Consider the following 57,671-nt stretch of genomic DNA (forward strand, 5'->3'; position numbering starts at 1 on the left):
GGATTGCAGACTTATCAGTTAGTGATGACAGTTTAGGCTCTCAAGCTCAAGAAGTAATCCAAGTGGCAAAGCTTCATAGCCGATTGATGTTAATGTCTGATGATACATCGGGTTATGTCTTGCTGCCGCTTGCAAGAATTACAGAAGTCACGAATGAGGGAGCAATTAAACTTGATTCTAAGTATATTCCTCCTAGTTTGTTTGTCACCAGTAATAAGCCTTTAACAGCGCTTGTCAGAGAGGTCTCAGGTTTAATAAAGCAACGTGCTGAAAGTATTGCGGTGAGACTATGTCAAGGGTATGCAGGTAGCACATCCGTGGCTGATTTTTTGATGCTACAAACACTCAATAAATATGATGCTATTTTTCAAAGCCTATTAACGCATTCTCGTGTTCACCCGCGAGAACTTTATGCAAGGTTAATTGAGCTTGCTGGCGAACTTGCAACATTTAGTGCTGTAAATAAACGGGTGCCGCAACTTCCAAAATATGACCATGCAAATTTACAGTTTGTTTTTGCAGAGGTTGTGAACTTCCTATACCAATCTCTCAGCCAAGTGATTGAACAAACAGCCACTGAAATTAAGTTAGAACAAAGTAAGTTTGGTATCTCATTCGGTGCATTAAGAGATAAGTCGATTCTCGACTCTGCTCAATTCGTACTGGCTGTCAAAGCGAGTATTCCCCATGAAGAATTAAGAAAGTTGCTACCTTCGCAAATTAAAATTGGTAGCGTAGAGTCGATTCGAGATTTAGTAAATAACCAGCTACCAGGGATCTCAATCAATGGCTTACCTACAGCGCCACGTCAAGTACCTTACCATGCTGGATATCATTATTTTGAGCTTAATAAAAACAGTGAACACTGGAGCAAACTAAAATCCAGTGGGGGTATCGCTCTTCATTTATCAGGTAACTACCCTGATTTAAACTTAATTCTTTGGGCAATTAGAAGCTAATAAAGGAAGCGTTTCAATGGATGAAACAATAATTAAACCACGTCCAGGACGTTTGGGCCGTAACAAGTCAAATTCAGAAGCATCGCAAGGCTCGAGTGACAAAACCGTGGTCTCGTTTAGTCACTCTTCACCTGAAAAGGCGAATGTTAGTTCTGTATCAATTTTTAAAAATGAATTACTCGATGCGGCTAATGATAGCTTTTCATTGATCATTTTTATTAATCAGTCATCACAAATAGACAGTTTAGCGGCCTTAAAGCATCGTGCAATTGAATCAATCAAGCGCTTTGAGACGAATCTGCGCGCGAAATCAATTGAGCTCACGGTCATTAATAATGCGCGTTATTGCTTATGTGCTGCAATTGATGAAGCTGTATTAAATGCAAAGTGGAGTTCGTTAGAATGGGCAGAAGAAAGCTTATTATCCACTTTTCATAAAGAAACATTTGGTGGTGAGTACTTTTTTACTTTGCTGGATGAAGCGCTAGCGCATCCAGAAATGAATCGAAACTTTTTAGAGCTACAATACCATTGTTTAAATTTAGGCTTTAAAGGTAAGTTTCGAGTTGCAGCAAGCGGTGAAAGCAAGCTAGAAGATTATCGCAATAGAATTTATCACATCCTCAATCAATTGGATGGGCCTCATAGTCAATTTTTAACACCTAGTTGGAAAAGCCGTGTTGCAGCAGGTGTAGAACTCAGAAACCAAATTCCACTTTGGGTTGTGATATCGGTTTTGGCTTTAATTGCACTCGTGGTTTATTTATTTTTTAACATGCGTCTTAATGAGCAAGTTGACGCTACAGCTGAAAATTTGAAGTCAGTTCATCCTTTGTCATCTTCACAAGTTGAAGGTAATAGAAGCAAGCAACTTGACTTGTTAACTCAGTTATTACACACAGAGATACAACGCGGTATAGTCAGCGTTGAACAACAAACAGACAGGATCAGAATAACAATAAATAATGAGAGTTTGTTTAACTCTGGTGAATCAACACTATTGCCCTCTTTCCAACCCATTTTAGAGAAGTTAGCACTAAGCCTTGAAGGAACAAAAGGCAAAATTTTAATCACAGGTCACACCGACGATAGCCCAATAAGTACCAGTCAGTATCCTTCTAATTGGCATTTATCATTAGCTAGAGCTACTCAAGTAGCAAATTCAATGGCTAAGAATACTGGCTTAATGGGAAGGTTATGGCCAGAAGGAAAAGGTTCTGCAGAGCCTTTAGTGAGCAATACGAATTCAGATAAGGCATTAAACCGCCGAATTGAAATCGACTTACTTTTTTAATGGAGATGTGATGAGTTTTATTCAAAAGTGCAAGCGCGCTATGTACGCTGCTACTTCTCGTAAGGTAATGATTGTAGTTGGCTTTATAGCTCTCTTCCTACTTATTTGGTTTGGTGGTCCACTGATTGCGATCGCCGATTATAAACCGTTTGAAAGTGTCGCAGCTCGTGCCATCACTATTTTAGCAATTTTACTGGTTTATACCGTAGTTAAACTAATTGAATTTAGAAATCAAAGCAAACGAAATACCAGCATGACAGAAGAGCTGATAGAAGTTGATGCTAATTCTGCAGATGAAGTCCAAGAAGAGATTAAAACCTTAAAAACTCGTATGGTTGAGGCAATAGAGTTGTTGAAGGACGCTAAGCTTTTTAACGGCCGTAATATCTATCAGCTTCCTTGGTATATTATGATTGGCCCACCAGGGTCAGGTAAGACAAACTTCATTAATAATTCAGGTCTCGACTTTCCTCTAAAGGAAAAGCTAGGTACTGACTTAATTCACGGTGTGGGTGGTACACGTAATTGTGATTGGTGGTTTACCAACAAAGCTGTGATTATCGATACCGCCGGGCGTTACACAACTCAAAACAGTCATGCTTTGCATGATTCTAAAGCATGGCAAGGCTTTTTAGGGCTACTCAGAAAATACCGTCCAAAACGACCTGTAAATGGTGTAATCATCAGTATGGGTATATCCGAACTGATGAATCAAACGAAAACTGAGCGTAACTTGCATGCCCGAGCGATAAAACAACGCTTGCAGGAGCTTCAAGGTCAGCTTGGTATGACTTTTCCTGTATATGTTATTTTTTCTAAAGTTGACTTAGTTGAAGGCTTTAGAGAGTTTTTTAGTGAACTGAGTGATGAAGAGACGGAGCAAGTTTGGGGGGTTACTTTTGAACTTGATGCAGATTCTGACAATCAAATTGAAGTGTTTAATAAAGAATTTCATGGGCTAATTTCAAATTTAACCTCGCTATTAAATCGACGTTTGATTAATGAGCATGATTTGGCGAACCGTTCTAAAGTGTTTGAGTTTCCAAAACAACTTCGTGCTCTTCAAAGTGTTGGTTACTCTTTTTTAAAAGAAATATTTACGCCAAATGCGTATGAAAGTCTGCCAATATTTCGTGGCGTATACCTTACCAGTGCAACGCAAGAGGGAACACCTTCTAATTTGCTAACTGAGCAAAACTCGACGAAAAAAGACTATATCAATCAAACGAGAAGCTTCTTTATAAAGCGTTTATTAGAAAGCGTTATTTTTCCTGAGCAAAACTTAGCAAGTACCAACAAACATCATGAAAAGCAAAGTAAGTGGCTACGGGTATCATGTTTAGCAGCGACATGTATCACTCTGATAGCATTAAGTATTTCTTGGTTTATTAGCTTTTCATGGAATAGTGAATTGATAGATGAAACAAATCAAGCGTTAGCTGAATATCAAGTATTAGATCAAAATACGGTAGATAAAAGTAACTTACTTGTTTTGAATCAGCGTTTTAATAAGCTGAAGAACTTCCCTGTTAACGAGATTAATGCTGAAGACTTTGAAGCGTATGGTTTTAGTAAGGTCGAAGAGCTAACAGAGGCTTCAAAAAGTGCCTACTTGCGTTCACTAAAAACGTACCTAGAACCATATTTACTCAATGCGCTAACATCTGAGATGGAGCAACAAGCTGATTATTTGAGTTATTTATACGAGACATTACGCAGCTATCTGATGTTATTTGAGCCTGAGCATTATAATCAAGATGATTTACTTGCCTGGTTTAGTGCCTATTACGAAAGAGCTCTTCCGGGGGATGTGAACGTAACTAATCGCAGTGATCTCATGGCTCATACGCGAGCACTACTGGAGCATGGTTTTTCTGGGCAGGAAATTGATCATCAAGCTGTTCGTCTTGCGCGAGCTGAATTAACAAAACTGCCAATTGCAGAAAGAGCTTATCAAAGACTGCAAGCTGACTTTATGGAAAGCAGCATTCCACCAATAAAATTAACAGACATTATAAGTTACGAAAGTGCAAGAGAATTTAGTTTTCAAAACCCTGAAGTCGCGATGAAAGGTATCCCAGGTCTTTATACCTACAATGGTTATCATGGCATTTTTAATGTCGAGAAAAGCAAGATGTTGGGTAACTTGATGGCAAGTAGTTGGGTTTACGGTGAAGAAGCTGCAAACACATACGATATCTCAAAAGCTGAAATCGAAAAGAAATTAGAGCAAAAGTATTTTCAAGATTATATCTATTACTGGCGTTCCTTTGTTGATGAGTTGACTTTAAATGAGTTCAATTCACCAACAGAAGGTGTTCGCGTTACTAATGTTTTAGCGGGACCAGAAGCACCAATAAAAAATATTATTACAACTGTTCAAAAAAATGTTCAGTTGACTAAGTTGCCTATTTCGGAAAATCAAAAGGCTGCCGGTAAAGTGGCTGCAAATGCAGCTGAAGTTGCTATGCATACTAAGGCTAATAGACTTAAGCGTTACTTACCCAATGAAACACCGAAATTTGAGGTGAAGCTTCCTGGTTATCAAGTAGAAGAAGCATTTAGTGATATTTTAGAAATAGAACCACAGCAACTTGAGACAATTCAAGCAAGTTTAAGAGAGCTAAATATTTACTTAAACCAACTTGACCGTGGTGGATTACTTAAGTCTTCTGTAAAGAACCAATTAAGCGGTAAAAATAAACCAGAGTTTCTGAGCCAGCTTGAGTTTCAAAGTAAAGGGCTGCCTTATCCAGCCAGTAATTGGTTATTGAACATAAGCCAAGATACGTCAAACATCACAAGAAAAAGTGCCAATCAGCACTTAAACGAAATCTGGAGAAGCAGTGTTTTACGTGAGTACAACGCAGCAATTGTAGGGCGTTACCCGTTGGTACCTCACTCAGATAAAGAAATTAACCTTAAAGATTTCTCTGACTTTTTTGGTCCTAAGGGCACAATTGATAACTTCTTTACTACCTATATTGCACCCAGTGTCGATACCAGTAAGAGTCCATGGCGATTTGAAAAAAACATAGGAGTAAGCGAATCCGCACTTAAAATGTTTGAGCAAGCAGCCAGAATTCGTGAGGTGTTCTTCGATGGCAGCAGTAATACGCCACGCATAGAGTTTGGTTTAAAGCCGATAAAACTCGACCAAACAATTTCTAGCTTCATGATCGAAGTTGATGGTCAGTCAATGATTTATCGACATGGTCCACCGAAAGTAAAAAGTATTGTATGGCCAGGAGACGTTGCCCAAAGTAAAACCAGAATTGTGTTTACACCACCTTATGGTGGCAGGACTATCAATACTAGTTACAGTGGCGAATGGTCTTTCTATCGAATGTTAGACGATTTAAAGGCTCAACGAGCAGAAACGCAGAGTGACTTAGAGCTGCACTTTTCGCTGCAAGGTAATAATGCAACCGTTGAATTATTACCAAATTCAATTAGACACCCATTTTGGAACGCAAGTATAGAGAGTTTTTCATGTCCGACAAGGCTATAGGTATTGGCTATTTGGGCAAGGTTCCATTTTTGGGTGACTTTGTGCAAGAAGGGATCAGCCAACAGTTTTCAGAGCATTGGGAGCATTGGTTACAGGCAGCAATAGCAGTAAGTAAAGAACAGTTAGGTGCTCAGTGGCAAGAACGTTATTTAACAAGTCCAGTATGGCACTTTGCATTATCTGAAAACTTAATTACAGAAAGCGCAAAAGTGGGCACACTTTTACCAAGTGTTGATGCTGTTGGGCGCCATTATCCCTTTACAGTTCTCATCGATAGCGACAGCACACCCATTTCGGCGTTAAATTCGAACCAGCTATCGCTTGATTATGAAGACGCTGTGTTATCAGTACTTGATGACAGTGTGGACTTGAGTGTTTGGCAGAAAAAGGTACTGAATACGCTTAAAGTTCGTCATTCACCCGCTAAAAAGTTCAGTAAAAGTCTTTCGCCAGATGAAAATAAATCTGCTGCTGTATTTGAGTTTCAAGGAGATGAATTAGCGGATGGGGCTCTAGATGATGTATTGCATTCACTTTTACTCAATAAGTATGGTGATTACAGCGTTTGGTGGACTCACGGCTCTATCAATATTAAACCTGTTGTTTTTGTGACGGCAGGTTTACCACCGGTAAATCAGGTGGCTGCAATGCTAGATGGACGTTGGCAGCATTGGGAATGGAATTATACCCAGGTAAGTAAGTGTGAATAAAAATTTTATTAGTTATGCCGTGTCTCATCGCGGAGTCGTTCGAGAACTTAACGAAGATGCTTATATTGAACTTAATAAGTATAACATTTGGGTGGTTGCAGACGGTATGGGAGGACATGAAGCGGGCGATTTTGCAAGTCAGCTAGTGGTAGATGTTATCAAGGCTGAAGTCGAAGAGTTACCTGCGTCATCAATTTCAACCGAGATGTTGATCAAGGCAATAAAAAGTGCCAATACAAAACTGCTTGAATATAGCAGTGATTTTTTAGCTAACAAAACGGCCGGTACAACAGTTACCGTATTGTTTTTCAAAGATAATAAGTATTCAGCAATTTGGGTAGGTGATAGCAGAATATACCTTTACAGAGCGAATGGGTTGTTACAGTTATCTCGAGACCACAGTCAAATTAATGATTTAATTGATGAGGGGTTACTCACAGAGCAAGAAGCAATAAATCACCCTTTAGCAAATGTTATTACACGCGCGGTAGGGGTGCAAAATGAGTTGTCTGTCGACTTTGTAGAAGGCGACTTATTAACTGATGATATTTTCTTACTTTGCTCAGATGGATTAACTGGCGAGTTAAATGACTCGGAAATTAGTATTGCTTTGGGTCCTAAAAATATTATTGACTCAGGTATGGCTTTAATTCATTCCACTCTTGTGCGTGGCGCAAGAGATAATGTTACTTTTATTTTAGTGAAAAATGAAAAGTTAGATAATTCTAATGATAAAACATTAACTAATAATGATTTGACTGTGCCCTTATTATTGAGTAGGTAGTCTATTATTTAAATAATATGAATGATGTTTTATTTTATTATTTTATTTTTTGTAATTTTATTTTAATTAATGGTTTTGTGGCTTGAAATTAAAAATAAGAGATGTATTATTTTACGTTGTCTCTATTTTGGGTGTAAAAGGAATTTGTAAGGCAATGGAATGTTTGTATTTGATGAATATATAGCTCCAATTAGTGAAGATGCATTCGCGGGCATTGAGCCAAGATCTGATGTGTCTCCTACCTCAACGTATTATTCCTTAAAAGATATGCGCAATCAGTTACGTGCTGCTGAACGACTTGCACTCGTCGATGACGAAGGCATCGCTTCTCTTGCTCGTGATTGGCAGCCATTGTTAGAACAATGCAGCGCAGCATTAAAATCAGAAAGTAAAGATATAGAGTATTTAGCTTGGTTTACTGAAGCATTGTGTCGTGTACATGGTTTTAAAGGTTTGGCATTTGGCTTTCGCGTGGCACATGAACTAATAAGTCAACATTTTGAGGCGCTCTACCCATCACTTGATGAAGGTGATGAGATATCTGATAAAGTCTCTGCCCTTGTTGGTTTAAATGGTGTAGCGGGGGATGGGGCATTGATCATCCCTATCAAAAGTATTGCATTAACAGATAGCCAAAACTACGAACCATTTACTTATTGGGAATATCAGCAAGCTTACGACATATCTCGACTCAATGAAGAGAAAAGAGAGAAAAAAATAGCGCAAGGGGCTATTGATTTTGAGTTGATAGAGAAAAGTGCCCAAGAAACGTCAGCAGCGTTTTTCCTCGATATAAAAAATGGCATTGAAGAGGCGCTTGCAGAATTTAGTGCTTTGAGTAGTGCACTTGATAATGCTACAGAACAATCGCAGCCTACTTCAAATATCAAGCAAGCACTCGAGGAATGCTTAAATGCAGTTTTACATTTAGGTGAAGATAAACTTAAGTCCCTTGAAGCGAAGTCAATACAAGAACTGCAAGAAAATGAGCAGGTTGAAGGCGAAACATCTGTCACAGAGAATCCCTCTCGAAATGATACCCAAATCAATAGCCGAGAAAATGCGATAAACAAGTTGCAAGAAATTGCGCAGTTTTTTAGAAAGACAGAGCCACATTCACCTATGTCTTACACCATTGAACAAGTTATTCGATGGAGCGAATTATCGCTACCAGAATTATTAAATGAGTTAATAACCGATAGTGATGCTAGGACCGGATACTTTAAGCTGTCTGGCATCAAAGTTAGCGAAACAGAAACCGAGTAAAAGGAGTTTTGAATGAGTATCCATGACAAATTAAAACGTGTACGTAAACCGAGAGTACATATTACCTATGACGTTGAAACAGAAGGTACAATTGTAAAAAAAGAGCTGCCTTTTGTGGTTGGGGTAATGGGCGATTTTTCAGGTCATAATCAAGAAGTATTAAAACCTTTAAAAGACCGTCGTTTTATTCAAATCGATAGAGAAAACTTTAATGATGTTTTAAAGAAAATGAGTCCTTCTCTTAAGTTAGATGTTGATAATACCTTAACTGATGATGGCACCAAATTTAGTGTTGCTCTTAACTTTAAAAGTATTGATGACTTTGAGCCTGCAGCTGTCGTAAATCAAGTTGAACCATTACGCAATTTGATGGAGACACGCAATAAGCTTCGTGACCTAATGACTAAGATTGACCGCTCAGAAGAGTTAGAAAATGTCTTAGAAGAAGTGTTAAGCAACACGGCGAGTCTTGATTCAATTGCCAAAGAGCTAAAGTTAGAGGAGTCTGAAAAATGAGCACCGAAACACTAGCACAAGAATTAGACACAGCAACAACGACAGAGTCAACGTCGTTATTAACTCAAGCGATTGGCGCAACTAAACAAACAGACGCAAGTCGAGCGGAAGAGCTATTACGCACTTTAACTGAAGAAGCTTTAAAGGGCACTGTTCAATGGAATAAAAACATGACAGTGACTTTCAATGAAGCGATTCAGTTGATCGACCAAAAAATATCGAAACAACTCAGTGTGATTATGCACCATGAAGACTTTCAAAAATTAGAAGGTTCGTGGCGTGGTTTGAATCACTTGGTAATGAATTCGGATACTGGTTCAACTTTAAAAATTCGCGTGCTTAATATGAAGAAGAAAGAGCTTCATAAAGATTTAAGTAAAGCGGTTGAGTTTGATCAAAGCCAAACATTCAAAAAAATCTACGAGTCAGAGTTTGGTACACCAGGTGGTGAACCTTACGGTACTATTGTTGGTGATTTTGAGTTTACGAATCACCCTGAAGATGTTGAAACTCTTGGCTTAATGTCGAATGTTGCTGCAGCTGGTTTCTGTCCGTTCATTTCGGCATCATCACCTTCACTCTTTGGTTTTGATAGTTGGGAAGAGCTCACTAAACCAAGAGATCTTGAAAAAGTATTTGAATCTCTTGAATACACTAAATGGCGCTCATTCAGAGATAGCGATGATTCACGCTTTGTTTCACTCACGATGCCAAGATTTTTATCTCGTTTACCTTATGGTGCAGCATCTAAACCTGTTGAAGAATTCAACTATGAAGAGTTTGAAGTTGATGAGCTTGCCGGTCGCTCTGTAAGTACTGATAACGGTGATTATTGCTGGAGTAATGCTGCCTATGCGATGGCGACGAACATGACAAAAGCATTCTCTCAATATGGTTTTTGTACTGCTATTCGTGGCGCAGAGGGCGGCGGTAAAGTAGAAGGTTTACCTACCCATATATTCACAAGTGATGATGGTGATCCTGATCTTAAATGCCCAACAGAGATTGGTATTACTGATCGACGTGAAGCAGAGTTAAGTAAGCTTGGTTTCTTACCACTGTGTCATTATAAAAATACAGATTACGCGGTGTTCTTTGGTGGACAATCGTGTCAAAAACCGCAAGTTTACTCAACGCCTGATGCAACTGCGAATGCTGCTATTTCAGCTCGCTTGCCTTACCTAATGGCTACTTCTCGCTTTGCTCATTATTTAAAAGTAATGGCACGCGATAAAATCGGTAGCTTCATGGAAGCAGAAGACGTTGAATCTTGGCTAAATCGTTGGATTCTATCTTACGTAAATGCAACAGAGGGTGGTGGTCAAGATATCAGAGCACGTTATCCTTTAGCAGATGCAAAAGTTTCAGTTAAAGAAATTCCTGGTCAACCTGGTGCCTATAATGCTGTTGCGTGGTTAAGACCATGGTTACAAATGGAAGAGTTAACGTCATCACTTAGATTGGTTGCCAAAATCCCTGAGATTGGTTAACCCTTTCTGCATTAAGGATGATGCAAAATGAATTGTGAAGAGTTTTCATTCATAGGAGCTGACGCTGTATTTTCTCATAATACAGCGTCTGATATCTTCGAAAATAGCGCTTTATTGGAACGCTTTCTAAATGAGAAAGAGACATTTAAAGCACTGTTATTATGGCTTGAAGGCTCTTCTGATTCACCATTGCTGTGGGATAAAGAGTCAATCAGTTCATATTTGCAACTGACCATTGTTAAAATAGACTCGCTTATATCTGAGCAATTAGATCAGATTTTACATCACCCAACATTTCAACAATTAGAAGCCAGCTGGCGCAATTTATGGTGGTTAACTTTACAAACAGAACTTAGCGATAAAGAAAAAAAAGTAAAGTTACGTCTGTTAGATTGTGATTGGAATACATTATCGAGAGATGTTAATAAAGCAATCGATTTTGATCAAAGTAGCTTCTTTCAATTAATTTATCAAAATGAGTTCGATCGCCCTGGCGGAGAGCCCTTTGGTGTATTGATTGGTGATTACGAAATTACCAACGGGAATGCACCGGGTACAATTTACAACGATATAGACACCTTAAAAGAAATTTCGAAAGTAGCCGCAGCCTCCTTTTCGCCATTTATTTCTGCTGTGTCAGCAAGCTTATTTGGTGCAAACAGCTTTACTGATCTAGGTTACCAATTCGATTTATATAATCAATTTGAACAGGTCGAATATACAAAGTGGCGTAGCTTTAGAGCCATGGAAGATGCGCGTTTTGTTGGTCTTGTATTGCCGCATGTTTTAGTCAGAGCCCCCTATAAAAACGACGGTACCCGTCACTTAGACTTTTTATATACAGAAAAAATAACAACACCAGAAACAGATATGTTATGGGGAAACGCCGGTTACCAATTTGTGTCGACTTTAGTGCGTGCTTATGCTGAAAGTGGTTGGTTTGGTCAAATAAGAGGCATTGAACCAGGTAAAATATCTAAAGGTATCGTTACTGGGTTGACGAAAAATTACTTTTCAACCGATGTATACAGAAAAGAAGCTAAACCACCAATAGATTTGATTATAACCAGTAAATTAGAAAAGCAATTTTCTGAACTTGGGTTTATTCCAGCCTCATCCGTGATTAATACTGAGCATCTGGTTTTTTATAGTAACGCTTCGGCTCAACAAGCTAAGCACTATGATAGTGAAGCATCGACAGTAAATGCCCGCTTATCGTCTATGCTGCAATATATTTTATGTGTCTCACGTTTTGCTCACTATTTAAAGCTGCTAGCACGTGATCGGGTTGGTTCTTACAGTACAGCTCAAGCTTGTGAACACGGCTTGCAAGCATGGGTTAATAACTACACGACAGCATCGGACTCTGCCTCAGAGCAAATACGAAGTAAGTATCCTTTGGCAAATGCTAAAGTGAAAGTGACTGAAAATAAATCGAAGCCAGGCCACTACTTTTCTGTCTTACAACTACAACCTCATTTTCAGCTTGATCAAATGGTATCAAGTATCAAATTAGTGACTGAACTAAGTCCTCATCATCAAATAAAGGAATAAAAATGAAAAAGATCCATGAGTGTATTCGCAATGGAAAATTAGCTGATGCATTAGAGTACTGCGCACAAAAACTAAAAGATGATCCACTGAATTTTGATATTCGCAGCGCTTATACGGAATTGTTGTGTGTTAATGGTGAACTTGAAAAAGCGGATAAACAATTAGATTTTATGGTGACTAAATCACCTGAGTTGGCGGTAGGTGCTGTTAATTTAAGACACCTAATCAGGGCCGAGCAAGCACGACAAGATTTTTATGAAGGTAAAGCGGCTCCTAAACTATTTCATGAAGCAGATGAACTCGATGAGATATTTCTACAGATGCATATTGCTTTACGTGGAGAAGATTTAAAAGAGGCTACTGAAAATGCAGCCAAAGTTGAGTCTTTCAGAACTAATTCAGCAAATGAGCAACTTACTGCAATCAGAGATATTGATGATTCATTAAACCCATTTCTGGAAATTTTGGGGACCAACGGTGAGTTTTATTTAGCTCGCTTTGATGAAATCGAAAAATTTGAAGTTCAACCCATAGAATCAATCGTTGAGCAAATTTGGCTACGTGTTGAGGTCACTATCAAAGATGGGCCTGTAGGTACTGCTCATATCCCAGTTGTTTACCCACACTCAAAGAGTGAAATAGAAAAACTAGGCCAAGTGACTGAATGGCAAGAATTAACTGAAGAAATGTACTTAGGACGCGGAATGAAAATGCTGTTTATAAATGATGAAGCAGTCTTATTGTCTGAACTTGGCTCTTTCATCAATTGAGTGTGAAATGTTCATGATTGCAAGCAAGCAGCCGCTCAAAGCATCAATTTTAGATCGTTTGATAGATGACGAGCCAGAAGTACAGGATTCGCCACAGCGAACGGATGGTATCAGCTTATCACTTTTAAAAAGTTATGTAAGACGAGATATCGAGGCGTTGCTAAATGCTCGGATCCAGTGGCATACATGGCCAAGTCAATACAGTGAGCTTGCAACATCATGTTTATCATATGGATTGCCTGATTTTTCGAGCATGGTTGTAAGTTCGCATGAAGGGCGAGCTGCGTTGTGTGAAAAAGTTAGAGATGCCATTTTACGATTTGAGCCTAGGTTTATTGAAGTTGAAGTATTAGTTGATGAAGAACTCCCTCTTAACCGAGTATTAAACCTAAGAATTAATGCCTTGTTATATGCCGATCCAGAGCCTGAATACATCAGTTTTAACTCTGAAGTTGAGCCAGTTAGTTTAGGTATGAAAATCTATGAGTCTTCACTATGAATGATGAATTATTAAAATATTACAATCGTGAATTAGCGTATGTGCGCCACCTTGGGAAAGACTTTGCAGAAAAATACCCAAAAGTAGCAGGCAGGTTAAAACTTACAGACGAAGTGATAGAAGATCCCCATGTTTCAAGGTTAGTCGAATCATTTGCATTTTTAACTGCCAACATTAGGCAAAAACTTGATGATAGCTTTCCTGAGTTAACGGATGCGCTTTTAGGTCAACTCTATCCAGACTACCAAGCGCCTATCCCTTCATTATCAATTGTAAAGTTAGAGTCAGAAAACTTATCAACGACAGGGGTTATTATTCCTCGCGGGAGTGAGCTTGAAACCAATGTAGAAGGAATGAAACAGTGTAAATTTCAAAGCTGTTTTGATACCAATTTGTGGCCCGTAGAGATAACAGCTGCCCAGTTTGATAACAGTCCTTTTATTGCGCCTAAACCAAAGTTTAATGAACCTGCTAAAGCGATATTTAAGTTACAACTGACAGGTGAGTATGATGGCGTTTCATTGCATGAAACAGAGCTAAATGATCTAAAAATTTATATTCATGGACAATGGCATTATGCGCTCAAAGTATATGAACTCTTGTTTAAACATTGCATCGGAATAGCAGTAGACAATGGTGATGAGGGAGTGCATTACCTCTCGAAAACTCATTTAAAATCAGTTGGATTTGAGGAGCATGAAGCTGTTGTTCCTTACTCAATGCGCTCATCATCAGCATATAGGCTATTAGTCGAAAACTTTATTTTCCCTGAAAAGTTTAAGTTCTTTGAGTTACAAAATATTCGCTCGGTACTCCCTCGCAATGCCAGTGCAACAACACTTTATTTTTATTTAGATGTTGAGTCTAGCGAGTTGGAGAAGCAAGTAGATAAAGACATGTTATTGCTGGGTTGCACGCCAATCATAAATTTATATGAACAAGAACTTGAACCGATCCGCCCAGAGCTAAGCGAATATGAGTATAAACTCGCACCACGCTATATCGACTCTGAAATATCTGAAGTTATTAGCCTTGAAGAGGTGGTTGCATTTGACCATAAGGGGAATAAACAGATAGTGACGCCTTTTTATGCGCAAACACACCCTAAATATCAAGAGCATAAAGATCTCTATTGGCATACTCGACGAGAAACTGCACTTTGGGCTGGTGGCTATGCTGAGGCGGGAACCGAAACCTATTTATCATTAGTAAATGGTGGCTTCGAAAATAGTGCGCTAGCTCTCAGTGAGGGAAATACGGTGGTAACAGCGCGGGCTCAATGCAGTAATCGTAATCTACCAGCTAGTTTGCCATTTGGTGATGATGAACTTGGTTTTACATTGCCAAAGCGTGGCGATGTAATAAAAAAAATTAGGTGTTTAGTTGCACCAACTCATGCGGTAAGACCTGTGCTTGGCAGTAATACTCGCTGGCAATTGATCAATCACCTGACTCTTGATTCATTTAGTGGTGAGCAAAGTGCAGAGAAATTAAAAGAAACATTGAGGCTATATGATTTTAAAGCAACACCCCAATCAAAAGGGATGATTGATAACATCTATAGCGTCAAAATTGAACCTGCAACTGCACGTGTCGTGCAAAACGGTCGAGTTGCTTTTGCAGCAGGAACTGACATTGAAATTACGTTTGCAAATGATGATTACGCTGGTAGTGGGGTGTTCTTTTTTGCTTCAGTTCTTGATTGTTTTTTCTCGCAATTTGCATCAATTAATAGCTTTACACGCTTAAGTCTCAAGTTAAAAGAACAAGATCGAGTTTATCATCAGTGGCCAGCTAGAGTAGGTTCCGGAGTGCTACTATGATTGCACAATTGCTCGAGAACGCGACAGAAATAGATTTTTACAAAGCCGTGTTTGTGATCGAGTCTCAGTTGTCGAGTGCGGCCCAGCAATACCGAAAAGTTGGTTATGATTGTCAGCCAAAACTAGAGCTGATCAAGTTTAGTTCAACACAAAAATTTGGCTTTGCGGGTAATGCGATAACTAAATTAAAACCTGCTAAAAACGTTGCAGGGATCACTCAGTTTGATATGGAAATATCATTTATGGGGATGACCGGTTGCTCTGGTGCTTTGCCACATTTTTATAGTGAACTGGTGATGCAGCGATTGCGTTATAAAGACAGTACAATGAGAGATTTCTACGATATGTTTAATCATCGTTTGATTTCGTTGTACTACCGAGCTTGGAAAAAGTATAAACCCGCACTTAATTTTGCTAATAGCCATCAAGATAACCACACAAAAATTTTGGCACTTTTGAGTGGGGGCAATGCCCCTCATCAGCTTTATTTCAGTGGTCTTTTCAGTCGAAAAACACGAAATATTGCTGATCTGCGAAATATTTTAACTTTCTATTTAGACTGTGATGTCAGCATAAACCAATTTGTAGGCCAATGGCAGCCGTTAAAGCAATCTGAGCAAACGCGCATTAATAGTGGGGGCTTTGCAGGTCAACATGCAAGGCTTGGTATTGATGCGATTGCAGGCAAGCAAGTTTGGGATATATCAACAAAGATCGAAGTTATTATCGAGCCCAAAAATGAGCACCAAACAGCCCGTCTTCTACCACAGCAAGAACTCTGGAATTTAGCCCATCAAATTGTGGGTGATTTTGTTGGTAATCAAATTCAGCATGCACTGATAGTAAAAGCAAACTTTTATAAGCTTGGTGCAATGCAACTATTAAAAGAACGATGTCAATTAGGCTGTAATAGTTTTCTGTTACCCGAAAACGCTGCTCAAAATGGCAAAGTCTCTGAACTTTCGTTCAAAGGATAAATAAATACAAGGAAATATTATGTCTACAATGACGCTAAATACACTCGTAGAAAAACTAAGCCCAGAGTGCAAAAAGAGTCTTGAACAGGCTGTTGCAATTTGTAATAGCCGAAGTCACTTCACTGTTGAATTAGAGCATTGGTTACTAGCGATGCTTGAGCAACAACTTGATGATTTTCGAATTATTTTGAGCGCTTACGATATTGATAGAGACTCGTTAAAAAATGATTTGAATAAGTCTTTAGAAATGCACAAAACGGGTTGTAACTCATCACCGAGTTTATCGATGCATGTGACCAGTTTGCTCAAGCAAACGTGGCTTAGTACGAGCATTGATTTTACAGATACACAAATTCGTAGTGCTTACTTAATTTACACGCTGGTAAAAGATGACACTTTAGCAAGTTTAGTGAGTCGTTGTAGTAAAGAGTTTAATAAGATAGAAGCAGGACAATTATTGCATGCTTGGCCTGAAATGGTCGCAAAGTCACAAGAACAAAGCCCTGTGGCAAATAGTCAGGCTGAAAAATCGGTATCTACAAGTTCTAAAACGCCGAGTTTAGATCAATTTACAGTTGATCTAACAGCTCAGGCTAAAGCAGGAAAAATAGATCCAATTTTGGGGCGTGATTTTGAAATTAGACAAATGGTCGATATTCTTACTCGACGTAGACAAAATAACCCCATTCTAACTGGTGAAGCTGGGGTAGGTAAGACCGCAGTTGTTGAAGGGTTAGCGCTAAGAATTGCTCAAGGCAGTGTTCCAGATGTTCTAAAAAATGTAAAAATTCACACCCTAGATCTCGCTTTATTACAGGCCGGCGCCGGTATGAAAGGTGAATTCGAAAATAGGCTAAAGTCTTTAATATCGGAAATTAAGAGCACCCCGAATCCTGTAATTTTATTTATCGATGAAGCGCACACAATGATCGGTAGTGGTGGCCAAGCTGGTCAAAATGATGCTGCAAATCTTTTAAAACCGGCGCTAGCTCGCGGCGAACTCAGAACAATTGCAGCCACAACATGGGCTGAATATAAAAAGTTCTTTGAAAAAGACGCAGCATTGGCTCGCCGATTCCAAGTCGTTAAAGTGGAAGAGCCTACACCAGAAAAAGCAATTGCGATGTTACGTGGTTTAGTGCCTGTTATGGAAAAACACCATAATGTGTTCATTTCCGAGCAAGCGCTAGAAAGCGCAGTGCATTTATCACACCGCTACATTACCGGCAGACAACTTCCTGATAAAGCTGTTGGTTTACTTGATACAGCCTGCGCTCGGGTTGCAATGAGCCAAGCATCAACACCTAATTCAATCGAAACGCTTGAAAATGAACGCTCAGAAATAGAGTCGCAAATTAATATGTTAACTCGTGAGCAACGCACAGGATTAAATCACAGTGAGGTGCTTGAGAGTTTAACAAATAAGTGTCAGCAAATTACTGAGCAGCTTGCACCATTGAAGTCGCAATTCGAAAATGAAATGTCACTTATTAAAGATGTAAAAGAAGTTATCACTGGCTTGAATGATGAAACAGAACAGCCAAGTGCAGAAATTGAAAAGCTTCAACAATGCAAAGAAAGCTTAGCCAAATATGATTCGAACATGGTGCATTGGCAGGTTGATGATGAGTTAATTGCGCAAGTTATTTCTGACTGGACTGGTATCCCTGTTGGCAAGATGCATGAAGATGATGTGAAGAGTGTTCTTAATTTAGCAAGCACAATGAAAGAGCGTGTTGTTGGCCAAGATCATGCGTTGGAGTTAATTGCAAAAGTTGTACAGACATCTAAAGCGCAATTAGCTGACGAAAGCCGCCCGAATGGAATTTTTATGCTAGCGGGTCCAAGTGGTGTTGGTAAAACAGAGACGGCACTTGCATTAGCGAATGAAGTGTATGGCAGTGAAGAAAACATCACAATCATCAACATGTCAGAATACAAAGAAGAGCATAAAGTATCGTTACTACTTGGATCACCTCCTGGTTATGTAGGCTACGGCGAGGGTGGCGTATTAACAGAGGCGATCAGACGTAAGCCATACAGTGTTATTTTGCTAGATGAAATTGAAAAAGCGCACCCAGGTGTACATGACATCTTTTACCAAGTGTTTGACAAAGGCACAATTAAAGATGGAGAAGGTAGAGATATCGACTTCAAAAACACGATTATCATTATGACCTCGAATGTGGGTACTGATACAACAATGAGCTTATTTGAAGACGAAGAAACAGCGCCAAGCGTTCAGGGTCTGCAAAAGGCTATTCAAAGTGATTTACTTGAAGTATTTAAAGCAGCATTCCTCGGCCGCATCAATGTCATACCATATTTGCCACTAAATAAAGAAACTCTTGCAGAAATTACAAAACTGCAATTAAGTAAAATAAAAAATAGAGTTAACAAAAATTACAAATCTGATTTTTTATATTCAGATCTTGTTGTAGATTATATAGTTAACAACTGTAATGACTCTGGTTCGGGTGCAAGAAATATTCACGCATTATTGCAAAATAATGTCTTGCCATTATTATCTGAATCTTTACTTGGTAGTCTTGTTAGTGGTAGTAAAATCAATAGTATATCATTAAATTTAAATGATGATTCATTTGTTGTTAATATAAATTAATATATTTAAATTAGTTTCTTGTTTCTTTTTTGGAGTCGGATTATAATTTGTCCGTCTTCATTAGTTGATGGAACATTGAGACATTGTCTTCGTCTAGGGAAAGGATATTGAAGACCTTTTCGTTGCGCAGTTAGAGATAATGATTTCAAAGGAATTTTGGGAAACCAAAAGTAAATGATCCAATGTAATGGATATTATTTATAAATTAAAAGGAGCATTATCAAATGCAATCAAATACATATTTAAAATACGGTTCAATTAAAGGTGAAACTACTGCTGAGTCTTTTAAAGATTTAATCACAGTTTTATCATTAGATTGGAACGTTAGTCGTGAAATTTCAGCGCACACTGGTACAGCAATGGACCGTGAATCTAGCTCAACTCGCTTAGGTGATGTAACTATCACTAAACTTCAAGATAAAGCGTCTCCAGACCTTTTCAAAGAAGCGACAATTGGTAAAGGCCTACCGGCTGTTTTCCACATCACTAAGCAAGGTGATAAAGTTGAAGAAATCATGAAAATCGAACTTACAGATGCAATGATTTCTAGCTACTCGGTATCTGTTCAAAATGACCGTCCAGTTGAAACAATCACTATCAGCTACACAGAAATGATGATGACTGTTACTCCTACTGACGACAAAAATAACATCACTGCACCACTTGTTTATGGTTACAGCGGTGTTAAAGGTCAGCAAATGTAATTTTTTGCAGTACCTAATAGCTCTGAGTTTTGCTCAGAGCTTTTTTGATCTTTAGGAATAGGAAGCATGGAATGCAAAAAGCAACACAAGATAACAATGTAATTCAGATTAACACCCCAGCAGGTAAAGATACGCTTTACTTAACTCGGCTGGTGGTGCAAGAGTCTATGTCTGATTTGTTTGTGATGTCAGTGAATATGTTCACTATAGGCACACAAATAGCGCATGAAGATCTGGTGGGAAAACCTGTTTCTATTAAAGTAAAGAATGCCGATAGCGCTGGTGAGCGTTATTTTCATGGCATAGTTAGCCAATTAGTCTCTAATGGTAGCCGCACTGCTGATATTGATGAGCAAAAAAATTATATAGATTACCACGCCACTATTGTTCCTTTCGCAGCATCAATGCGAAACCGCAAAAACAGTCGGATCTTCCAAAAGAAAACAATAAAAGATATTTTTGCCGATTTGTTTGGTCAACACAGTGTCGCTTTTAAAGATAATACAACTAAAACGTATCCCAAGTACGAGTATTGTGTTCAGTACCAAGAGTCAGATTTTGACTTTATTCAACGCTTATTTCAGCAAGAAGGTATTTTTTATTTTTTCGAGCATAGTAACAGTGCCCATACGCTCGTACTCGCTGATGATATAACAGCTTACGAAGAGTGCGCAGAAGCAAAAGTAGAGTTTACTTCTGGTCACCTCAGTGAGTCCCACATTAATAAATGGCAAGGTGGTTTAAGCATAGCGCCTGGCAGCTACAAGCGTATTGGCTATGATTTTAAACAACCACCCAGATACCCAGATGGCGATCACAAAAAAGCAGATTTACCGACCCAGTCAGTTGCTGAAATTTTTGAATATACCGCTGAAGCCGAAACCCATCCAAGAGCTGCAGGTTTAGCAGCCGTACAACTTGAATCATTACAGCGTAATATGAAGTTAAGTAGCGGTAGAAGTGATTGCCGTTCATTCTCGGTGGGTAAATTATTTAGCTTTAAAAAACATGAAGACCCGCGCCTAGAAGGTAAAACATTTGCTATCACATCTTTACTAACGTCTATTACGGTGCCAAATCAATCGGGTGCTCAGCAATCTGGCGCGCAAGAAGTATTTACCAATCACTTTGAATGTGTACCAAAAGATGTGCCATATCGAGCAGCGCATAGCATGCGCAAGCCTGTTATTCATGGTGTGCAAACAGCCATAGTGACGGGCGACAGCGCAGATGAAATTATGGTTGATCAATACGGACGTGTGAAAGTGCAGTTCGATTGGGACCGAGAAGGTAAAAAAGACTCGCAAAGTTCATGTTGGATCAGGGTTGCGCAAAACTGGGCCGGTAAAAAGTGGGGCGCATTTTTCTTTCCTCGAGTAGGGCAAGAGGTGTTAGTCGACTTTATTAATGGCGATCCTGATCAGCCAATCATTAGCGGTGCAGTATACAACGCTGATTTAATGCCTCCTTATGCATTACCTGCAGATAAAACACAAAGCGGTATCAAAACACGCTCAACAAAAGAGGGTGGTGCAGATAATTTTAATGAACTGCGTTTTGAAGATAAAAAAGGCAGTGAGCTTGTTTACATGCAAGCAGAAAAAGATAAGCAGCTGTATGTAAAAAATGATCAAAAAGAAAAAATTGATAATGATCGTTTTCTTGAAGTGGGCAACAACGATGATGCCAAAGTAAAAGTGAATCGCACGGTTGATATTGGTGAAAATGACACGCTGAAAGTGGGTAAATCACTCAATATAGAAGCGGGGAAAGAAATCGTTATTAAGACCGGATCGGCAAAAATTACTATGAGTAGTAGCGGTAATATTTCTATCGAAGGCACAAATATCAATATTAAAGGCAGTAACGTAAAGGTTGATGGGAGTGCAATTACCCTTTCTGCTGGCATGATCAAGTTGAACTAGCATGGAATTACATAATACGTTTCAACCAGGTGTCGTGCATGGCGCAGCAAGTAATGGCTTTACCGTTTATTGCCGTTATGGGCTTCCTCATTTGGTGTGTCTTTGTGTAAACCGCCCTGATGATCCGTTTTTGAACTTGCCAATAGATTATTTTAAGAGCCTTGATGGTTATTTTGCTGAGCAATTTTTTATAAACCTTCACCCTGTACTCAATAGTAGCAATGTGTTGTCGCATATTTACCAATACGCCACACAAACAAGTTCAATTATAAATGATCTTTCGTACGACGAAATAGCGCAGGAGTTAGCAAAACTCGTGTGCACAAATAAGTTACAAGTTATTCCTTTAAACGAATAGCCAAAAACAAGGAAGGCATTATGGGAAAACCCGCTTCAACGTTAGGGCATATGCATGTTTGTCCAAAAGTCACAGCACAGGTACCTCACGTAGGTGGACCCATTGTGGCTGGTTCTGCCAATGTATTAATAGGCAATATGCCTGCCGCAAGACAAGGTGACATGCTTGTTTGTATAGGCCCGCCAGATAGTATTAATAGCGGTTCGGGTACAGTCAAAATAAACGGAAAACCCGCTGCTCGAATGGGAGACAGTACTTCTCATGGCGGTAAAATTGTTTTAGGTAACCCAACAGTTTTAATTGGTGGATAAGGTGTTATCACTGATTTTAAATGAGCATAAAGCAGCTCTTTCAAATTTAAATGTGATGCAGCAAAGTGCGTTTTATAGCATTGGGTTTATCGCTCAAGTTCGTCAGCAGTTAGCATTAAAAGTACAAGCATATCAGGGTGCTAGCAATGTACAGTTTGAAATGGTGCTACGCACTATTGAAGAAATTGAGACGTTAAAGCAGCAAGAAACGTTATTAGATGACATTGCTGAAGCGTGCTTGGTTGCGCTGCTATTAATGTCGAACTCTCAAAAGCAGAGGTTTTTGGGGTTATTAAACCGACATGAGTTTACGCTTTTAAAACATAAGCTTTTGGAGAAAAGCTTAACAAAAAGTGGGTCCGCCAATAGCGACTTTTTGAATTGGGCAAATGTGTACGGTAATTCAGATACACAGGCGATTATTTATAAAGCAATAAAACGTGCTGTAAAACAGCTCCCAGACATGCCTGAAATGCAAGAAACAGTAAACGCATTTGAAAAGGCTGCGATGATTAATTCACCGTTAATGTCTGTGTACCTATTATTGCTAGACCCGCAGAGAATGAATTTTGTTTGCAACTATGTGAGCCAACAGTTTACTCGAGAGCAAGCTATTGTGGTGCTGTTGCAAACTGGGGCAACAAAATATGTCCCCATGGCTGTTGCGCTGTTGACTGAAGTGAGGTCGGCCAAGAATCTTGTTGCTGGTATTAAACGCTGCTTAGGTAGTCAGCTCGATGAATTAGTTGCATTTGATACTCAAATTCAGGCTGGCGATTGTAAGCAAGCCGCTGTTGATTTTCAGCGCCAATTTGCATTGAGTTGGCCAGAGCAAAAGATCAATTTTAATGATCAAACTCTTGTTTATGGCTTTGCGATGAATAGGCCTGTCAGTGTAGCAAGCCTGCAGGGTGTTGATTTTTTTAGTTGGCAGGTGATTACAATTTTAAATGCGCTTAAATATGACTGTCGAAATAGTCAAGCGAGTTAGCATTGAGTGCATTTAAAATTTCAATACAGCAGTTTGATACACCTTATGAAGTAGCCCCAGAAGTATTAGTACTAGAGGGGAGCTCGGGTCATGAGCAAGTGCAAAACTGGCATTCATTTGATGCCTTTATTTATGACTGTATTGTAAAAGCAAAGTCAGTATTGAAAGAGTCAGACGTGCAGCAACCATTAATTTGGTTATTACCGGCGCTGCCTTTTCAAACTGATCATAAAACACTATTTATAAACAGCCTTCAACAGCGTTATGGCATTGCTGTCGAACAGATGATTTTTGAAGGCGCAAACGCTATACACAGTGCGATTGCATTAGCTAAAGAGCAAAATTTTAGTGCTTTTGATGTGGTAGCAATTGATGGTGTGTTTAAAGCCTCAAAGCATAACGGCTTTGAATATTTAGGGATAGCGGCTTGTAAGGCATATGTTGAATTTACTCAGGTAGGTTGGGCGTTGCAATCTCGAGCATGTGTTCTTCTGTGGATATAGCAAAGCATCAGCCTATACATGCAGAGCTTGAACGTATTTTATCGCTAAATGAACAAAAAATAGATTTAGTGTTTGCCCCAGGTAATGGCCTAGAAAGTGATGATTGGGTAAGTTATTTACCTGTTTTAAGTAAAAAAATTAATGAACAAACGTTGTTCCAACTTCCTAATTATAAATTAGGCAAAATGGGAGCAATAGAAGGGGTTGTAAACCTCGCAAGCCTGACAAATAGCTCACTTTATGCTGAGCGTTTTGGGCAGGCGTTAATAATTTCGCAAGAGTACAACAAGTACCAAGCCGTCGCGTCATACTTATGGATAAGTAAGGAAATGTGCAACTAATGGATAGTAAAGCAGTTGTGTTACAGGGAACACGTTATCCCATCTGCCTCGTGTTAGCTAAACAGCCAGCCCCCAGTGGTTTTATTGCTGTCGCAACGAATACGCCGGATAGTGCCTACAAATTTGTAGCAGAGGTTGGCGCGGTATTAAGTGGCGATGCTGCTAAACGATTAGATCTTATTCAATTGTTAAATGTTGCTGGTATTAATTGTCCAAGGCAAGCAACAGCGCGCGAAACTGCATCGGCTTTGATAAAAGCCTTAACCTCAGGTGTCATTACGTGCTACCAGCAGCAAGTAAAAAGCACCATTCAAGTCAGTGATAATACTCGCTCATCGCAAAGTAGCAGTTCGGCGTCTTCGGCTGTGCCAAGTAATGCCAAAAAAGCAACACAAGCTCCTGCTAGCAATAAGGGCAGTGCCAGTAACACAACCGCAAGTGAAACGCCTATAACAGAACAAGAATGCCGTTCAGACCCGGTTTCGATGCTAACAGGCGAAGAAATTCTTCCTTTAACTGACTTCTCATTAGCCGCAAATAGGCCTTTAACGTGGCGTCGGTTATATCGTTCGTCTCACTGTAATCAAAAAACAATACTGGGTAATGGCTGGCGTCACGATTATTTAGTGCAATTAACCGAGCATTACCTACCACCGCCGAAAGTGGGCCCAAAGAAAAAGGGCACCTACTGGCTCGAGTATCAAGACGAACATGGTGCGACTCATAAGTTTGAAAAAGTGAAGCCGGGGCAATCGAGTTATCAGCTAAGTAGTAACTTGGTGCTTCATTATAAAGAAAATGGCAAGCAAGTATTAGTAACACCAGATGATAAACACCTGACGTTTATGCCGGGTGGATCAGCATGGTTGATCGAAAAAATCATCAATGAAAAAGGTCAAAGCACCCGTTTTTATTATGATTCAATGGAGCGTTTACACCGTATTGAAGTAAACAAAGTACGCGGCTGTGTACTGAAATATAATAAGCACGGTTTCCTCAAAACGGTGCACGCTTATCGTACTAATGAACAAGGAAAATTAGTTCTTTTAGATCAGCCGTTAGCCAGTTATGAGTATGATGAACAGTCAAACTTAGTGGCGGCAACAAACCAATTTGCTGAACAAGAGCGTTATGAGTATAACGCTGCAAATTTATTAATAAAGCGAACTAGAGCAAGCGGTTTTAGTCATCACTTTGAGTGGGACTCATATGGTTATGATGCCAAATGTATTAAACAGTGGGGTGATGACAACACCTATTGCTATCAGTTCGAGTATCATGGCAATAAAACAACCAGTATAGATTCACGCGGCAACCAAGAGCACTTTGTGCACAATGAGCAAGGTAAGCTGATTGAACACACTGATGCCAACGGTAATATCACACGCTATGATTACAATTCGCTTGGACAAAAAGTAGCGCAAACAGACGCCTTAGGTCATCAAACGCTTTATACCTATACTGAATACGGCCAACTTGAATCAGTCACCCAAGCTGATGGTAACCGCACTCAATTTGGCTATAACCAACTTGGTCAACAAGTCGTTGTTATTTTGCCAAATGGCGAGAAGATTAAACGCCAATACAGTGCCTCAGGGTTACTACAAAGTGAAACCCAAGCAGATGGGCGAATAGCACTTTACAGTTACGACAAACAAGGTAATTTGACCCAGCATGTCACGCCAAACGGTCATGTATTAAAATACACATGGAATGAACAAGGTGAGCTACTCGCAAAGCGGCACAATGATGAGCTCATTCGTTACAGCTACGATAACCTCGGTCGTGTAAACGCAACCATTAACCAAGCCGGTCTGCTTACTCAATATAAATATAATGAGCAAGGGCAACTAGTTGAAACAAACGCGTTTGAGCAAAGTAACCCTGATAACAAACAACAACAGCTTTTTTCTTATGATGATGCTGGTCGATTAGTTCGTTCGAAAAACGGTAATGGTGATACCACAGAGCAGCACTTTGAGGGACTAAGCCAACCTCACTGCGTGATCCAGCCAGATGGCAGTGCACTGCATTTAACGTATGATAAAGAGCGAAATTTAACCGCAATCGAGCGTAGTGACGGCCATATTTATCGCATTAATTACGATGCAAACGAAAACCCAACACAAATCACGGGTTTTGATGGTACTGAGCAGCAATTTAAGTACGACGCATGTAATCGCTTAGTGGCTGTCACGCAAAGCGACAAACGCCATGTGAATATTAAGCGTGATAAGCTAGGCCGCGTTATTTCGCAGCACGCAAGTCTAGCCACAAATAAACACATAGTTAATAACGCTAACCACTACAGTTATACGACAGAGGGCAAAATAGCACGTGCTCACAATGAGCAATCAACGATTAAACAGTCGTTTGATAAAGGCGGGCGACTACTCAGTGTTGAGCAAATTCACAACCAGTCTCAAACTCATAAACTTGCATACAGCTACGATGACTATGGCAGACGACAGTCTCTTACCTTGCCAGACTCAACAACCCTTTATTATAACTACAATAGTTTTGGCCAGTTAAGTACTATACAGGTAAAGCGAGCGGATGGTGAGTTAGCAAAACTCGTCGAGCTTGGCTACGACAGCCAAAATAATATCAAAACTCAGCGTTTCGGTAATAAGGCCATTCTTAATCAGACGTTTGATGTTTTTGGGTGTTTAACGCAGCAGCAACTATCGCATCCAGAGCACACATTATTTGATAGCTGTGATTATCAATATGATGGGGTTAATCAACTTATTGCGCGTGAAGAACAAGGCATTAGCTGCCAAAATACACAGTTTGAATACAATAGCCTTGGACAATTAGTTCAGCAAAATCTAGCTGATGCAAAGTCGGGTTCACAAGCGCCAGAAAAAGCCAAGCAATTTCAGTGGGACAGCTTTGGTAACCCGATTAGCCAAACTCAAGTGCAGCATGATGAAGCAGTCAATAAACAAGAAGCTAATGATGCTGTTACATATAGCCAAGTCGATGCTGACAGGTTAACCCATTTTGGCGATAGCGATTTTGAATACGATGACTGTGGTAACCAAGTTCGTGAAACGGGCAAAGGTATAAAAACGCACCGTGAATACAATGCGTTCAACCAATTAAGCAGCTTTAACAACAATGGCACGCTAACACATTACGACTACGACCCATTGGGTCGTCGTATTGCTAAGCAGACTGAGCATGGCAAGATTGATTATATTTGGGATAACGACCAGCTAATAGGTGAATACCAGCACGGCGAGTATACCTGGTACATCAACCTACCCAATCAATTTCACCCGGTCGCACTGATTAAGCAAGGTGAGCTGTATTATTACCACCTAGACCAACTAAACACCCCACGTTTTGTTACAAACAACAATGCAGAAGTTGTATGGCAAAACCATGCTGATGTGTACGGCTATGAAGAACCAGAAGCCGGTGCTGACTTTAATAAAGAAAACAGCTTCACTCAGCCAATACGTTTCCAAGGGCAATATTTTGATGAAGAAAGCGGCCTACACTACAACCGCTACCGCTATTACAGCCCCAAACAACAACGCTTTATAAACCAAGACCCCATTGGTTTAATGGGTGGTATAAACCATTATCAATATGCGCCGAATCCAGTTAATTGGGTAGATCCGTTTGGACTTAGTTGTAAAGAAAATACTTGGAATACGTTTCAGAAAAATACTAAAGGGCATTTTGCAAATAGTTCAGAAGCTGCCACGTCGTATCAATTAATGAAATATGTTCGCACATTAGAAAACAAACTACGACCGGATGTTTCAGATTACTTACCTCAATCATATATAGACGCTCACGAAGCAAAATTTACTGAAGGAGCTGCATATTTTACTCCTAAGTGGGCGTTAGATGAATTCGGTCGCAGTGTGGTTGGTCGCCCTGATGGGCAATTTGTTATGACTAAAACTCAGATGGATGGTATTCTTGTTCGAAGCAATGGTGACATGACATTAATAGAAGCAGAGCTTGGTATTCCTGCAGGTGACTGGCAAAAAAATGAAATGGTTATCATAGAAATATTGGATCCCAACAAACATAACGTTCGCATTCCAACAGGTCGAGAAGATGGAGCTAATGAACTGTGGCTACCTGGAGGAAAATTACCAACAGGCCATGATGAAGCTGTCATAGATGCAGTCCCTGAAGGCTCATATAAAGAATTGAGTATTGTTGAAGCAGTTAACTCCACTAAAAATGCTAAGGAAAAAATATGAGTGTAGTATTTCAAAAACCTTATTCTTATAGTTTATATGTCTATGACAATGTTTGGTATGTAACATATCTGTCGGGAGGGCCGCTTGAGTCCGGGGTTTCTATTAGGCTGAATTCTGATGAGATTTCTTTAGTACATGATAATCAAACAGAACTTGAGAAGTTAATTAAGAAATTTAAAAAAGAGCCCTCTTTATATGAAGGACGTGAAATTTCACCGGTGGTAACTTCAAATGGTCCACCTGCAAAAAACAACTGAAGGAGTAAAAATACTAAAATTCCTTATTTTTGCAATTAATTGAATTAAAACTAGGTTTTTATAGAGAAAAATGAACACTGTGTTTTGTAGCAGTAGCTAAAAATTTCAAGCCAGTTTGGTTGACATAAAGAATTACCATTAAAGAGTCAAAGGGTCATTCTTGACCAGGGCATCAATAACAACATTGATGGCTATTTTAAATTTATATTTTAGCAACATACTTAAAAAATATGGACGTTTTAGGTTTATGATGAAACAGCTACTTATTAGTGTTTGTTTGATTTTTACTTTTTCTTGTACCGACGCTTTAAGTATTGATGACAAAACGTATGTCAGCCTTGATGTTATTGAGATGAATGTAGAAAGGGTCAATGACAATTTGTTTCGTTGGCTTAAATTTCATCCTGATAGCGACTTCCCTTGTTTAAGACTAGAGATTTTAGAAGCGGGTAGTAATGCGCTTATCAAACGAAAGAATATTTGTAACGTGTATGATGAAGCGTTAAAAGTGACACATGATTTTAAAAAGTTAACATTTTTAGATATCTACAATCTAAATGTTAATTCACAAACTCTGACATTTGACTTAGAACTCTCTTTGTTGAGTCAGAATGTAGTTAATATGAATTGTTCAATTAAGATTGAAAATACAGATTTTTCTCCACTTGAGTGTCACCGTTTAGAGGTTGGGGAATAGCCAGCGGCTGGATTGATGCTAGCTGTAATAAACACAACTAAGTCACTCGAAAGGAGTGATGGAACTAACTTATTGTTTGATAACAAAGAGCTCACTGAAGAGCTTTAATTAATGGATAGGGAAATACTATGAGTGAAATAAACACGGATGTTAACTATAAAACAATGGCGGGAAATGCCCGTTTGGTGTTAATTGCAGAGTCTAGTCACAATCCACTATCGTATAAATATGAGGCAATTAAGGCACTCAAACAACTAAAAACTGCAGGCTTTACTCACTTTGCAATGGAAATGCTGCCTTTATACATTAAAGATAAAATCGAGTTCTATCAGCGCACTGGAAAGGGGTTTGATGCCATAAAGAAACATTTCCAGGAAGACTGGAACTGGAATAATGCTGCGAGTACTGGCTACAGTGAATTAGTGAGAGCGGCCAACTCATTAGGGATGAAAATTGTTCCTTTAGATATGTCAGCTGAAATGATGGATGAAATAGATGGACGCTGTAACTGGGTGCAAGCTGATAACAGTATCTGTATGGATTCCCATATCCAAAGAAATCAAATGTGGGCGAATATTTTTAATGCTGAATTAAAACGAAATCAAAATACTCGGATTGTTGCATTTATGCATCGATATCATGCATTTAATGCAGGTAATAAACATATTGGTATCGATTCAATAATGCTAAGTTTAAATGTTAGTAGCATTAGTCTTATAGAGTATATTGGTGGAGTAGCCTGCTCTAATAATGGTGTTTGTGAAGGCCAGTCTAATGCTGATGAATCTTTAAGAAAAGTTTACTTTTCAAGAAAGGGATCTTTCATACCTTCTCCTTTTCCTTCTTATACGGTACATCTTCCCGAAAAAATGCTGCTTGAGAAATAGTATGTTCAGAATTCTTTTTTTACTGTGTATATTTTCGCCTCTCTTATATGCTGCAGGTCCAAGGTGGGATAACTCAATAGATATTAATGATCCTAACTTAACGGGAAAAGTAGCCGCAGAGCAGTGCCATAAAAGTTTGATTAATGCACCCGAAAAACTAGAGCTTTGGTGTGAGAAAGCGATTGAGCTGGGACACTGGGATTCCTTAGTAACATTAAGTATGCATACTGGAAATGGCTCTCGTTTGATTGCTGAAGCCAAAAAAAGAATGGAAGAAAAAGAACCCCAAGCATACTCAATATTTGCATGGTTATACAGGACTGGTACGTTTGTGGAACAAGACATAAATTATGCCATGTCACTTTATAAAGAGCTTATCAAATTAGATATCGAGCGGCCGAACTCTTTAATAACTGCTGCACACTTGGAGTTGGCATATTTATATAAGGCCCAACAGAGGTGGGCTGCAATGAATGAACATGCCCAGTATGTTTATGAAAACACGAAGATTACCTATCACAAAGAGCGCGCCGCAGAGTTACTTGAACTTGCTGCACAAAGCGCCATAACAAATTAAATAACAGGGAGCTATAAAACAGTATGGAACAACAATATCAACAAACACTCACCCAACTAGTCACCGATGTTTATAACAAACCGGACTTAATCGAAGAACATCAGGTTCTTATTCAACCTTTATTAAAAGACTTGGTGGACTGTGCGCCAGCGGGTTTTGATGGGATGGCTACGATGATCCACAGCCATTTTGTCAATGGCCTTAAATCTACCAATCCAAATATTCAAAAGTTTGAACTTGAGTCAGGGCTTTTAAAGCTTAAACCTTATTTTCATAGAATTAATCAGTAATTTACAAAATCTTAGTTTAGGTAAACAAAGTACAAGGATGGTTTATGTCATTAATGAATGCGTGCATTTTAATGCTGCTATTACAGCCATTGTTTGTTTACTTTGCGTTATTTGCAAAAGAAGTTGATCTTAATGAAGACTCGCAAGATTCGACTGTCATGCTATTTAACTTTGGTCTTTTGGGTATCACACCTAGTGTTGCTTATTTTTACATGGAGCAGTTTTGGTTCGCAGTTGGTATGTTAACTGGCGTCACACTATTAGGTTTAACACTTGCTAAAACTTTAGAATCAAAGGGCAAAAGGCCATTGGATCTCATCTTAACTTTGCGTTTTTTGACGTCGTGGCTGCTTATTTTTGGCGTTATATATTGTTTAATTTCATTATTTACAGGCTCACCAGAAGTTCAGCCAACAATTGCTGATGCTGATCAGCAAGTTGAGCCGTTTTATCAGCTATTTTGGCCTTCATTTTACTATTTAGGTTTAATGGTTTTTACATTTTTACTTAAAGTACTCGAGTTTCGCTTTCAATTAAAGCCAGCATTATCTGGTACTTTTTTGATACTTGCGGCAGCGTTAATCGGTATATCACCACTCGTTGATGGCAGTTTTATTCTTGGCTTGTTTATAAATATCGCCATATTTTTTATTTTTTGCTCTATGTATATGGAAATTAATAAAATAAATGACCCCTCTGACGGAGCGATTGCTTTCTTTTATGTATATATATTATCAATGGGAGTTGGGGTGGCTATTATCGTAAAAATTATACGTGTAATATTTTTTACTGCTGAAGTTTGATTTTTAACCTTGCAAGGGAGGTTGTTTTTTAGTTATTATTTGTACCTGTTTTGTTGTTTTTATTCTGCGTAAATTAATAATGTATAAATCAGCATAATACGGTTTTTGTTGCCATAAATTGCATTGCAAGGAGGCTTGGTGTGTTCTCATCAAGGGTTAGGCAGTTAGCTATATTAATTGCTACATTATTTGTTTTATTCACTACGACACAGGTATTTGCGAATATGTTTGGTTTTTTTAATAAAAGTGATTTTATTTTGTCTGCCCCTGTTAAAGGGCAGCTATTTGATGATGGGAAGCCTGTTGCAAATACCAAAGTGATGCGTTCGCTTACTTACGGTGATGAATATATCGACGAAACAGTAACTGATGAACAGGGCTATTTTACGTTTTCAGAAAAAACAATTAAAACCAGTAAGCCAGCTAATATGTTCGATAATGACTCATTGGTACAGCACATTTATTTAGAGAATGGCACGCCAGAGGGAATAGTATTGTGGTATACACTTGTGTCACTTCATGAAAATAGTCAAACCCTCAAACGATTACTTGCTGATTTAGAATGCGATATTTCTAAAGAGCCAGAAACATACGATATTCCTATCGAAGAAGATACAAGCCATACTTTTGCGATTTATACATCATGTAAACTTTAACCTAAAACGACTCATACAAAGGGAACTTATATGAATACCTTGACGCCTACTCAAGCGGTGCAACTCGCTGAGCTTGCTTATAAAGCAAAAAGTATTAAAACAACTAATTTACTTAACCACTCATTGCATGCATCTTTGCGAAATAATTTTAATTTCTCAATTAACCCAAGTGCTGTACAAGGTGTGTCGGGTGGGTTTTTCTCTCATTTATTTGGTTTAAGCACAGGCTTTGGTTTAGTTGCACACGGAAAAAATGAGTTTCAAGGTGATTCTGTTATCACCATTCGTGGTACGGCCTCTTTAAGAGATGGTTTAACAGATGCAAACTTCGGTTTAAGTGGTGGTTCAAACGGTAGTATGGTTCATGCGGGGTTTAATAAAACGTTTTACACCATGAAGCCGGGCCTGCAAGAGTTTGTAACAGCAAATATACGTGACAAAGTAACAGGATGCGTACATTTAGTTGGCCATAGCTTAGGTGGTGCACTTGCAACGTTAGCGGCAGATTGGATCAAAGCTGAATATTCGTTACCTGTAAAACTGTATACATTTGGCTCTCCTCGTGTTGGTCTAGATAACTTCTCAAGAGCCGCAACAGGCAGAATCGATAAGATTTATCGTTGTACTCATGGTGCCGATCCTGTCACTAAAGTGCCGTTATGGCCATTTTCTCATGCTCCTTATCAGGGCCAAGAAATTCGTTTAGACAGCGGGCAAGGTTTAAAAGGTGCTGCCCACAAACTCAGTGGGACTCCTGGCTACATCAATACCGCAAATAGTAATGATTGGGGCAACCTGACAATCCGTGCGAATCATTATCTAAATACACCTGTGCGTTTAAATTTTGAAGATCGTAATCAAGCATCATTCAATTCACATTGGGCAGATAAATTAGGTGCGGCGCTTGTTACCTTATTAAAAGACGCTGGTTATTACAGTGCTGTTGCAGCACAAGCTGCGATTGGAACAGGCCTGACATTTTACGACATGCTTGCTCGAACTTTAGATAAAATTGCGAAAGCATCAGCCTCATTTGCTGCACAAACACTGGGTCTTATTGGTCATATGTTGGTGTTTGCTGGCAAAGTTGTTAGCAAAGCCGTAGAACTAACATACAGTGTTATTAAGTGGGCTTTTGACTCGACTCTTGGTGCTCTTTATCGCGCCGCAAAAGACGGCCTAAATGGCTTAGATTAATAACATATTGGGCATGCTGGTTAGCATGCCCATTTCTTATTATTTTTCGTTTTCTTTTAATGAGCTTATTTGTATTCCATTCTTACTCAGCTCACTTTGTAGCTTTAATGCACTGCTTTTTAAGTTTGGTAACGTCTTGTTATTTATGATATCAACTGCTTCATTTAACTGCTTTGAAGCATGTTTAGCCGACATTTTCCTACTGATTGCTGCATCAATAATAAATTGACTTTTGCTGTAAAAACGACGAATTTCAGTTAAGAACTCACTGGGCGTTTCTAAGGTTGTGGGTGAATACTGCATGGTCTGCCAAATATACTTTTCGATGGTTGGCTTGTTATATTCAAGTTCAGACTTAGGTGGGCTTTTTGCTAGTAAGTTAGCAAATTTTTTGAGATGTTCAGCATTATCTTTAACTTCATCATATAGAGAAGTTCTAAGATAATAATTATCTTCCATTTTACTGAATGAGTCGAATTTTAAAGCTTGCTCTAAACCACTTTGGGCTGCAAGATAAACCCCAAAAATAGTTGAAAAAACGAGGAATAATTGGTTTAGCCAAAAACCAGTACTTTTTAGTTCTTTATTATCAACGGTTTTGAATGCGGTAGTGATCTTTGGAGTATTTCCTTTATCCATTATTAAATTCCTTTTATTATTTTGATTTAGTATCTCACAGCTGTTTTATTTATAAACTTAATCTCTTTCTAACAGTACAGCGCCGCTGTGCTCTTCACCTAAATAATCATCTTTGTTGTAGATAGGGCATTTGGCCATTGATAAACAGCCGCAGCCAATGCAACCGTTAACGCGCTCGCGCAATCGCTGCATGTATTGAATGCGTTCATCTAATTGCGTTTGCCAGACCTTTGAAAGGGCTGCCCAATCTTGTTTAGTGGGTGTGCGCTGCTCAGGTAAGGTGCTTAACGTTTGTTTAATGTCTTCAAGAGTTATGCCCATGGTTTGCGCAGCTTTTATTACGGCAATTCGGCGCAATACATCGGGTTTATAGCGGCGCTGGTTACCGTTATTACGCCAGCTGCGAATAAGTCCTTTCGCCTCATAAAAATGCAAGGTTGAAACTTTTACGCCACTGCGTTTTGCCACAAAGCCAACCGCTAGGTTTGCATCAATAAGTTTCTTATCTGACATAATTTTCTCCAAGGTGTTGACCTAAAGTTAGCTTGAGGTTTTACGCTGCGCACATCATAAAAAAGGAGTGATAGTCATGCAACAAAAACCAATAACAAATACGGTAATTATTTATTCAAGTGCGCGAAAAAAGGGTAACACGAGCTTACAAGTTAATGATTATAAAGCCCAATATGGCGGCGATGTAGTATGTCTAGATGACTATGTTATCTCGCCTTATTGCTACGATAAGCAATATATAAATGATGATTTTTATGCGGTATTTGAAGCGCTGTTGAATTATCAACACTGGGTACTAGCATCGCCAGTGTATTGGTATAACACCACACCGCAGTTTAAAGCATTTTTAGACCGGATCACTGACTACATGGATGATGAAACACTCAGGCCAAAACTGAGAAAACTGCGTGAAAAGCAGTTTTCATTGCTCTCAAATGCAGGATCTGCACACGCACCTAACGCGTTTATCGAGATGTTTAAAAACACCTTTAATTACTTAGGCATGAACTTTAAAGCGCACCAACATATTGATGCTAGTTAAACGGGTTTAAACAAGGTAGGCTAGAGTAAAAAACAACAGGAACTTTTATGAGATCAACACTGTTAGGTTTATCTTTAGCCTTATTATCTTCGTTTAGTCATGCAGAGAAAGCTGAGCCTGCTATCAAAGGTTTTGGTTTTTATTATGATGTGCCAAACCATGCACCAATCTCTGATCAAACGGTTTTTAAAGTGGCGTTTGATGTAGCTGATGCGGCAGAAAAAGGGGCGCAGAATAACAAAATGAACTCATTAGCAAGGTTCATTAATATGCATATAGCCCATGGTGTGAAGCCTGAGAACATTCAACTCGCTTTAGTTGTGCATGGTGGCGCGAGTGTTGATGTACTGGAAAACAGTTTTTATAAACAGCGCTTTGACAGTGACAATAAAAATCAGCAATTGATCTCACAATTGTTGGCACATAATACCGTTGTGTATGTGTGCGGGCAGTCTGCAACGCACATGAAGGTAAAACAGCAGCAGCTTATTCCTGGTGTGCAAATGGCGTTATCGGCAATGACGGCGCATGCACAGTTGCAGCAGCAAGGTTACACATTGAATCCATTCTAATGAATATCTTATGTTTTGGTGACTCAAACACCTATGGTATTTCGCCCGTCGATGGTAAGCGCTTTGCAGCCGATGAGCGCTGGCCTAGTTTACTGGGTATTAAATTATGTGCCGGCTACCAAGTTATTGAAGCCGGCCAACCCAATCGTACACTGGTGAACGACCCGCCTTTCAGTGGCGATAAACTTGGCATTAAATACTTAGAACCCTACTTAGCGGCTTATCATTTAGATATGATTGTTATTCAGCTCGGCACGAATGATTTAAAGCGCCGTTTTGCACTGTCGGCTGCTGATATTGCCAATGCCCTCGAAGCACTTATTTTAGATATAAAAAACTACTATCTGCACCGCGAATTGCCCAAACTAATGATACTAAGCCCGCCGGCGGTGTATGAGGTTGGCGCGTATCAATCTATTTATGCTGGAGCGGCTGCAAAGTCTAGCGAGCTAGTTGAGGCTTTTTCTGAAGTGTGTGTGAAACAGCAAACTCTGTTTTTGGATATCACAGCAATCGCTACGCCTAGTCAGCAAGAAGGTGTGCATTTAATTCTTGAATCACATAAGTCTTTAGCAGAGCACCTACATTGCTTAATTGAAAAACAAAAAAGCCACAGGTTATAAAACACTGTGGCTTGGGTATTGATTCTTTCAATCAAGGGGTTTGGGAGAATCGCTTAAAACTCGTAGCTAATGCTTAAGCGTGTAGTACGAGGCATAATGTAACGACCATTCGGTGCATCAGCATTACGAGGGTCACCTTCAGTGATACCTTGCTCGTCAGTTAAGTTATCAACCGCTAATTGCACTTTAATACCTTCCATAGGCTCAACAATTAAACCAATGTCTACTTTTTCGTAACCTTCTAACACAACCGTGTTTTCGTTGTCGCCCCAACGATCATCAACCGCTGAGATTGTGCCGTATAAGGTTGCATACATATCGCTTACTTCAAAGTCATAGCTTGGTGTTACACGTACTTGCCATTTTGGCTGACGTTGGCTTTCGTTACCTTCGTTGCTTGGGCTTTCTGTGATTTCTGTTTCTTGAAGCGTTGAGTTTAAGTTAACTGAGAAACCAGATTCGTGGTTGTAGTTATAATCAAGCTCAATACCGTATGCTTCGTTGGTTAAGATTTCAGCTGGTACACCTGGGCGACGAACAAAAGTGTCACCTTTTACTTCGTTAGTGAAGAATGTTGCATAGAAATCGGTGCTATCAGTTAATAGCTTATAACCAAACTCGGCTTGTGTTACTTCTTTAATTAACTTTTCGCCACCTTCGTATGCGCTAAAGTTATCGCGGAAGTCGTCAAAGTAAGGCATTTTGTAACCACGGTTTACGCGGGCAAACACACCCATGTCATCGTTAATTGAGTAGTTGATACCCGTTGTCCACGATGTTTTGCTTTCGTCATATTGAACAGACTTATCGATTACGCCATCAAGACCTTCATCAACCGAGTATTCTACTTCGTGGTTTTCAAAACGAACACCGGCATCAAGCGTAAAGTCATCGTTGAATTTATATTGGGCTGTTGTGTAAAAGGCATTGGTGCGTGCATCACCTGTAGAGTTGATATCGTAGTTGAAGTCACAACCATCAACACTTGCATTACACTCGATGCCGTCTAGCATTTCGCCGCCTGCTTCAAGGACGTGATACGCTGTGTTACCTAAGCTCCACCAGTCATTTGCTGATGTGCTGGCTGTGTAATAACCAAAGGCCAGTGATAAATTATCAAGCTTTTTAGCAAATGCTAAATCATTGGTGAATGCGCTAATTTCTTTTAATACCACCCAACGACCAAGTTGTTGAACCGCTGTGTCTGCATCGTATTCTGTGCCAGTTACTGCACCTGTTGCTGTTTCACCGTTATCAGCCACCGCACCAACGGTTGTTGCAGAGCCTGCCGGTACTAAGCCGTACGTGTTTGCATCACCTTTGGTGATGTTGAAGCGATCTGTGAAGCTCCAACCGTTATCGAATTCAAGTTTGATGCTACCGCCAGAAACATGACCTTTCCAACCACGGCCTTCACCTAAGTCGATCTGTTGCTCGTCATTATTTGCGCCTGTGTAGATAGTCGCTTGGCGATTTAAAGTACCCAGCTGCGTGTAGCTTGCGTCAACGCCGTCAACATTAAGTGGTGTTGGTAAGTACCAAGCACCGTGGTCGTCGGTTTGACGGGTGTATAAATTAATGGTGCCGTTTTCTAATTCTTTAGTGATATTAATTGTGAACTGGCTGCCTTTTTCTGATGTGAATCCAGCATCACGAATACCTGGAGAGCTTTTAACATAACCACCCACCATGAAGAATAAGTCATCAGAAATCTCACCACTTACCATAGCGTCAATGCGTTGTAAGTCGTAATCTGAAGTTGTGTATTTGAATACACCTTCGGTATCTTCACTACCACGTTTAAGGCGGAAGTTAGTTGTTAAACCAGGTTGGCCATTTGATACAACAGGGTTTGGACCGCCGCGCAGTGCTTCCATTGTTTCAATTGTTTCATCTAAACGGAATAACGACGAGTTTTCTAAAAATGACAAAGTAGGCGCAGGGTAAATTGGCGAACCTTCAAGGCTTAATGTTAAGAATGGTGCATCACCACCACCAGGGAAACCACGTACAAATACGTTCGCGCCAGACTCACCACCCGAGCTTTCTACCCACACACCCGGCACGGCTTTGAATAAATCAGCGGTACTTTTTGGCGATAATTTAACAATTTGATCTGCATCGATATTGGTTACTGCATAGCCAGCATCAATTTTACGTACGCCAATACCTGCAGGTGTACCAGATACAATAATTCGTTCTACTTTTTCTTTAGCTGGTTGCTCAGTTTGCTCTTCGGCCATAACTGTTTGGCCACTCAAAGCTAGCAAAATTGCAGAGGCTAGCGCACTGCGTGTGTATGTAGTTGTCATTGTGTGTTCCCATTTTTTATGTTGTTGAAAGCAATGTATTAGCGAATATTTTGCAATTGTTAACACCTTGCTTTTATAAACCATAAAGATTTATGCAAACGTTTGCAATTTGTTTTTTCAATTTTTTGTCCTTTTTTTACCCACAGGGTGAGTTGGTCTGTTTTGCTTACTGAAAAAATATTATGCTCTTTGGCGCAGCGATTTGGTCAAAATGGTGGTATATTGCCAGCATATGTTTTAAAGGAAAGCAGTGTTTCAGTATCATGAATGATAGAAAATTAAAGTTAGCTGATCTTGCTAAATTAGCCGGTGTTTCTACGTCGACAGTTTCCCGTGCGCTCAATGATAACCCATTGATAAAGAAGGAAACTCGCGACAAGCTTCAACAGTTAGCAAAAAAACATAACTTTAGTTTAAACACGGCTGCTAGCCGCCTTCGCACCCAAAAAACCAATGTTGTTGCGGTTATTATTAACCTCGATGGTGATACAGAACAGTCTATTAACGACCCTTTCTTACTTAAAATTGTTGGTGAAATAAATTTAGCGCTAAATAAATTTGGCTTAGAGTTATTACTTTCTAATTCGTTTATGGCCAGCGATGATTGGGCAAATTACTTTATTAATAGCCGCCGCGCCGATGGCATTATTGTGGTCGGCCAAGGTAAAAGCCAAGCAAATATTGAAGCTGCAGCGAGTGCTGGTGTTCCTCTAGTTGTGTGGGGCGATCCAAAAACACCCAGCAGTTACCCAATTGTTGGCAGCGATAATTATTTAGGGGGTCGCCTAGCGACTGAGCACTTATTGGCAAATGGCGCTAAAAATATTTTGTTTTTAGGTGACCCTGGGCACGCTGAAATTAGTGAACGCCACCGTGGTTATTTAGATGCTATTAATGAAGCCAAAGCAACTCCTCACGTGGTTTCTATCGATATTACTAGTAGTGCTGCTTATAAAGGAATTAACCAATTGTTGGTAGAAAAAGGGCTGTGCTTTGATGGCATTATGGCATGTAGTGACATGGTGGCTTTTGGTGCGATGAAAGCCCTGAAAGAGCGTTACATTAGTATTCCAAACGACGTTGCCCTCGTGGGCTTTGATGATATTGCCATGGCAGATATCAGTCATCCTTCTTTGTCGAGTATTAAACAAAATACTCAACGCGCTTCAGTTATTCTTGTTGAAAAGTTGTTAGCCCAGTTAGCAGGGCAGTCGGTAGAATCTCAAGTTGTTGAAATAGAACTAGTAAATAGGCAGTCGAGCCAGCGCTAAGCCTATTAAATGTTAGCAATATGTGTAATTTTAAATGCAAACGTTTGCATTTTGTTTTGCGCTAAACTAGACTGAATAAAAATAATCGTAGGTTGAAGTGAATGAATCCTATAAGAATAACTATCGCGCTGGCATGCAGCTATTTTGTCTTTGCTATTATGCTTAATAGTGTGGGCACTGTTATTTTACAAGCAATCAATAGCTTAGATGTAAGCAAAACTCAGGCGTCTGTTCTTGAAGGATTTAAGGATCTTAGTATTGCCATTGTGTCATTTTTAGTGGCGTCATTTATCCCTCGTATAGGCTATAAAATTGCCATGCTTGGCGCTTTATTACTGGTTGCAGTGATGTGCTTGGTTGTTCCGAGCATTGCCGACTTTTGGGTATTAAAAGCGCTCTTTGCCGCAATTGGTTGTAGCTTTGCAGTAATGAAAATCTCTGTTTACTCTGTTATTGGTCAAGTGACTGATAATGCAAATAAACATTCAGCGTTATTAAACACCATTGAAGGGGTGTTTATGCTAGGTGTGCTGTCGGGTTATTGGATTTTTGCGTTATTTATAGACGCTGATGACCCGCAAAGTAGCCACTGGTTGAATGTTTATTACTTGCTTGCAGCGATTGTTGCGGTGGCGTTTGTTTCTGTGCTTGCGGCACCAATAAAATCGCCAGAACTAAAAACTAATCAGCAATCGCAGCTTCATGACTTTATAGATATGTTAAAGCTGACTTACCAACCCCTTGTGCTTATTTTTGTTGTTAGTGCATTTATGTATGTACTAATAGAGCAAGGCGTGGGCACTTGGCTACCGACCTTTAATAACCAAGTTTTAAAATTGCCTGTTGATGTCAGTATTCAACTTGCTAGTTTGTTTGCAGCTGCGTTAGCGCTTGGTCGTTTGGTAGCAGGGCAAGTACTTAGGTTTATTAGTTGGTTTAGTTTATTAATGGGCTGCTTGGTCGCTATGGGTGTGCTCGTATTATTGGTGCTGCCTTTGACTCACGATGTTGATGGTAGTCAAGTGAAAAGTGTGTTTGATGTGCCTTTTGCAGCATACATGCTGCCGTTGATTGGCTTTTTTATGGCACCGATTTACCCGTTACTTAACTCTGTGATGCTGAGTTCACTTGCTAAGCACAAGCACGCTGCTATGACAGGTTTAATTGTGGTTTTCTCTGCACTAGGTGGAACAACAGGTTCAATTATTACGGGCTTTGTATTTGATAAATTTAGTGGTCAGCATGCATTTTATCTCACATTAGTGCCAATAGCCTTGCTATTAATCACCGTTTCAGTTTTTAAGAAAATCACTCTAAAACCACAGTATCAAGCGGCTTCAAGCGCAGAATAAGGGATTATCATGAACTTCGTTAATAGCCAATTATTTAAAGACGTACAGCTAGCAGAAGTGTTTGCTGATTCAAAAATGTTTGCCGATGCAGTGCCAAACTTATCTTGGCAAAGTGCTTGTGAGTTATATCAACTTGTAGGCCCTTTAAAAGGTGATGCGCTGCGTGAATTTGTGATGTCGAACTTTGTGTTTGCTGATCAGTCTATTCCGACTGCGAAATTAGATACCACATCAGTTAAACAGTATATTCTTGACCTATGGCCGCATTTGCATCGCAATGCTGATACAGATTTAGCAAGCTCACTAATGCCTTTGCAGTTTGATTACATTGTGCCGGGTGGCCGTTTTCAAGAAATTTATTATTGGGATAGTTATTTTACAGCTTTGGGTTTAGAAGATTGTGGCGACCTAGCCACCATTGAAGCCATGGTTAATAACTTTATAGACCTACAAGAACGTAATGGCTGTATTCCAAATGGTAACCGTGTTTATTATAGCTCCCGCTCGCAACCACCTGTTTTGGCGTTAATGATAGCGATGCTATGGGACGCTAAATATAAACATGAAGCAGATTTAACTTGGCTGGCAAACGCCGTCAAAGCACTTGAAGCTGAGTATCAATTTTGGATGCAAGGCTGTAATGATCTTAGCAGTGAAACGCCTGCTATTAGGCGTGTTGTAAAAATGCCTAATAAGGCTATTTTAAACCGCTATTGGGATAGTGCAGCAACACCTCGTCCAGAGTCATTAAAAGAAGATTTACATGACGCTGAAGGGCTAACAACTGAGCAGCAACAACGTTATTTTCAACATATTCGTGCGGCATGCGAGTCTGGCTGGGACTTTAGTAGCCGTTGGCTTTGCGATCATAATGATCTAAAAAGCATTGAAACAACCAATATCATACCGGTTGATTTGAATAGCTTACTGTATAACTTAGAGCATACATTATCTCGTTTTTATCGGTTACTTGGTGAAGAACAAAAGAGTCAATCAATTGCTGAGCTGGCTACACTGCGCTTAGATGCAATTAATACCTATTGTTGGAATTCTGAGGCGGGTGTTTATCGTGATTACAACATTCGACTCAATCAGCAAAGTAGTGTTGATTCGATGGCAATGGCTGTTCCTTTGTTTGTAGGCGCTGCATCTGTACAACAAGCTCAACAAGTGAAGCAAAAACTGATGAGTGAGTTTTTAAAGCCCGGTGGTTTAGTGACAACATTGTGTAGTACACCACAACAATGGGATAGTCCTAACGGTTGGGCGCCGCTGCAATGGTTTGCTGTAAAAGGTTTAACAGAGTATGGCTTTGTCAGCGAGGCACAGGCGATCATGAAAAACTGGCTGAGTATGATCGAAATGCGTTTTGCAGAGGATAAGTGCCTGCTTGAAAAGTATAATGTGTGCGAATTAGTCAGTCGTGCAGGTGGTGGCGAATACACAGTACAGCAAGGGTTTGGTTGGACAAACGGTGTAACTTCACGTTTTTACACACTACTCAATGACTCGCTGTAAAAGGTGAGATGCGGTATAGTTGGTTTACATTCTGTTAACTTTGGTGTCTGGCCATCCAAATGGGTTAGCAATGTTGTAAATTGCCAAAATAAAGGCTTATAAATGGTTGAATCATGTATCCAAATTGGGTATTGTGAATAAAATGTTTCAAGGAAGAAATGAGATGATTCAACCAACTTCTGTATTTCTAAAAACACAGCCAAGGTTACAAAACCGCAGCCAAAATTATCAATATTTAATTAAAATACTCGATGCGTTTTTTATGCGTGTGAAAGTCGATGCAAGCTTGCCTCATGAGTCTATGCGCGATGAGTTTAATCTTTATTTAATTGATAGCACTGATGCACATTGGAAAGACTTATTACCTGCTGAGTTAGTGCAACTTGCTAAGCAACATTTAGTGGTTATTTTTAATGCGGACGCTAATGCAATTTGCGAAAAAAACTTACTTTTAAATGGCATTAAAGGGGTGTTTTTTGCAGATCAATCACCTGAAGATATTTTTGCAGGGCTGGTCAGAGTGATCAATGGCGAGCTGTTTTTTAGCCGTAAAAGTATTTCTACTACGTTTAATCATATGCTGTCAGCAATGTCTCGTAGCCAATTCAATGCCAGCAACGATTCGGTAAATACAGATATTGACCTCAGCTTACTGACTAAACGAGAAAAATCAGTGATTCACTTACTTGCCCAAGGTGCGAGTAATCGAGATATCGCAGAGCGTTTAAATATCAGCGACCATACCGTTAAAACCCATCTGTACAGTGCATTCAAGAAAACGGCATCGCGTAACCGCGTGGAGCTGGCTAATTGGGCACAAAATTACATGGCAGTGAGTTTGTCTTTACAAAATACACAGTGACAAACTATAGCCAGTTTAATCCCAGTGGTAGTGTTTGATCAGAATATTCGATATGTATCACTCGACGGTGTGTTGGCTTTAATGCTTTACTTGAGCTGTGCAGAAGTAGGGGCTTCATTACTAATAAATCTCCTGCCTGTGCAATACAGTCAATGGCTTTTTTATTAGCAACATATTCGTCTATCTCTGCTTTAGATAAAATTCCATTTCGATAGCTGTTAGGGATAACTTTTAAGCAGCCATTTTCAGCCGTAGTATTGTCAAGGTGAATACGCAGGGTGACCATATTATCAAGTAACTCTCGAGGTGGCTGTACATGATGCTGCCCATCTTTAATAGACCAAAATTTCCAGCCAGTTAGATCGTGTTGTTGACTAACTGCGATAGTTCGGTCTTGGTGCCAAGGAACAAGCCAATTTTTATCGGGGTTTTTGTCGAATAAAATGACCCTCACAACCTGCGCATTCGGCGATAAAAATTGCGCGGCTTTTTGTTGTAAGTAGGGCATTCTTATTAGCTTTGCTACTGTTGCTAACTTTTTATCAGCATGACGCAAACCATGTTTTGGGTGATTAGAAGGTAGTTGCTCTATTTCTGCTACTATTTCAGCCACTTGCTCGATGCTTAAAAATCCAGATTCAAGCAAGTAGCCTTCAAAATCATGTTTCCGTTTAGCTTCCATTATTCGAGCCTCGGTTCGATTTAGATGTGAGCTTATTCATAAAGTACAGTGGAATACACAGTATTAATAATCCCAGCCATTGCCATAATGGCGCAAAAAGAAACACCAGTGCTGATTGTGCATCATGAGAAAAATAGATTGAACCTAAGGTCACAGTACCAAATAAGACACACATAATAGTGACAATAAACGTGGCGATTTGTGTCACTCTTGTTTTACTGTGTTCAACCATCCACGCCATTAATAAATAGGGCGAAATACCCCATAAAACAAAGCCAATTGGCAGGCTTTTTGAACTGTCAAAATTATCAATGGTGATGACTAGAGTAATCAGTGCGGCTAAAACAATAAGAGAATAAGCGCATTTGGAGAAGGTAATCCATTTCATAAATAAAACCTAATTGACTGAATGCTATAAGTATTTATTTCGATGGATAATTAAGCAGAAAGTTCAAATTGGGCGCTGTGATGTTCAGCGCCACAATAATATACTCATTAAATTAGACCGTTTTTGCAGACCAAATGCCTTTGTTAATACCTTTTAATACAAGGTCGCTAAGCGCTTTTTCAATTGCTTGCGTGACGCAAATACTCATAGGCTCATTGTCGGTGAATCCGGCTTCTGCTTCTGCAAGACGTTTGTAGCTCACATAGCGAAAGAAGCCTGCGCGCATTTCTTGGCTGAGTACTTTTTTGCTTGTCGCAACGGATAACAAAACTTGGCCTGTGCGAACATCGACAGCGCGTAAATAAATTGAGATTGCATCTTCACGATATAACTCTGATGCGCCAATCCCGAAGTATTCCATACCAATCCCGCCGGTTTTGATATTTGTGTCGTAGCTAATGATACCGCCTTCTAAGATTATCTTAGCTGTCGTGAGCGGTGGTAATTCAGGTAGCTTATCGTTTTCGGCTTGCGCAGCGCGAATAATTTTACGCTCAGTTAAGATATTTTGTAGACCTTCGCGTTCTACCGGAATAAACCAATCTGATTCATGCAATGCTTGCACTAAAATAGAGTTAGCGCCTTGTGTTACTGCGGTAGAAAATGAGCTTACATTTGCCTGTGGTTTGTATTGCCCAGTTTGGTCACGAAATGAGTACACTGACACAGGAATGCTTCCCATTGGTTGAGGAAGGGCCTGCAAAGCCTGGAATGTTTCGGTTGGCTCAAGAGAGTCTGCTAGTTGTTTAGTCGGCGGGATTAAATTGCCCATTGATGAACAACCCGACAGAAGTAATACCATTGCTGCTAATGTGAGTGTCTTCATTATCCAAACCTCGGTACTTCAATTACTGTCACTGTGCCATCAGCGGTGTTGGTAATTCTAACGGTGATTGTGTCACTGGTACTGGTGATAATTTGAATTTCATAATCACCCGTCATAAAGGTCGAGTCACCATTAAAGATGCTGTCGTCGATTTCGTCACCAAATGCCATATCTGTGATTTCTCGTACCATTCTATTTAAGTAGGTACGCTCTAACGAATCTTGAAATTTTTCCCCGTAGGTCTGTTCTACAACCGGCGCTTTGTGTTTATTTTGCGATTGCGCTTTGTTAAGTAGCATGCTGCCATTCAGTGGGCTGCCACCAAAGCTTGGGTTAATTGGGGTATAAACGAGTTCGGTTGCCCAACTAGAAAGAGGGCAGAGGATTATTATTAGTGTTGTTAAGTATTTCATTTTACCATCCATCTTTTGCCATATCGGGTGATGATTGCTGCATTTGACTGCGTGCCATGGCATCCATCACGCTATACATGGCTTGTTTTACACGCTCATCTAATGGCTCTAAGCGACGTCCTAAGTAAGTGACGTACACTATTTGGTTATTCATTTTTAAGGCAAGTCGAGTCCCCGCTCTGGGTAATACCGTTTCTTTTATTTCGATATTAAAACCTGCTGTTGAAGGTAAGTCGCGCCATAGGTTGGCAAATTCAAAATAAAATTGATGACCAAATCGGCTAATACTTCTATCGAGTACTAAGCCATCGATTTCGAGATCTTCACCAAAACTAGTCGTACTTTGAGCTGCAAGCACGATGCAACATATACGTAGTAAGTTTATTATTTTCATAGTGGAATGAGGGAGCAAAGCTCCCTCTTAAGCGATTATTCTTGGGTTACAGTTGCGACATTGCCATCACCTAATTGAGTGATAACAACTGTGCTGTTAGAGCCAATCATAGAGCCTTCAACAAGGTTTGCGTTGCCGTCTTGTACAACGACCAGTGAGTTACCCTCACCACCTAGCAAGAATGCACCTTCACCGATACCTGCAACCAAGTTCTCTGAGCCTGTTTGGCTAATATCTACAGAGTTGTTGCTACCTTCCATAAAAAGGTCGATTGCATTCAGTTCACCAACTTGTGTGAAAGCGACTTGGTTGCTATTGCTATCAAGTACGCTTGCAAACGTTAACGCAGCTTCGTTTAGGTCACCTAACTGGTTAATTGCAATGTCATTATCGTTTGAAGATAGAGATTGGTCTGGGTAAGAAGACTGTACTAGAACCGTGTTTTCATTGCCGCCTTGAGCGATATCGACGTTATTGTCGCTACCATTGAAGTTAGCAACGTGAGCACTGTTTGCGTCACCAATTTGGTTAGCAACAAATTCATTGCTATCGCCAATTGCACCTAAGTACACATCATTACCGTTACCATTTTGGAACGCAGTGAGTTCGTTGTCGTTACCAATAGCATCTAAGCCAGCAGTATTGCTGTCATGCTTTTGATTGACCAATAATGTATTGCCATCGCCAACAATCACGCCTGACTCAAAGCTGTTGCTGTTACCTTCTTGATCAGACTTAACTTCGTTGTCATTGCCTGTGATTTCTGCAACTAATGCGCTGTTAGAGTCACCATCTTGCTCAAACTCAACTTCGTTATAATCACCATGCAGCGAAGTAAGCTCAGCGCTGTTGAAGAAACCTGTTTGGTCAATAGTAATTTCATTGCCGTTGCCAATTACTTCATCAGAGGTAAACGCATTGAAAACACCTTCTTGCATGACTTCGATGCTGTTGTCATCACCTCTAATTACATTGAACGTTGCTTCATTTAGTAAGCCGCTTTGCTCTGCGCTGATTGTGTTGCTGTTACCTTGTAAGTCAAAGTTGTAGAACCAATGGCCGCCATCACCTTGGGTGACAGTTGCGGTATTTTCATCACCCACCATGATGTTGATAGCTTCGTTGTTAACACCAAAGAATCCTGCACCTTCTTGCTCAACGCGAATAGCATTACCGATACCAACGGTTTCAGACAATGCGCCATTCATGGTGCCGTTTTGGCTGTGCGAAACCGTATTATCGTCACCTGTGTTGTAGATAAGAGATAAGTTTGATGTTTGTGCTTGGCTTACTTCAACCATGTTGCCATCACCCACACTGACTGTTTCTGCACGATGACCTGTACCTTGTTGAGCAATAACCGCCTCGTTACCAACACCGGTAACCGATACTTGATCTAGGGTAATTGAGTTTGACACACCCAGTGTTGATACTTGGCTTGCAAGCTCCGAGCTAGATTGAGCTTTATCATCTGTGTTTGCACTTGCTGCGAAGCTTGAACCTAACGCAATAGTGATTGCACAGGTGAGTAGAGACTTTCTTAACTTCATGATTATTTCCTTTAAATTATTATTAATCAAAGCTCTAAAATTATTATTTTCGCTTTTAGAACCATGTACCAGCATGCCTTGCCGGATTAATTTATGTGATATTCAACTGTTAGCTAACAATCAGAAGTGAATGAAGCAACGTTGTTATTTGTGACTATGAGGTCATACAAATAACAAGGAAATTACTTTAGACAGATTTGGAATAATATAAAATCATCAGTTTTTGTGGTTTTTATAAATTATTTATTTTCAATTGGTTATGTGTGTTTGTATAGGTTTTAGTATGGTTTTTTATTTAAAAGCAGTAAAAAAGTTGGAGAAATATTAATGGATCATTAAGGGTGCTTTTTTCACAAAAAAGTGTGAATTGGACGTATTTTTATTGATTCAATCAGCAAAAAAGTATGGATTTAAACTTAGCATCATTTTTTTTCTTGCCTGTTATCTGCAATTTGCCATTTATGAAATATGCCACGTGATATTCATCATTCAGAAGTAATGAGCTTTGGTGGTCGAGTCATAGCGATTCGATCAGTTCAACTAATTATGGATAGTAAATATGAAAACTAAATTATCTGTATTAAGCCTAGCCTTATTACCATGTTTAGGTGCTGCACAAGTCAGCACACCAGCAAAAACAACCGTCGTTGGTGCAAGTGAAGACTCTGTACTTGTTATGTATAAAAAAGGCACCTCTGCTGCAATGCGTGCCCATGCTCGTAGCTTAGTTAAAGCCACCATCAGCGATATCAACAAAGATGGCGTCGATGATAACTATTCAGCCATTTTGTCTGGCCGTTTAGCTAAATTTAAAATTGCAGGTATGAGCAGCAAAGAAGCTATCAAGCGTCTACAAAACCATGCTGCTATTGAATATGTAGAGCCTGACTACCGTGTATCGATTGCCAGTGTACCTAATGATCCTGATTTTTCGTCGCTGTGGGGTTTACACAACGAAGGTCAAACAGGTGGTGTCGCCGATGCTGACATTGATGCAGTTGAAGCATGGTCAATCTCAACGGGTAGCCGCGAAGTTGTTGTTGGTGTAATTGATACCGGTGTTGATTACAGCCACGAAGATTTAGCTGATAACGCATGGATCAACCCAGGCGAAATTCCGGGTGATGGTATCGATAATGATGGTAATGGTTACATCGATGACGTGCACGGTATTAATGCGATTACCGACTCAGGTGACCCAATGGATGACCAAGGCCACGGTACTCACGTATCGGGCACAATCGGTGCGTCTGGTAACAACGGCACGGGTGTTGTCGGTGTAAACCACGAAGTATCAATCGTGGGTTGTAAATTCTTAAGTGCAGATGGCACAGGTTCAACCTCAGATGCAATTAAGTGTATCGATTACATGGTTGATCTTAAAAACCAAGGCGTAAATGTACGTGTGTTAAATAACAGCTGGGGTGGCGGTGGCTTTAGCCAAGCACTGGCAGATGCTATTACGGCAAGTGAACAAGCTGATATTCTATTTGTAGCGGCAGCGGGTAACGATGCGGTTGATAACGATCAAAACCCTCACTATCCGTCAAACTACGAGCATGACAGCGTGTTATCAGTTGCCAGTACTGACAACAGAGATAACATGTCGAGCTTTTCACAATGGGGTTTAACAAGTGTTGATTTAGGTGCACCAGGTAGTGCAATTCTATCAACGGTACCGGGCAATGGTTACGCTAGCTATTCTGGTACATCAATGGCAACACCGCATGTTGCAGGTGCAGCAGCACTCGTGCTTTCGATCAACCCTGATTTAACAGCACTTGAACTTAAAGAGTTGTTAATGAATAGCGGCGACCAAAATGAAGCGCTGCAAGGCAAAACAGTGTCTGGCAATCGCTTAAATGTGAATCAAGCACTTGAGCAAGCTGATCCAACACCGAGCTTCAAAATTTCAGTTTCGCCAAGTTCACAGCAAATTACCGCGGGTGAAACAGCAACCTATACCTTTGAAATTGGTTCAATCGCCCAGTGGGAAGGCGTTGTTAGCTTAGCTCTTCAAGCTGATTTAGCGGGCGCAACACTATCGCAAACAGAAGCTGTACCAGGTGATGTAGTTACACTCACCGTACCAACACAAGAAGCAACAGCATGGGGTAGTTATAGTTTTGTTGTTGATGCTACATCAGGTGAGTTAGCGAAACAAAGCAGTGCGTCATTGTTTGTTAACCCTGTTGGCTTAAATGACTTTACTTTCTCAAATGAAACACCAGTGTCTATCCCAGATAACAATGACACGGGTATTGATTCAGTGATTACGGTAGCTGATGAGCTTACTGTGTTCTCAACGGATGCAAGTATTGATATTGCTCATACTTACATTGGTGATTTAATCGTTACATTAACGTCGCCGCAAGGTACAACGGCAACACTTCACAGCCAGTCTGGCGGTGGTGCAGATGACTTAGTACAAAGTTACTCGCTGGCTAACTTTAATGGCGAAGTTACGACAGGTGATTGGGTACTTAATGTCAAAGACGTACTGTCTGCTGATACCGGTACTTTAAACAGCTGGTCACTGACGTTTAGCGCCATTGGTGAAGTGAGCCCGCAGCCGCCACAAGCAGGCTTTGCATTTGAAACATCAGGCTTAAACGTCACTTTCACTAACACCAGCACAGATAGCAATGACGATATCGTTGCTTGGGCGTGGGATTTTGGTGACGGTGCATCATCAACAGATGCTGATCCTATGCATACTTACGCACAAGCAGGCAGCTATGAAGTGACGCTAACTGCGACAGATAGCGAAGGTCAAACAGATACGTTCACGCAAACGGTTGTGGTATCTGATGTTGAAATTGAGCTATCGGTTAAACGTGCTAACAAAACGCGTTTAGGTACTATGCGTGTTGATTTAAGCTGGCAAACTGTGGCTGATCAAGTAAGCATCTACCGTAATGGTGAACTACTTGAAACAGTCGCTGATCGTGGTTTCTATCGCGATGTAGAGCGTAAAGCTGAGTTACCAAGCTATGAATATCAAGTGTGTGTATCTGATACTGTTTGTTCTAACCCAGTGACAGTGTCCTTCGACTAACATTGTTTCACTGCTCAAAGCCCAGTTTCCCCACTGGGCTTTTTTTATTGTTTCGCTTTCTTATATTGCGTAAGTAAAGCGAGTACATGCTGTTGACCAAATTGTGCTGCAAATGCTTCGGCGGTTTGCCCTGCTTTATTCGCATGCTCTGTGTCACAGTCTTGTTTCATTAACGTTTTAGCGATGCTAAATTCACCTCTAAAAATTGCGGCCATCAATGCGGTGTTGCCGCGTTTATCTTCAAGGCAAGCATTGGCGCCTAATGCTAACAGTTGGTTTACCGTTTGTTTGTGACCATGGTAAGTGGCAATCATCAGCGCGGTATAGCCTTTCTCATTAACACTGTTGATTGGTAATCCGGCCTCAACAAATTGTTCAATGATGTCGTTCTCTGCGGTTCGCGCAGCAGCAAAATAATAGGCAAGTAAGGTTTGATACTGTGTTTGTGAATCGGTTTGCTGTTCAGCATTTACTGGGTTGCTTGTTAATAAAAGGCTCAGCAGTAGAAAAGCAAAAATACGCATAGTTAACTCCTAAAAAAGAGGAAGGGTATGCCTTCCTCATCAAGGTTGGGAGAGTGAATTAAAGTGAGCTTGCTAGTTTTTTCACGGTTGCTAGGTTACCGCCGACGGCTTTGGTTAAGCGCGTACCGTATTCGCTGTCTGCTTTGTAAAAGTGGCTGAGCATAATGTGCTTTACCTTGCTATCTTTTACCTTCCCTAAATCACCCGCTAAGTTGTTGATCAGGTTAGTACGCTGTTGTTTAGTAAAGCTTTGATATAACACGCCAGCTTGAGCAAAGTTTTGCTGTTTTTTAATCGCTGCTTGTTGAACATAGCCAGCCAGCTTAGTTTGTGCCTTACGAGCAATTGGGTTTTCTTGCACGTTTTCATGGCTTGGCTGATAGTTCACATTGCTAGTAGTATGGCCAAAGTTCATCGCACCGTCTTGGTTGTAATTAACCACTTCTACTTTGGCGCGGTTAATTGGCAACTGCTGGTGGTTTGCACCTAGGCGATACATTTGGGTGTCGGCATATGAAAACACACGACCTTGTAATAAACGATCTTCTGATGGTTCAATACCCGGAATGATATTCGCAGGGGCCATAGCGACTTGTTCTGTTGCTTGGAAGAAGTTGCCCGGCATACGGTTTAGTGTCATGGTACCTACTTTGGTCTCTTTAACACCTAACCACATTTTTGTTGCATCTAACGGGTTGTAATCAAAGTCATCCAGTTCAGATGGGTCTAATACTTTGATATATAAATCCCATTTCGGGAAATTACCGTTATTGATTTCTTGGTACAGATCACGGGTTAAATGCTGAAAATCTTTACCTTGTACTTCAGCAACTTGCTTAGCATTTAAGTTTTCAATGCCTTGCTGGCTAAGCCAATGAAATTTTACGTATTTTACGTCACCGTCTTTGTTGACCATTTTATAAGAATGCACCCCAAAGCCATCCATTTTACGCAGGCTTGCTGGTGTTCCATGGTCACTATAAACCCATGTCAGCATATGTGTTGAACCTGGTTCATGTGAGAAAAAATCAAAAAAGCGATTTGGATCTTGAATGTTATCAACCGGAGATGGTTTTAATGAATGCACCATATCTGGAAATTTAATCGCATCACGAATAAAGAATACCGGTAAGTTGTTACCCACTAAGTCCCAGTTACCTTGATCTGTATAAAATTTAGTAGCAAAACCGCGTGGGTCACGTAGAGTTTCAGGGCTACCTTTACCGTGAATAACCGATGAAAAACGAACGAATACCTCTGTTTCTTTGCCTGCTTGTGCAAATGGCGCAGCAATGGTTAGGTCTTCAAGATTTTTACTCGCAACAAACACACCATGTGCACCTGTACCACGCGCATGAACAACACGCTCAGGAATTCGTTCGCGAGCAAAACGTTGCAGTTTTTGAATTAGATGAACGTCTTCAAGTAAAACGCTGCCACGCGGGCCAGCTGTAATAGAGTTTTGGTTATCACCCACAGCTGCACCATTGTCTTTGGTAAGTGTAGCAGCGGATGCCGGAAGGCTGATTGCAAGAGCAAGTGTGCTTAAAGTCAGTGTGCGATTAAATTTCATAATAAACCTCTTCATAAGTCGCCATGGCATTGGCGTTTTGTTGCAGCCATTATATGAAGGTGTTTTGATTTGGTAAAACTGATTGTTTCTATCATTGTGATAGGTTGTAACTATCGTTTATGAGCTTAATTTAATTTGTATTACAAAATGAAGTCTTCGCTAAAACTGTGTATAATTTGCGCCCTTTAAATATCTGTTCACGTGTCGTATTAATGTGGGGTTGCGAGTGAAAGCATTGCTGAAACAGCATGGTGTAATTTTTATTCTTCTAAGTATGCTAACTGGGTTAATGGGAGCATTTGTTAACCCATTGATGAGCTTATTCATTGTCGAAGGGCTGCAAACACCGCCCGTGTATTTAGGTGTTTATATGGTGGCGGTCACCATTACTGGCTTAGTTATTAGTCAGTGGTTAGGTGGCATGGCAGATAAAGGCACCAGTGCGCGAAAGTTATTTATGGTGGCTGTATCAGGTATGGTGTGTGCGTTAGTGACCTTTGCGAATGCCACTGCATTTTGGCAAGTCTTGCTCGCAGGCGTGTTGTTTCTTGCGATGGGCAATGCAGCAATTCCGCAAATGATGACCGTGGCAAGACAATGGGCTGGGCGTCAGCAGAACATCGACATTACTAGTTTTAATTCGCGTTTACGTGCTGCTATTTCCTTTGCTTGGGTGGGCGGCCCGCCGCTTGGTTATTTGTTAGCCGCTGGAGGCGAGTTTAGCCGCTCGTTTTACTTTGCTGCGGTGTGTGCCTTGGTTGCGCTAATCTTCTCATTTAAGTTTATTCCTGACTACAGCGCTAAAAAATCACAACATGGCAGAGAGCCTGCAGCCGCAGCGAGTTTATCATTTTGGTTGTTGGGCTTAGCTATTATGCTTGGTTCAACGGGCAATATTATGTATTCATCGGCACTGCCGCTTTATAGCATTACTGAACTAGGATTTGCTGAACATACACCGGGGCTGTTTATGGGTGTGGTGGCACTGTTAGAAATTCCTATCATGCTGTATGGGGCAAAGCTTGCTAGAAAATACAGTAAAGTTGCGATGCTTGCGGTGGCATTTTGTTGTGCCATTGTATTTTATTTAGGGGTGTTTTTTGCCACTCAAGTATGGCATTTAATCGCGTTGCAAGTTTTAAATGGGCTGTTTTACGGTATTTTTGCGGGCATTGGCTTAACCGTATTACAAGATCAGCTCCCCGAACGAATAGGGTTTACCTCAGCGTTTTACACGAACGCCATTAAACTGGGTGTTATGTGCGGGGCTGGGGCAACAGGGGTTGTTGCACAGTTTTATAGTTTTAGGTTTGCAACCCTTGGCTCTATGCTAGCTGCAAGTTTAGCCCTTGGATGCTTAATGTTGTTTAGTTATGTGAAGCGCCAAGAGCAGCAAGAAACTGTTATGCCAGTACTGCAAGAAGGCTTAGTTGAGTAACTTGATAAAAAACCGAGCATCGGAGCTCGGTTTTATTATTTTTAGTAATTAGGCATTAGCCATTGGCGATTTGATCCAGTAAATGCATGACTCGTTCACTGGCTGCTTCCATCTTATTAATGTGATTAATCGCTGCGTCTTTATTGCCAGTTTGCAGCATGACTAATGCTTCAACACCATTGCGATGAACTTCACGATGAGGCTCTTCTAATTGACGATAAGCATTGTGCTGTTTGAAGCTACTTGATTGCTCTGAATTATACCATTTGCCCAATCGGCACATGGTGTGATCCGAAAAGTCATCAATCGACTTGTTACTTGTGCCATTAGCAACCGCATAGACTTCACCTTTCCAAACGATGTGATCTAGTTTTACGGTTTGCACGAATGAGCGCGTAGCAGCATTAATAATGGTTTCTTTCATCGAGTCACAGTGACTCATGATTGAACCATAGTCATTGTTCAGCGTATCAAAACTTGTTGAAAGCTGAGTATTATTTTGCTGGATATCTTCAACTGAGTTCACCGTTTCGCTGGTTTTGTTGATGATCTCTTTTACTAGATCAGACACTTCTTGTGCTGATTTATTGGTGTTGGTTGCAAGCGTACGCACTTCGTCGGCAACAACGCTAAAGCCACGACCAGCCTCACCAGCACGGGCAGCTTCAATTGCTGCGTTAAGCGCAAGTAAGTTGGTTTGATCAGAAATTTTAGAAATGGTTGATACAAAGGTATTGATGCTATCCGCCATATCAGAAAGACCCGTAATGTTACTGGTCATGCTGCCCATTTTGCCTGCCATACTCGCCATTTCACTGACAATATGTTGCAGGGCGTTATTTGAGTCGTTTAATAGTTGGCTTATTTGTAAAGTAACTTGGCTTTCTTCTTCGATAACAAGGTATGAGTCGAGTACAGTTTGGCGTACGCCCTCAATTTGCGTGATACATTCAATCGAACTATTCAATAAGTTGGCAAGGAACAGTTGGTCTGCATCATCAGCTTGCTGATGTAATTTTGCTTCTAAGCGTTCGTTTTCGTCACGTAATACGTGATTGTCGGCTTTAAGTGCCTCAACTTCAGCTAATAGCGCGTTGTATTGATCTTGGAGTAAAGAGTGGCTTTTGCTAGAGACAAACATGTATGTTCCTAATTTATATGGTTAAGACTTATACCAATCCTGATTATAGATCAAAGTATTAACTTATTATCAGTGTTTTTTATTAGAAAGAGGGTAATTACGACTATATGATTAAGTGTAGTTGAAAAAATTGGTTATTAAAGCCGAAAAAGCCCAGTAAATACTGGGCTAAAACGAGGGAGGAGAGTTAAAAGAAAGAATATTTTAACGTAAGCGACGTGGTACGGCCGTTAATAGTACGGGCACGGATAATGTCGTTATCTGGTACTGAGCCTTCTTCTGCTTCTGTGATACCCACAGTGTCGAACAGGTTGTTCACGTTAAGCGAAAGACTTAAGTTTTCAGACAGGTTGTAACTTACAAAGCCATTCACTTGTGTATAGCCATCAAATTTAAGGTCGTTACTGTCTTGTGCGTAAGCATCCGTTGTACCAATAAAGCTAAGACCAGCAGCACCTTTGTCAAAGTTGTAAGTTGCCATTAGTGAGTAGATTAGGTCAGCTTGACGACGTGGTGTATTACCGACTAACTCTGGCGATAACGCATCTTAGCAATTTCTGCGTCTGTCCAAGTAAAGTTACCACGGAAATCCCAATCACCAACGTAGTAGGTTGATTCAACCTCAATACCTTTTGCTTCGTACTCGCGGTCGAAGAATTTTTGTGATGTTGCTTCAAAGTTTTGCTCTTCAGTTTCTGCGTAGAACGCTGTAGCAAAAACTGATAGCGAATCAAAACGTTTTTTCACACCGATTTCGTATTGGTTTACTTCATCAATTGCATCCGCTTCGGCAACTGAGCCGTCAGCTTCTACTTTACCGAATAGTAAGCGGTCTGCATTTGCGCGGCCGCCTTTACTTAAGCGGGCAAATGTCGCAAAGCTTGGATCAATTTGGTAGTTCGCACCAATTGAGTATGAGCTGTAGTGCCAGTCGTAGTTAACAATGCTTGGGTTCGCGTTATCAATACCAACAACACTTTGCTCAGGAATTGAGATAGTACCGTCGCCATTCATATCAATAGTCGATGTTACTGCACCTGCGTAGTTACCGCGTGCTTCACCTGAATCATAACGAGCACTTGCATCAATGCTTAAATCGCCAAACTTAGTGGCTAAGTTAATGTAAGGTGCGCGTGTTTCGTATTCAGTATCGTAGTTACGTTGACAGCAGTTACCCCAGTAAGGTGTGCCATAAGCGTACAAGCCATTATCTGAGTAGCTGTCGCCATTTGCAGCGTAAACGTCAAGTAATGCAGCGTTGTCGCCTTTAAGCTCCATAACATATGAGTTCCAAAGCCACGACATATCGATTGATTGGCTTGATGCAAAGTAACCAAAGGTTACACTGGTGTCATCAGAGAACGACTTAGTTAATTTAAGGTCATTAACAATTGAACCCATGTCATTTAGCGTTACATCGAATGTGTGAATACGCATTGCTAAATCGTCATCGCCATAGGCTTCGCCTGCTGAACCGCCATTGGCATATACAAGTGATGCACCATCACCAGCAATACTAGAAGCGATAGAGCTTGCAGATGCAACTTCTGCAGGAATAAGAGAAATAAAGTTACCGCTTACTGATGATGTTCTAAAGCGGTTTTCGATACGCCAGTCGTTTTCTAAATCAAATGCTGCTTCAAAACCTACCGAGGTAACAACTGGGTTCATACCATCGGTCATATCGCCCGTGCTGATTTGGTTATCACCATTTAAACGCAGCGTTTGTGTGAAAAGTGCTGAATGCGGCGTATCTGATTGTGAATCAAACCCTGGGATTGAGTCGCCATTTGAATACATAGGCATAGGTAGGTAACCTACGCTTTTATCATCGAGGTGTTTAAAGTACACACGTACATAACCGGCATCAAACTCTTTGGTTAGGTTTGCCTTAATTTGGCCACCTTTATTAGATGTAT

Annotated in this window: 51 protein-coding genes and 1 pseudogene (2 of these 52 only partly in view); 39 read left to right on the forward strand and 13 right to left on the reverse strand. The window is 40.2% G+C overall.

Features of this window, described 5'->3' with window-relative positions:
• The 30 genes from tssK to C2M25_RS17650 form a co-directional block, all read left to right on the forward strand.
• On the forward strand, window positions 1-959 hold the 3' portion of the coding sequence (gene tssK / locus C2M25_RS17505) for a type VI secretion system baseplate subunit TssK (RefSeq protein WP_105181721.1). Its footprint begins 370 nt before the window's first position; the window shows 959 of its 1,329 coding nt (coding positions 371-1,329); its start codon lies beyond the left edge, outside the window; its stop codon occupies window positions 957-959.
• 16 nt (window positions 960-975) lie between these two features.
• Window positions 976-2,253, forward strand: a complete 1,278-nt coding sequence (gene tssL, locus C2M25_RS17510) for a type VI secretion system protein TssL, long form (protein WP_105181722.1) — start codon at window positions 976-978, stop codon at window positions 2,251-2,253.
• Window positions 2,254-2,263: 10 nt separating this feature from the next.
• The gene (gene tssM / locus C2M25_RS17515; RefSeq protein ID WP_105181723.1) at window positions 2,264-5,764 is read left to right on the forward strand and encodes a type VI secretion system membrane subunit TssM; all 3,501 of its coding nucleotides are present in this window, start codon (window positions 2,264-2,266) and stop codon (window positions 5,762-5,764) included.
• A complete protein-coding gene (gene tagF, locus C2M25_RS17520) occupies window positions 5,746-6,474 on the forward strand; it encodes a type VI secretion system-associated protein TagF (RefSeq protein WP_105181724.1) in 729 nt (242 codons plus the stop codon). Before tssM ends, tagF begins: the two co-directional genes overlap by 19 nt.
• Window positions 6,467-7,258, forward strand: coding sequence for a PP2C family protein-serine/threonine phosphatase (locus tag C2M25_RS17525; RefSeq protein ID WP_105181725.1), 792 nt, complete (start codon window positions 6,467-6,469; stop codon window positions 7,256-7,258). Before tagF ends, C2M25_RS17525 begins: the two co-directional genes overlap by 8 nt.
• A 159-nt stretch (window positions 7,259-7,417) precedes the next feature.
• Entirely contained in the window at window positions 7,418-8,524 is a 1,107-nt protein-coding gene (gene tssA, locus C2M25_RS17530) for a type VI secretion system protein TssA (protein ID WP_105181726.1), read from the forward strand.
• A 12-nt stretch (window positions 8,525-8,536) separates the two neighbouring features.
• A complete protein-coding gene (tssB, locus tag C2M25_RS17535) occupies window positions 8,537-9,040 on the forward strand; it encodes a type VI secretion system contractile sheath small subunit (RefSeq protein WP_105181727.1) in 504 nt (167 codons plus the stop codon).
• The gene (tssC, locus tag C2M25_RS17540) at window positions 9,037-10,530 is read left to right on the forward strand and encodes a type VI secretion system contractile sheath large subunit (protein WP_105181728.1); all 1,494 of its coding nucleotides are present in this window, start codon (window positions 9,037-9,039) and stop codon (window positions 10,528-10,530) included. Before tssB ends, tssC (C2M25_RS17540) begins: the two co-directional genes overlap by 4 nt.
• 27 nt (window positions 10,531-10,557) lie before the next feature.
• A complete protein-coding gene (gene tssC, locus C2M25_RS17545; RefSeq protein WP_105181729.1) occupies window positions 10,558-12,084 on the forward strand; it encodes a type VI secretion system contractile sheath large subunit in 1,527 nt (508 codons plus the stop codon).
• Window positions 12,085-12,086: 2 nt separating this feature from the next.
• Entirely contained in the window at window positions 12,087-12,854 is a 768-nt protein-coding gene (locus tag C2M25_RS17550) for a type VI secretion system accessory protein TagJ (protein WP_105181730.1), read from the forward strand.
• Between the two features lie 13 nt (window positions 12,855-12,867).
• A complete protein-coding gene (gene tssE / locus C2M25_RS17555; RefSeq protein WP_105181921.1) occupies window positions 12,868-13,353 on the forward strand; it encodes a type VI secretion system baseplate subunit TssE in 486 nt (161 codons plus the stop codon).
• On the forward strand, window positions 13,350-15,176 hold the full coding sequence (tssF, locus tag C2M25_RS17560) for a type VI secretion system baseplate subunit TssF (protein WP_105181731.1): 1,827 nt from the start codon (window positions 13,350-13,352) through the stop codon (window positions 15,174-15,176). The genes tssE and tssF overlap by 4 nt, the downstream gene beginning before the upstream one ends.
• Window positions 15,173-16,153, forward strand: coding sequence for a type VI secretion system baseplate subunit TssG (gene tssG, locus C2M25_RS17565; RefSeq protein WP_105181732.1), 981 nt, complete (start codon window positions 15,173-15,175; stop codon window positions 16,151-16,153). Before tssF ends, tssG begins: the two co-directional genes overlap by 4 nt.
• Before the next feature lie 19 nt (window positions 16,154-16,172).
• Window positions 16,173-18,776 carry a type VI secretion system ATPase TssH gene (gene tssH / locus C2M25_RS17570; protein ID WP_105181733.1) on the forward strand — a complete coding sequence of 868 codons (2,604 nt, stop codon included), beginning with the start codon at window positions 16,173-16,175 and terminating at the stop codon, window positions 18,774-18,776.
• A 224-nt stretch (window positions 18,777-19,000) separates the two neighbouring features.
• Entirely contained in the window at window positions 19,001-19,480 is a 480-nt protein-coding gene (locus C2M25_RS17575; RefSeq protein ID WP_105181734.1) for an Hcp family type VI secretion system effector, read from the forward strand.
• A 71-nt stretch (window positions 19,481-19,551) separates the two neighbouring features.
• The gene (locus tag C2M25_RS17580) at window positions 19,552-21,405 is read left to right on the forward strand and encodes a type VI secretion system Vgr family protein (protein WP_105181735.1); all 1,854 of its coding nucleotides are present in this window, start codon (window positions 19,552-19,554) and stop codon (window positions 21,403-21,405) included.
• A 1-nt stretch (window position 21,406) separates the two neighbouring features.
• The gene (locus tag C2M25_RS17585) at window positions 21,407-21,763 is read left to right on the forward strand and encodes a hypothetical protein (RefSeq protein ID WP_105181736.1); all 357 of its coding nucleotides are present in this window, start codon (window positions 21,407-21,409) and stop codon (window positions 21,761-21,763) included.
• A gap of 20 nt (window positions 21,764-21,783) precedes the next feature.
• Window positions 21,784-22,074: a PAAR domain-containing protein gene (locus C2M25_RS17590; protein WP_105181737.1), complete on the forward strand. Its 291-nt coding sequence runs from the start codon at window positions 21,784-21,786 to the stop codon at window positions 22,072-22,074.
• A 1-nt stretch (window position 22,075) separates the two neighbouring features.
• Window positions 22,076-23,065 carry a hypothetical protein gene (locus tag C2M25_RS17595; RefSeq protein WP_105181738.1) on the forward strand — a complete coding sequence of 330 codons (990 nt, stop codon included), beginning with the start codon at window positions 22,076-22,078 and terminating at the stop codon, window positions 23,063-23,065.
• A gap of 2 nt (window positions 23,066-23,067) precedes the next feature.
• On the forward strand, window positions 23,068-23,568 hold the full coding sequence (locus tag C2M25_RS17600) for a hypothetical protein (protein WP_105181739.1): 501 nt from the start codon (window positions 23,068-23,070) through the stop codon (window positions 23,566-23,568).
• On the forward strand, window positions 23,559-23,909 hold the full coding sequence (locus tag C2M25_RS17605; protein WP_105181740.1) for a hypothetical protein: 351 nt from the start codon (window positions 23,559-23,561) through the stop codon (window positions 23,907-23,909). Before C2M25_RS17600 ends, C2M25_RS17605 begins: the two co-directional genes overlap by 10 nt.
• Window positions 23,909-28,138, forward strand: coding sequence for an RHS repeat-associated core domain-containing protein (locus tag C2M25_RS17610; protein ID WP_105181741.1), 4,230 nt, complete (start codon window positions 23,909-23,911; stop codon window positions 28,136-28,138). Before C2M25_RS17605 ends, C2M25_RS17610 begins: the two co-directional genes overlap by 1 nt.
• On the forward strand, window positions 28,135-28,395 hold the full coding sequence (locus tag C2M25_RS17615) for a hypothetical protein (RefSeq protein ID WP_105181742.1): 261 nt from the start codon (window positions 28,135-28,137) through the stop codon (window positions 28,393-28,395). Before C2M25_RS17610 ends, C2M25_RS17615 begins: the two co-directional genes overlap by 4 nt.
• Before the next feature lie 160 nt (window positions 28,396-28,555).
• The gene (locus C2M25_RS17620; protein WP_158679743.1) at window positions 28,556-29,092 is read left to right on the forward strand and encodes a hypothetical protein; all 537 of its coding nucleotides are present in this window, start codon (window positions 28,556-28,558) and stop codon (window positions 29,090-29,092) included.
• A 128-nt stretch (window positions 29,093-29,220) separates the two neighbouring features.
• Window positions 29,221-29,979 (forward strand): hypothetical protein, encoded by a 759-nt coding sequence (locus tag C2M25_RS17625; RefSeq protein ID WP_105181744.1) that lies wholly within the window; start codon window positions 29,221-29,223, stop codon window positions 29,977-29,979.
• Between the two features lies 1 nt (window position 29,980).
• A complete protein-coding gene (locus C2M25_RS17630; RefSeq protein WP_105181745.1) occupies window positions 29,981-30,556 on the forward strand; it encodes a hypothetical protein in 576 nt (191 codons plus the stop codon).
• A 23-nt stretch (window positions 30,557-30,579) separates the two neighbouring features.
• The gene (locus C2M25_RS17635) at window positions 30,580-30,846 is read left to right on the forward strand and encodes a hypothetical protein (RefSeq protein WP_105181746.1); all 267 of its coding nucleotides are present in this window, start codon (window positions 30,580-30,582) and stop codon (window positions 30,844-30,846) included.
• Between the two features lie 44 nt (window positions 30,847-30,890).
• A complete protein-coding gene (locus C2M25_RS17640; RefSeq protein ID WP_105181747.1) occupies window positions 30,891-31,649 on the forward strand; it encodes a hypothetical protein in 759 nt (252 codons plus the stop codon).
• Window positions 31,650-31,873: 224 nt separating this feature from the next.
• Window positions 31,874-32,305, forward strand: a complete 432-nt coding sequence (locus C2M25_RS17645) for a DUF4198 domain-containing protein (RefSeq protein ID WP_234003603.1) — start codon at window positions 31,874-31,876, stop codon at window positions 32,303-32,305.
• 30 nt (window positions 32,306-32,335) lie between these two features.
• Entirely contained in the window at window positions 32,336-33,502 is a 1,167-nt protein-coding gene (locus C2M25_RS17650; RefSeq protein ID WP_105181749.1) for a lipase family protein, read from the forward strand.
• 39 nt (window positions 33,503-33,541) lie between these two features.
• Here the strand turns inward: C2M25_RS17650 and C2M25_RS17655 are convergent, their stop codons facing one another.
• Together C2M25_RS17655 and soxR are read right to left on the reverse strand one after the other, a co-directional pair.
• Window positions 33,542-34,141: a hypothetical protein gene (locus C2M25_RS17655; RefSeq protein ID WP_228290567.1), complete on the reverse strand. Its 600-nt coding sequence runs from the start codon at window positions 34,139-34,141 to the stop codon at window positions 33,542-33,544.
• Between the two features lie 57 nt (window positions 34,142-34,198).
• Window positions 34,199-34,654 (reverse strand): redox-sensitive transcriptional activator SoxR, encoded by a 456-nt coding sequence (gene soxR, locus C2M25_RS17660; RefSeq protein ID WP_199775190.1) that lies wholly within the window; start codon window positions 34,652-34,654, stop codon window positions 34,199-34,201.
• 76 nt (window positions 34,655-34,730) lie between these two features.
• On the opposite strand from soxR, the gene C2M25_RS17665 reads away from it, so the two are divergent.
• The 3 genes from C2M25_RS17665 to C2M25_RS17675 are packed head-to-tail and all read left to right on the forward strand — an operon-like array spanning window position 34,731 to window position 36,390.
• Window positions 34,731-35,195, forward strand: coding sequence for a flavodoxin family protein (locus C2M25_RS17665; RefSeq protein ID WP_105181750.1), 465 nt, complete (start codon window positions 34,731-34,733; stop codon window positions 35,193-35,195).
• Between the two features lie 47 nt (window positions 35,196-35,242).
• Window positions 35,243-35,767, forward strand: coding sequence for a DsrE family protein (locus C2M25_RS17670; RefSeq protein WP_105181751.1), 525 nt, complete (start codon window positions 35,243-35,245; stop codon window positions 35,765-35,767).
• Window positions 35,767-36,390 (forward strand): GDSL-type esterase/lipase family protein, encoded by a 624-nt coding sequence (locus C2M25_RS17675; protein ID WP_105181752.1) that lies wholly within the window; start codon window positions 35,767-35,769, stop codon window positions 36,388-36,390. Before C2M25_RS17670 ends, C2M25_RS17675 begins: the two co-directional genes overlap by 1 nt.
• A 53-nt stretch (window positions 36,391-36,443) precedes the next feature.
• Here C2M25_RS17675 and C2M25_RS17680 read toward each other — a convergent pair whose 3' ends face one another.
• Window positions 36,444-38,702, reverse strand: coding sequence for a TonB-dependent receptor (locus C2M25_RS17680; RefSeq protein WP_054562535.1), 2,259 nt, complete (start codon window positions 38,700-38,702; stop codon window positions 36,444-36,446).
• Window positions 38,703-38,965: 263 nt separating this feature from the next.
• On the opposite strand from C2M25_RS17680, the gene C2M25_RS17685 reads away from it, so the two are divergent.
• From C2M25_RS17685 to C2M25_RS17700, 4 genes are all read left to right on the forward strand, one after another.
• Entirely contained in the window at window positions 38,966-39,973 is a 1,008-nt protein-coding gene (locus tag C2M25_RS17685; RefSeq protein WP_063701328.1) for a LacI family DNA-binding transcriptional regulator, read from the forward strand.
• 101 nt (window positions 39,974-40,074) lie between these two features.
• On the forward strand, window positions 40,075-41,325 hold the full coding sequence (locus C2M25_RS17690) for an MFS transporter (RefSeq protein WP_063528058.1): 1,251 nt from the start codon (window positions 40,075-40,077) through the stop codon (window positions 41,323-41,325).
• 9 nt (window positions 41,326-41,334) lie between these two features.
• Window positions 41,335-42,843, forward strand: a complete 1,509-nt coding sequence (locus C2M25_RS17695; protein ID WP_105181753.1) for a trehalase family glycosidase — start codon at window positions 41,335-41,337, stop codon at window positions 42,841-42,843.
• A gap of 163 nt (window positions 42,844-43,006) precedes the next feature.
• Window positions 43,007-43,705 carry a helix-turn-helix transcriptional regulator gene (locus C2M25_RS17700; RefSeq protein ID WP_063528060.1) on the forward strand — a complete coding sequence of 233 codons (699 nt, stop codon included), beginning with the start codon at window positions 43,007-43,009 and terminating at the stop codon, window positions 43,703-43,705.
• A 4-nt stretch (window positions 43,706-43,709) separates the two neighbouring features.
• Here C2M25_RS17700 and C2M25_RS17705 read toward each other — a convergent pair whose 3' ends face one another.
• The 6 genes from C2M25_RS17705 to C2M25_RS17730 form a co-directional block, all read right to left on the reverse strand.
• Window positions 43,710-44,387 carry a phytanoyl-CoA dioxygenase family protein gene (locus C2M25_RS17705; RefSeq protein WP_063701320.1) on the reverse strand — a complete coding sequence of 226 codons (678 nt, stop codon included), beginning with the start codon at window positions 44,385-44,387 and terminating at the stop codon, window positions 43,710-43,712.
• Complete coding sequence (locus C2M25_RS17710; RefSeq protein ID WP_105173630.1) at window positions 44,377-44,775, reverse strand: hypothetical protein; 399 nt, start codon at window positions 44,773-44,775, stop codon at window positions 44,377-44,379. Before C2M25_RS17710 ends, C2M25_RS17705 begins: the two co-directional genes overlap by 11 nt.
• A gap of 112 nt (window positions 44,776-44,887) precedes the next feature.
• Window positions 44,888-45,661: a CsgG/HfaB family protein gene (locus tag C2M25_RS17715; protein WP_105173629.1), complete on the reverse strand. Its 774-nt coding sequence runs from the start codon at window positions 45,659-45,661 to the stop codon at window positions 44,888-44,890.
• Window positions 45,661-46,086, reverse strand: coding sequence for a curli assembly protein CsgF (locus C2M25_RS17720; protein WP_063701311.1), 426 nt, complete (start codon window positions 46,084-46,086; stop codon window positions 45,661-45,663). Before C2M25_RS17720 ends, C2M25_RS17715 begins: the two co-directional genes overlap by 1 nt.
• The gene (locus tag C2M25_RS17725) at window positions 46,076-46,468 is read right to left on the reverse strand and encodes a curli production assembly/transport protein CsgE (protein WP_105173628.1); all 393 of its coding nucleotides are present in this window, start codon (window positions 46,466-46,468) and stop codon (window positions 46,076-46,078) included. Before C2M25_RS17725 ends, C2M25_RS17720 begins: the two co-directional genes overlap by 11 nt.
• A 35-nt stretch (window positions 46,469-46,503) precedes the next feature.
• Entirely contained in the window at window positions 46,504-48,018 is a 1,515-nt protein-coding gene (locus C2M25_RS17730; RefSeq protein ID WP_105173627.1) for a curlin, read from the reverse strand.
• A gap of 559 nt (window positions 48,019-48,577) precedes the next feature.
• Between C2M25_RS17730 and C2M25_RS17735 the strand changes: the two genes are divergently transcribed.
• Window positions 48,578-51,076: a S8 family serine peptidase gene (locus C2M25_RS17735; RefSeq protein ID WP_105181754.1), complete on the forward strand. Its 2,499-nt coding sequence runs from the start codon at window positions 48,578-48,580 to the stop codon at window positions 51,074-51,076.
• Between the two features lie 44 nt (window positions 51,077-51,120).
• Here the strand turns inward: C2M25_RS17735 and C2M25_RS17740 are convergent, their stop codons facing one another.
• Both C2M25_RS17740 and C2M25_RS17745 read right to left on the reverse strand, forming a co-directional pair.
• Window positions 51,121-51,600 (reverse strand): ankyrin repeat domain-containing protein, encoded by a 480-nt coding sequence (locus C2M25_RS17740; RefSeq protein ID WP_105181755.1) that lies wholly within the window; start codon window positions 51,598-51,600, stop codon window positions 51,121-51,123.
• 58 nt (window positions 51,601-51,658) lie between these two features.
• A complete protein-coding gene (locus C2M25_RS17745) occupies window positions 51,659-53,173 on the reverse strand; it encodes a catalase (protein WP_105181756.1) in 1,515 nt (504 codons plus the stop codon).
• A 226-nt stretch (window positions 53,174-53,399) separates the two neighbouring features.
• Between C2M25_RS17745 and C2M25_RS17750 the strand changes: the two genes are divergently transcribed.
• On the forward strand, window positions 53,400-54,611 hold the full coding sequence (locus tag C2M25_RS17750) for a sugar efflux transporter (protein ID WP_234003604.1): 1,212 nt from the start codon (window positions 53,400-53,402) through the stop codon (window positions 54,609-54,611).
• 55 nt (window positions 54,612-54,666) lie between these two features.
• Here C2M25_RS17750 and C2M25_RS17755 read toward each other — a convergent pair whose 3' ends face one another.
• Window positions 54,667-55,752 carry a methyl-accepting chemotaxis protein gene (locus tag C2M25_RS17755; RefSeq protein ID WP_105181757.1) on the reverse strand — a complete coding sequence of 362 codons (1,086 nt, stop codon included), beginning with the start codon at window positions 55,750-55,752 and terminating at the stop codon, window positions 54,667-54,669.
• A 187-nt stretch (window positions 55,753-55,939) separates the two neighbouring features.
• Window positions 55,940-57,671, reverse strand: a pseudogene (locus tag C2M25_RS17760) (TonB-dependent siderophore receptor) (it continues 667 nt past the right edge of the window).

It is taken from the genome of Pseudoalteromonas sp. T1lg21 (assembly GCF_002964625.1).
GTDB classification, from domain to species: Bacteria; Pseudomonadota; Gammaproteobacteria; order Enterobacterales; family Alteromonadaceae; genus Pseudoalteromonas; species Pseudoalteromonas gelatinilytica.

Coding starts and splice junctions, on each gene's coding strand:
- C2M25_RS17575 (WP_105181734.1), top strand. CDS start 19,001: ATGCAATCAAATACATATTTAAAATACGGTTCAATTAAAGGTGAAACT.
- C2M25_RS17550 (WP_105181730.1), top strand. CDS start 12,087: ATGAAAAAGATCCATGAGTGTATTCGCAATGGAAAATTAGCTGATGCA.
- tssH (WP_105181733.1), top strand. CDS start 16,173: ATGTCTACAATGACGCTAAATACACTCGTAGAAAAACTAAGCCCAGAG.
- C2M25_RS17705 (WP_063701320.1), bottom strand. CDS start 44,387: ATGGAAGCTAAACGGAAACATGATTTTGAAGGCTACTTGCTTGAATCT.
- tssE (WP_105181921.1), top strand. CDS start 12,868: ATGATTGCAAGCAAGCAGCCGCTCAAAGCATCAATTTTAGATCGTTTG.
- C2M25_RS17700 (WP_063528060.1), top strand. CDS start 43,007: ATGATTCAACCAACTTCTGTATTTCTAAAAACACAGCCAAGGTTACAA.
- C2M25_RS17695 (WP_105181753.1), top strand. CDS start 41,335: ATGAACTTCGTTAATAGCCAATTATTTAAAGACGTACAGCTAGCAGAA.
- tagF (WP_105181724.1), top strand. CDS start 5,746: ATGTCCGACAAGGCTATAGGTATTGGCTATTTGGGCAAGGTTCCATTT.
- C2M25_RS17655 (WP_228290567.1), bottom strand. CDS start 34,141: ATGGATAAAGGAAATACTCCAAAGATCACTACCGCATTCAAAACCGTT.
- C2M25_RS17610 (WP_105181741.1), top strand. CDS start 23,909: ATGGATAGTAAAGCAGTTGTGTTACAGGGAACACGTTATCCCATCTGC.
- C2M25_RS17690 (WP_063528058.1), top strand. CDS start 40,075: ATGAATCCTATAAGAATAACTATCGCGCTGGCATGCAGCTATTTTGTC.
- tssF (WP_105181731.1), top strand. CDS start 13,350: ATGAATGATGAATTATTAAAATATTACAATCGTGAATTAGCGTATGTG.
- C2M25_RS17650 (WP_105181749.1), top strand. CDS start 32,336: ATGAATACCTTGACGCCTACTCAAGCGGTGCAACTCGCTGAGCTTGCT.
- C2M25_RS17580 (WP_105181735.1), top strand. CDS start 19,552: ATGCAAAAAGCAACACAAGATAACAATGTAATTCAGATTAACACCCCA.
- C2M25_RS17735 (WP_105181754.1), top strand. CDS start 48,578: ATGAAAACTAAATTATCTGTATTAAGCCTAGCCTTATTACCATGTTTA.
- C2M25_RS17740 (WP_105181755.1), bottom strand. CDS start 51,600: ATGCGTATTTTTGCTTTTCTACTGCTGAGCCTTTTATTAACAAGCAAC.
- C2M25_RS17675 (WP_105181752.1), top strand. CDS start 35,767: ATGAATATCTTATGTTTTGGTGACTCAAACACCTATGGTATTTCGCCC.
- C2M25_RS17625 (WP_105181744.1), top strand. CDS start 29,221: ATGAGTGAAATAAACACGGATGTTAACTATAAAACAATGGCGGGAAAT.
- C2M25_RS17615 (WP_105181742.1), top strand. CDS start 28,135: ATGAGTGTAGTATTTCAAAAACCTTATTCTTATAGTTTATATGTCTAT.
- tssG (WP_105181732.1), top strand. CDS start 15,173: ATGATTGCACAATTGCTCGAGAACGCGACAGAAATAGATTTTTACAAA.
- C2M25_RS17730 (WP_105173627.1), bottom strand. CDS start 48,018: ATGAAGTTAAGAAAGTCTCTACTCACCTGTGCAATCACTATTGCGTTA.
- C2M25_RS17745 (WP_105181756.1), bottom strand. CDS start 53,173: ATGAAATTTAATCGCACACTGACTTTAAGCACACTTGCTCTTGCAATC.
- soxR (WP_199775190.1), bottom strand. CDS start 34,654: ATGTCAGATAAGAAACTTATTGATGCAAACCTAGCGGTTGGCTTTGTG.
- C2M25_RS17680 (WP_054562535.1), bottom strand. CDS start 38,702: ATGACAACTACATACACACGCAGTGCGCTAGCCTCTGCAATTTTGCTA.
- C2M25_RS17715 (WP_105173629.1), bottom strand. CDS start 45,661: ATGAAGACACTCACATTAGCAGCAATGGTATTACTTCTGTCGGGTTGT.
- C2M25_RS17590 (WP_105181737.1), top strand. CDS start 21,784: ATGGGAAAACCCGCTTCAACGTTAGGGCATATGCATGTTTGTCCAAAA.
- C2M25_RS17670 (WP_105181751.1), top strand. CDS start 35,243: ATGAGATCAACACTGTTAGGTTTATCTTTAGCCTTATTATCTTCGTTT.
- tssB (WP_105181727.1), top strand. CDS start 8,537: ATGAGTATCCATGACAAATTAAAACGTGTACGTAAACCGAGAGTACAT.
- tssM (WP_105181723.1), top strand. CDS start 2,264: ATGAGTTTTATTCAAAAGTGCAAGCGCGCTATGTACGCTGCTACTTCT.
- C2M25_RS17630 (WP_105181745.1), top strand. CDS start 29,981: ATGTTCAGAATTCTTTTTTTACTGTGTATATTTTCGCCTCTCTTATAT.
- tssC (WP_105181729.1), top strand. CDS start 10,558: ATGAATTGTGAAGAGTTTTCATTCATAGGAGCTGACGCTGTATTTTCT.
- C2M25_RS17720 (WP_063701311.1), bottom strand. CDS start 46,086: ATGGATGGTAAAATGAAATACTTAACAACACTAATAATAATCCTCTGC.
- C2M25_RS17635 (WP_105181746.1), top strand. CDS start 30,580: ATGGAACAACAATATCAACAAACACTCACCCAACTAGTCACCGATGTT.
- C2M25_RS17725 (WP_105173628.1), bottom strand. CDS start 46,468: ATGAAAATAATAAACTTACTACGTATATGTTGCATCGTGCTTGCAGCT.
- C2M25_RS17755 (WP_105181757.1), bottom strand. CDS start 55,752: ATGTTTGTCTCTAGCAAAAGCCACTCTTTACTCCAAGATCAATACAAC.
- tssC (WP_105181728.1), top strand. CDS start 9,037: ATGAGCACCGAAACACTAGCACAAGAATTAGACACAGCAACAACGACA.
- C2M25_RS17640 (WP_105181747.1), top strand. CDS start 30,891: ATGTCATTAATGAATGCGTGCATTTTAATGCTGCTATTACAGCCATTG.
- tssL (WP_105181722.1), top strand. CDS start 976: ATGGATGAAACAATAATTAAACCACGTCCAGGACGTTTGGGCCGTAAC.
- C2M25_RS17585 (WP_105181736.1), top strand. CDS start 21,407: ATGGAATTACATAATACGTTTCAACCAGGTGTCGTGCATGGCGCAGCA.
- C2M25_RS17665 (WP_105181750.1), top strand. CDS start 34,731: ATGCAACAAAAACCAATAACAAATACGGTAATTATTTATTCAAGTGCG.
- C2M25_RS17645 (WP_234003603.1), top strand. CDS start 31,874: ATGTTTGGTTTTTTTAATAAAAGTGATTTTATTTTGTCTGCCCCTGTT.
- C2M25_RS17710 (WP_105173630.1), bottom strand. CDS start 44,775: ATGAAATGGATTACCTTCTCCAAATGCGCTTATTCTCTTATTGTTTTA.
- C2M25_RS17685 (WP_063701328.1), top strand. CDS start 38,966: ATGAATGATAGAAAATTAAAGTTAGCTGATCTTGCTAAATTAGCCGGT.
- tssA (WP_105181726.1), top strand. CDS start 7,418: ATGTTTGTATTTGATGAATATATAGCTCCAATTAGTGAAGATGCATTC.